Here is a 46168-nt window from a genome sequence, read left to right on the forward strand (position 1 = left end):
TATAATGTTTTTGTTATCGCTGCTGTTAATGTAGTTTTACCGTGGTCAACGTGTCCTATTGTCCCTATATTAACATGAGGTTTTGTTCTTTCGTATTTAGCTTTAGCCATTTTGAATTTCCTCCCTTATCTTTCGATATAAATTAATTTTGCTCACAATAAGCTTATGGTAAGTATTTTACTATTAATCATTTCTGTTTTCAAGATGTTTTTCTAATTTTCTCTTAACCCTTTGTAAAGCGTTATCTATTGACTTTACATCTCTTTTAAGTTTGTCCGCTATGAACTGGTATGACTTTCCATTCAAATACAATTCTAGGACTTCCAATTCCAAGTCGCTTAATAATTCGTTCATCTTTGATTCTATATTTTTTAATTTTTCTTTACTAATTATAAGTTCTTCTGGATCTGTTACTATACTTGTAGCTATTATATCTAAAAGTGTTCTGTCTGACTCTTCATCATATATTGGTTTATTCAAAGAAACATATGAATTTAAAGGTATATGTTTTTGTCTTGTTGCAGTTTTTATAGCAGTTATTATTTGTCTTGTTATACATATCTCTGCAAAACATTTAAATGAATTTGTCTTACTTCCATCAAAATCTCTAACTGCCTTATAAAGGCCTATCATTCCTTCTTGTATTATATCTTCTTTATCTGCTCCAATTAAAAAATATGACTTTGCTTTTGCCTTTACAAAATTTCTGTATTTGGTAATAATATACTCTAGTGCTATCTTATCCCCTTCACTTGCTCTTAATACAATGTTATACTCATCTTGCTGACAATTGTCTATTAACTCATAACTTTTTTCTTTTGCTACCAACATGTAAATCTCCCCCATATATAAAACAAATTTATAGGTATATTATAGTCTAAAGAACCTAGTAATTTCAACGCTTTCTACGAATGTTCTCAAGTTTCGACAATGTTTCTTCATCTAACCTTTCCTCCAACCAATTTCGCTGAATTTTTTTCCTTAAACCGCTATTTTTTTCCTTCATTTTATTCTTGGAACGATCTAATTCTAACTTTAATTCTCTAGCAGACATTCTCATAGCACCTTTTCCTAAAATCATTTGTTGCTCTGCATAGTCATTAGTAGCTACTTTTACATCATCATATTTTGATAGAGAAGTTATAAATTTTTCTATATAACTATCCGCTGTTTGGTGCTCTCTTGTATAAACTATTGTTATGTGTTTTCTTTTTTCAACTTTTTCTCGGGAATTCTTAACATTATAAGCATCAAAAACTATTATAGTCTTATATCCCATGAACTCAGAAAATTCTATAATATCATCAATAAGTTTTTCTCGAGAATCCTCTAAATCCTCTTTCGCCAGTTCTTTTAAATTATCCCACGCATTTATAATATTATAGCCATCTATTATTAAGTAGTGATTTATGTTTCTTCTCATGCTTATTTACTTTTTATCCAGTCTTTGTCTGAATATTTCATATAAAAGTATACCACCTGCTACAGATGCATTTAAAGATGTAACATTACCTATCATGGGCATTTTTACTATAAAGTCACAGTTTTGTTTAACCAATCTAGATATTCCAAAACCTTCACTTCCAATTACTACACCTAGAGGTCCTGTAAGATTTTGTTTATAAAAAGTTTCTCCATCCATATCAGCAGCTGCAATCCACAGCCCTTCATCTTTCAGTCTTTTTATTGTATTGACTATATTGGTTACCTTACAAACTGGCATATACTCTACAGCTCCAGCAGAAGCTTTTGTAACTACAGGAGTTATGTGCACAGACCTTCTTTTTGGGATAATAACTCCATGTGCTCCTACTGCATCTGCTGTCCTTATTATTGAACCTAAGTTATGTGGGTCTGTTATTTCATCTAGTATAATAAAAAATGGGTCTTCATTTTTACCTTTTACTGAGTCTATTAACTCATCTAATTCATAATACTTATATTCACTTGCATAAGCTATTACACCTTGATGCGAATGACTTGTGCTTACTTCATCTAACTTATGTTTATCAACATATTGTATAATTATATTCTTCTCTTTGGCCATTCCTATTATTTTCTTAATTGAACCTTCTTTAGCTGAGTTTGCAATTAATATTTTGTCTATTTCTCTATCACTCTTTATAGCTTCTATTACAGGATTTCTTCCTTCAATACTTGCCAAACTATTCACCACCTACAAGGATTTAAATTTTTCTCTAACTTGAACTATATCACCACAAGTCATAGTTCCTTCTGGACAACTTCCATTTACACAGCTTGGACCAGTCTTTTTAAATAATATAGGAGCAACTTTTTTAACTTCTCTTAACATTTCTACAGCTAAGTTTCTTATTTCCCATTGTGCTCTTTCACAGCATCTATGTTCAAAGAAATTAAATAAACTTCTAGCGTTTATAGTAAATACCATTTTTGTTTCACATGCATTTGGAAATACATATCTAGCATCCTCTATTGCTGTTTTCTCAGCTTGTCTCTTTGCTGTTTTCTCATTTTTTCCTTCTTTTATTAGTTCATCATAATGCTTATCAAATAATATCTCCACTAATTTGTCATAATCTTCTTGGTCCTTTTTCATTGAGTTAACAAATAACTCTTTTGCTTTTTCTATTTTATCTATTTCAGGAGGAATTATGTACTCAAATTGGTCTAATTTAACATATCTTTGACTTTGTTGTGAAAAACTAGCTATACGATGTCTAACAATTTGATGCGAACAAGCTCTTGAAATACCTTCTATTGAAAACGTAAAAGATGCATGTTCTAATATTGAACCATGCCCTATATTTAATAACATATTTAAAAATTTTTCTATACTTTCTTCTGTTAAGTCTTTTTCTATTTCGTCTGTCCCAACTGGTGAATAACATAACTTAGCTGCCATAGCTATTACTTTTTCGGGTTCAGGTGTATGTGATATTAATTTTACTTTCATAAATTTTTGTCCTTTCTTATTACTAATTTCTATATATTTATTATACATTAGTTATAAAAAAAGTGTTGCCTTATTAATTATTATTAAGACAACACTCTTTAATATTTACATATCTCTTTCAATAATTTTAATTCCTTTATTGATAATATATTGAAGTCTCTCTATTTCATTATTCAAATACAAATATCCAATTAATGCTTCAAATCCAGTTGCATGTTTATAGTCTATAATATCTGCATTTTTAGGAGAAGTGTTTGATTTTTGATTTCTTCCCCTTTTATAAATTTTACTCTCTTCCTCTGTTAATTCACTTTCGATTTCATGAATTATTGATGCTTGAGCTTTAGCCTTTACATACTTTATGGCTAACTTATGCAAATCATTAACTTTTCGCTGTGTATTTTGTCTAATCAAGTGTTCTCTTATATATGTCTCATACACTGTATCACCTAAATATGCTAAAACTAGTGGTGACATAGTAACTAATTCAGTTTTTTCCATTTTTATACCCTTTTCCACTTAACACCTTGTCTTGTGTCTTCTAGTACAATTCCCATATCTAATAATTGTTGTCTTATATCATCCGCTAATTGGAATTCTTTATTTTTCTTTGCGTCAGTTCTCTTTTGTATTAATTCTTCAATGTCTTTATCTAGCACAGTATCCTTTTTCTTATTTACAATATTCAATACTCCTGTAAGCTCATTAAATTCATCTAAACACTTCTTAGCTAACTCTAAAGAAGAATTTTCGTCTACATTAGAATTTATCAACTTAGCCAATTCAAATATAATACTTACTGCATCTGCTGTATTAACATCATCATCCATAGCATCTATAAATCTTTGTCTAAAGTTATCTAATTCTTTAACAAGCTCTACTTCTTTTTCTGTTAGAGATGATTCTTTTAAATTACTTAATGTAAACTCTAATTTTTCTTTGGTATTATACAATCTTTCAAGACCAGCTTTAGCTTGATTTAACATTTCATCACTAAAGTTTACTGGATTTCTATAATGTGCTGATAACATGAAAAATCTCACTATTTCTAAATCATATAGCTTTGATATATCTCTTACTGTAAAGAAATTCCCTTTTGATTTACTCATTTTTTCATCATTTATATTTATATATCCATTATGCATCCAATATTTTGAGAATGTTTTTCCACTTCTAGCTTCACTTTGTGCTATTTCGTTTTCATGGTGTGGGAATGTTAAATCTTGACCACCTGCATGTATATCAATTGTCTCACCTAAGTATCTCTTAGACATAACAGAACATTCTATATGCCACCCTGGTCTACCTTCTCCCCAAGGACTCTCCCATCCTGGTTCTCCTTCTTTTTTTGCTTTCCAAAGAACAAAATCCATAGGATGTCTTTTTTGGTCATTAACTTCAATTCTAGATCCAGCCTCTAAGTCTTCTTGTTTTTGGCCTGAAAGTTTTCCATATCCTTCAAATTTATTTGTATCAAAATATACATCGCCATTTACTGCATATGCATATCCTTTATCTTCTAATTCTTTTATAAAATCTATAATTTGTTGTATATTATCTGTAACTTGAGGATGAACAGTAGCTCTCTTAATTCCTAATCCATCACAATCTACAAAATACTCTTTTATGTATTTAGTAGCAACTTCTTCTGGAGATATTCCTTCTTCGTGGCTTCTATTTATAATCTTGTCATCAACATCTGTAAAGTTTTGTACATAAGTTACGTCATATCCTCTATACTCTAAATACCTTCTTAGAGTATCAAATATTATAAATGGTCTTGCATTACCTATGTGGATATAGTTATAAACTGTTGGACCACACACATACATTTTTACCTTTCCTTCTTCTAATGGAACAAATTCTTCTTTTGCTCTAGTTAATGTATTATAAACTTTCACACTCATCACCTCACTGTATTTTTATAAATTATTTTCTTAACATCATATATTATATTATAGTTGAAAATTGCAATAAATAATAGTACTACTATCATTTTTCATACTATCCTTCAAATTACATAATAATACTATCACTATTTTCTATTGTTCCTCTAAAAATATCTTTTTTTGAGAAGAACATTTTTCAAAAGTCTCTTCTGTAATCATTTTTTCGTCTTTTAACTTTTCTAAAATTGTAACATATTCTAAGCATAGCTCCTTTAATTCCTTTTTAACATCATCAATATTACTATACATAGTAATTACCCCCTTAATAATTAAATCAAACTAAAATAATAGATTACCTTCTTCTATGCTTAATATTTTTATTAGTTTATTATTCATATTTTATTTATATTTTTGCTTTGCTTTTTATATATTAAATTTATTGACCTAAATACCTTCATTTTGTTAGCCATATCTTTTCACCAAATACTAACACAAAAAAAGTCCGCATCTAAATTAGCGGACTTTTATGACTATAATATATGATTTTTTACATAAGCTATTCTATTTAAGCAAGTTTCTTTTCCTAAAACTTCCATTACTTTTGGTAAATCTGGGCCATGCATTTGTCCTGTCAAAATTATTCTTGACCCCATAAATAAATTTTTCCCTTTTATTTTATACTCTTTTTGTATCTCTTTAAGCATTGTTTGACCAAACTCAGCATTTAATATTTCTGCTTTTTCTATTTTTTCTTGTAAGGCATCTATTAAAGTAGGTATATGTTCTAATTTTAGGAAGTCACTTCCTTCTTCAGTTTCTATCTCTACATTATCTCCAAAGAATATACTCGCATGCTCAGTAACTTCTTTTACATATTGTAATTTTTCTTTAAGCACTGATATCATACTCTTTAAAAATTCATACTTACTAGTAGCTTCTGCTTCTGTTATAAACCCATCTTCTATTAAAAATGGTATAGCTAAATCTGTTAGGTAAGCATCATCACCGTCTTTTATATAATGTTGATTAACCCAGTTTAACTTTTCAGTATCGAATACTCCTCCACTTTTAGATACTCTTTCAACAGAGAAAGCTTTTTCTAACTCTTCCATTGTAAATAACTCTTGATTATCTTCTGGAGACCAACCAACTAATGCTACATAGTTTACTAATCCTTCTGGTAAATATCCTTTTTTCTTAAAATCTTCAACTGCTACATCACCTTGTCTCTTACTTAATTTTTTCTTTTCTTTATTAAGTATATTTGGTAAATGTACAAATACTGGCGCTTCCCATCCAAATGCTTCATATAAATAAACATGTTTTGGAGTAGATGATACCCACTCTTCTCCTCTTATAACATGTGTAATTTTCATTAGATAATCATCTACCACTACTGCAAAATGATAAGTTGGGAATCCATCTGTTTTCATCAAAACTTGGTCATCTAAATCATTAGTATTGAATTCCATGTCTCCTCTAACTAAATCAGTAAATTTAATTATATGATTTTCTGGTAATTTTAATCTTATAACATATGGCACTCCTGCTTTTATATTAGCTTCTACCTCTTCTTTAGATAAGTTTTTGCAGTGACCATCATATTTAGCAGTTTCTCCTGCTGCCTTTTGAGCATCTCTTACTTCATCCAATCTTTCCTTTGTACAGAAACAATAATAAGCTTTTCCACTATCTAAAAGTTGTTTTATATATTCTTGATATATATCTAATCTTTGAGATTGAATATATGGTCCATATTCTCCTTTTTGTATTACTTTTTCATTATCATCTAATATAACTCCCTCATCATGATTGACGCCAGCCCATTTCATAGCATTAAGCATATTTTCTATAGCACCTTCTACCAATCTACTTTGGTCTGTATCTTCTACTCTTAATATATATTCTCCGCCCATTTTCTTTGCAAATAAATAGTTATATAAAGCAGTCCTTAAACTACCTATATGTACAAATCCTGTTGGACTTGGTGCAAACCTTACTCTTATATTCATTTTTACTTCCTCCTGATATTTTATTCAATATAACTATAATATTAAACTAGTACATTGTTTTGCAAGTTTATTTTTAATCAAACTTAATAATAATATCCTTTTTATTCAAAAATACACATGTTTATTATATCAGAAAATACTAGATTTAATTTCATAAATCTTTCTTTTAATCCATTTATTTTTCCAAAAATTAAAGGTATTATTTATAACTATTCATAAATGCTTATTATCAATTTTTTAGAAATCTATACAATAAATGTGCTATCAAAAATAGTAATATAGTTCCTATAATTTGAAAAATCAAAAATACATCTACTGTAAATTTCATAACATTTAAACTCCTAAATCTATATTCTCTTTCTACATTATCATCTGTAATATATATATTTTTCTTTCATAATTTCTAACAATCAAAAGTAGTTCACTTCCATCCTCTTTTTTTACATGCAAATAGTTATCACCTATGGATGTTTTTATAGGATAATTTCTAAATGCTTCTTCTATATGTTTCTTATGATTAGAATCGTCTTTAACATCACTTAAAGATAAAGTTTTACTTTTAAAATTTTTAACCTGCTCATTTATATTATTTATATTTTTATCATCTATACTATTACCTATATGTAAGTTTTTTATTTTATCAAATTTAGTATCTGAATATTTATAAATAATAAAACTTTCTCCATCTCCAAGGAAGCTTTCTTCTGATATTAATACTACCTTTTCCTCACTGGGTGAAGGTATTTTGATGTCCCAATATTCATTAAATTCCTTTGTAGCATTGGATAAATAAACTGAAACCCACATCAATATGCAAACAAGTAAAAAAGAGCCGATAATTGTGATAACAATAATATTCAATGTTTTTTTTATACATTTATTAATCATCTTAGCATACTCCTTTATTTTTTAGGCACATATATTACATATTCTACCATAAGAATAAAGTAAATTTAGATAATTATATTAAAATTATTATTAATCTTAACCGAATAGTAAAAAACAAAAAACTGGGATGTAAAGTATTAAATACTTTACATCCCAGTTTTTTGTTTTTACATTTATTTAAATATATGATTCTAGTATGCTTTTGCCATTACTACCATATGCTCTGCTTCTTTTCCACAATATACACACTTGTGACCTAAGTTTTCTTGTTCAAAAGGTAAGCATCTTATAGTTGCCCCTGTTTCTTCCTTAACCTTTGCCTCACATTCAGCATCTCCACACCACATAGTTTTTATGAATCCTGGTTTTTCTTCCAAAGCTGTTCTAAATTCATCCATATTTTCAACTACAGATGTGTTATCTTCTCTATGTTTTCTTGCTCTTTCAAACATATCATTGTGTATAATATCAAATAAATCATATACAGCATCAGCTAATCCTTCTAAAGGCATAGCACTCTTTTCTAGAGTATCTCTTCTAAATATCATAGCTTGATTATTTTCTATATCTTTTGGTCCAATTTCAATTCTTATTGGTACACCTTTCATTTCCCACTCATTAAATTTCCATCCAGTTGTATAGTTATCTCTATCATCAACCTCTACTGTTACTCCTTTAGCTTTTAAATCTGCATATATTTTATCAACAGTTTCCATTACATTGCCTTTTTTAGCAGCTATAGGAACTATAACAACTTGTATTGGAGCTACTCTTGGTGGTAATACTAAGCCTCTATTATCACTATGAGTCATTATAAGCCCACCTATAAGTCTTGTAGATGCTCCCCAAGATGTATGATATGGATTAGCTAAGTTGCCTTCTCTATCTGCAAAAGTAATATCAAACGCTTTTGTAAAGTGTTGTCCTAAGAAGTGACTTGTACCTGATTGTAATGCTTTCCCATCATGCATCATAGCTTCTATAGTGTATGTTCTCTCACCACCTGCAAATTTTTCACTTTCACTTTTTTGACCAGATACAACTGGCATTGCAAGCAATTCCTCACATAAAGCTTTATATATTTCTAATTGTTGTATTGTTTCTTGTTGTGCTTCTTCTGCTGTTTCATGTAATGTATGACCTTCTTGCCATAAGAATTCAGATGTTCTTAAGAAAGGTCTAGTTGATTTTTCCCATCTAACAACTGAACACCATTGATTATAAAGATATGGCAACTCTCTATATGATTTTAGCCATTTAGCATACATTGTACATATTATAGTTTCTGAAGTAGGTCTTACACATAGTCTTTCTTCTAGTTTTTTATTTCCTCCATGTGTTACCCATGCAACTTCTGGAGCAAACCCCTCAACATGCTCTGCTTCTTTGTTTAATAAACTTTCTGGTATCAATAATGGAAAATAACAGTTTTTATGTCCAGTTTCTTTGAATTTTTTATCCATAAATTCTTGCATTTTTTCCCATAAAGCATATCCATATGGTTTTACAACCATAAATCCTTTTACTGGTGCATAATCAACTAAATCAGTCTTAGTTATAACATCTGTATACCATTGTGGAAAATCATCTTCCATCTTTGTTATTTCTTCAACAAATTGTTTTTCATTTTTTGCCATCTTAATTACCTCCTCATTTATTATGTTTTTATACAAAAACACCCTTTTATCTTTTTATATAGATAAAAGGGCATTTATAAAGTACAACTCTGATTATCTATACAGTAGCTTTCTTTAAATTATTATCCTAACTTAACATTGTTTTTGATAAATTCTGCTTTTACTTTTTCACTTATTTCTTCTATTTTAATTAATTCTTTATCTTCTTCGTATCTAAGTTTAAATTCTACTTTACCTTCATCAATATTTTTACCTACTGTAATTCTCATAGGTATTCCTATTAATTCTGAATCATTGAATTTAACACCAATTCTTTCATCTCTATCGTCTAACAAGACTTCTACACCCATATCTTGTAAATCATTATATATCTTTTCAGCTAATGACATTTGTTCCTCATTTTTCATATTTGCTGGAACTATCACAACATGATATGGAGCTACTGATAAAGGCCAAATTATACCTTTTTCATCATTATGTTGCTCAATTATAGCTGCTGCTGTTCTTTCTACACCTATGCCATAGCATCCCATTATTATAGGTTTTGATTTACCATCTCTATCAATAAAGTTTGCATTCATAGCTTCTGAGTATTTAGTTCCTAACTTAAATATATGTCCTACTTCAACACCTCTAGCTATTTCAAGAGGTTTACCACATACTATACATTTGTCACCTTCTTGAACATTTCTAAAGTCTCCAACTATACCCTCAAAATCTCTTCCATAGTTAGCATTTCTTATATGATACTCAGTCTTATTAGCTCCAACAACTATATTTCTTTGCTCAACAATTTCTTTATCTATAAAGACATAATCAGCATTTACTCCTATTGGTCCAGCAAACCCAACCTCTGCATTAGTTACTTTTCTTACAACGTCGTCTGTAGCAAGTGCAAATTCTATAACAGAACCTATTGCATTAGATACTTTAACTTCATTAACCTCTCTATCTCCTCTTACAACAACTACAACTGTTTTCCCATCTGCTTCATATACTAAAGTCTTAGCAAATTTATCTGGAGAAGCATTTAGGAATTCTTCTAATTCTTTTATTGTAGCTGCTCCTGGTGTATGAACTTCTTCTAATTCCTTCATTTCTTCTTTTTCTGATACTGCATTACAAGACTCTGCTCTTTCTACATTAGCTGCATAATCACATCCACTACAGAATACAACTTCATCTTCTCCAACTTCTGATTTAACCATAAATTCAGCTGATGTAGAACCTCCTATAGCTCCTGAATCTGCTTGAACTGGACTGTTATCTAATCCACATCTATCAAATATACTTACATATGCATCAAACATATCTTGATATGATTTATCTAATCCTGCTTCATCTACATCAAAACTGTATGCATCCTTCATTGTAAAAGTCTTAGTTCTCATAACACCAAATCTTGGTCTTCTCTCATCTCTATACTTAACTTGTATTTGATACAAATTAAGTGGTAATTGTTTATATGAAGTAATCTCTTGTCTTATTATGTCAGTAAAAGCTTCTTCATGTGTTGGCCCAAGGCAGTACTCTCTTTCTGTTCTATCTTTTAACCTAAACATTTCTGCACCCATAGCAGTCCATCTTCCAGATTCTTTCCACAATTCTGATGGAAGTAAAGCCGCACATAGTATTTCTTGACAATCTTTTTTATTTAATTCTTCTCTAATTATTTGCTCAATTTTTTTAAATACCCTTAACCCCATTGGTAATTGATTATAAACCCCTGAAGTCATTTTTTTTATCATTCCTGACCTTACCATTAATTGATGGCTTGTAATTTCAGCATCTGCTGGAATCTCCTTCAATGTTGGCATAAACATTTTAGACATTTTCATTAATAAATTCCTCCTGAATATTGTTTTCCTGAAAATATAAAAAACCTCTCATCTCTATACAAGTATAGAGACGAAAGGTTTGATTTCCGCGGTACCACTCTAGTTAGCTATATAAATAGCTCTCTTTAGGGAATGTAACGGTTCCTACCGTAAAGATTTTTATACCTTTAAGCTAAAAGACAGGTTCAAAGACTTCCTCTTGAAAACTCTCACCTCTGTTTTCTCTCTGTGAAGATTTCATCATTTTACTATTTCTTTATCATAGCTAATTTTATATTTATATTAATTTTACTTAAATTCACATATTATAGATATTCTATATAGGCCTATTATTTGATATCCATTAAACTTATTACTAATAATATATTAATTATTCTGACTTGTCAATAATAATAAACAAATACTTTGTGAAGCTATTCCTTGTTTTGCACCTGTAAAACCAAGACCTTCTTCTGTAGTTGCTTTTATATTTATGTTTTCAATATCTGTATTTAAAACTTTTGATATATTTTTTCTCATATTCTCAATGTGGGGAGCCATCTTAGGACTTTGAGCAATTATAGTACTATCTATATTTCCAATTTTATACCCTTTGCTTGTTATTAGATTATATACATGTTCTAGTAATTTCATACTATCTATTCCCTTATATTTTTTATCTGTATCTGGGAAATGCTTACCTATATCGCCTAAAGCTAGTGCCCCCAAAATAGAATCCATTATTGCATGTATCAATACATCAGCATCAGAATGACCTAGTAAGCCCTTATCATGTGGTATCTCTACTCCACCAATTATAAGTTTTCTTTCTTCTACCAATTTGTGTACATCATATCCCAATCCTATTCTCATATAATTCTCCTTCTACTATTCACTTCATCTCTTTTTTCCATGTTTAATATTTGTTCTGCTATATTTAAATCTTCTGGACTCGTTATTTTTATATTTTCATAAGAACCCATTACCATCGTAACACTTTGCCCTATATTTTCTACTAGCATTGAGTCATCTGTTCCATAATAGTTAGTCTTATACGCTTGTTCGTAAGCATTTATTATAAGATTATATTCAAAAGTTTGAGGGGTTTGTGCCGCCCACAATAGTCTTCTTTCTGGAGTTTCTTGTACTGTACCATCAGATACTATTTTTATAGTATCACTTACTGGTACACCTACAACTACGGCCTTTTTTTCTTTAGCCATTTTTATAGATTCATTTATTATTCTGTGGTCTACAAAAGGTCTCGCTCCATCATGAATAAGTACTATATCACAATTTTTATCTAGTTTTTTTAATCCATTATATATTGAGTCTTGTCTTTCTTTTCCGCCATATGCTATTTTTATATTTTTAAAGTTATATTTATTTATTATATTTTCCTTAAAAAAATCTTCCTCTTCTTTTTTTATACATACCACAATTTCATCTATATTTATATTTTCGTAAAAAACTTGAATTGTATGCGCTATGATTTCTTTTTCTCTTAATTTTATGAATTGCTTATTTACGTCTAAGTTCATTCTCCTTCCACTTCCTGCCGCAACAATTATAACACTATACATGGTATCACCTCGTATTTTATTTTTACCTATCATTTATTAAAACTTTTAATGTTTTTATATTTTAACCATCTGATTAATTATATATTAAATTTTCAGTTGTATAAATAGGTAATATCCATTTTCTAACCTAAAATATGTGCATCTGTTGCAAATTATATTGATTTTTCAATAACTTCATCTTTTTATTTTACAACTTTGTAACAGTTTGTATATCTATAAAAAATGTTTAAACCTCTAGATTGATATAAAACAAGTTTATCAATCTAGAGGTTTTGTATTAGAATATTAAATTAATTAAATCTATGTAATTCGGATAATTTTCTAAAATATTGTTTTTTATTTCTTGTTTATCAAAATCTACTTCTATCAATTTATCCATATTTACTATACCATCTATACAAGAAATAAAACATTTTGATATTTTCCATTTATTAACATGTAAATTGATTTTCCTTCTATTGTCAATTGGTAAAACTATTTGAAACTTAGGCGTTTTATTATATATCCATTCTGTTTTTTTATATTTATCTTCTACCAGATTGCATACACTTTTGATATCATCATCGTCTAATTCAATTTCTTTTATATTTTTTATATTATTTTTTATATAATCAACACAATAATCTAAAAAATAGTTTATATCTTTTTTGAGTAGAAAATTAATATTTGTAACTTTACTTGAAACAGACTTAGTTGCCTTTGATTCTGTTGATTTATCTGAATTTAAATACTTAGTTAATTTATTTAAATCTGAATCATAAAGAAGAGTTCCATGATAAAGAGAATTTTGCCTTTTTATAGATTGTGCAGAACCAGAAATTTTTTTACCATTTAAAAATAAATCTTTTCTTTCTGTTATAGATACATTTAATCCCAATGATAAAAGCATACTTTGCATAAATTTAGTATGTTCTAAAAAATCGATTTCATGAAGATTCCTATTTTTTTGTATAAATGACATATTGATATTTCCTAAGTCATGATACACAGTACCTCCACCAGATATTCTTCTTAAAATGGGAATTTCACCATTTTCAATAACATCATAATGTATCTCCTGATATGGATTTTGATTTTTTCCTATAAAAATAGATTCTTCATTTCTCCATATGATTATGATATCATCATTATATTTCTCATTTAAAAATAGATACTCTTCTAGAGCTAAATTAAAGTAAGGATTGGTGTTTTTGTTTAATAAGTAATACATAAAAATTCAGACTCCTTTTATATTTTATCTTACTATTTATTTTAAATTAAAATAAGTTTATATAGTATTTAACTTTAAATTCTTCTTTCTAAATCATTAAACCTATTATAACATAATACAACTCCTTACTATTACTGAACATCTGTGTTTTTTATTATTCTGAGAGTTTTGTTAAATTTACTTATCCTGACCATACACATTAAAAAATACATTTCTAGCCCTTTGAACTTCTTCATCTGGTAATAATACTGGTGTCCCAATTGATTTTGCTAAATAATATACTTTTGCTGCATCTTCTAACATTACAGCTGCGGTAAGTGCATGCTTTACAGATGGACCAACTGCAATCACTCCATGATTTGCCAAAAGACATGCTCTCCTATCACCTATTACATCAATAACACATTTTCCCATCTGATTAGATGTTGGTGGTGAAAATTTTGCAACTGGAACTGAACCTCCTACCTCATTTGCAAGAGTTGTACTTGCACACTCTATAGACTCATTTAAAATTGCAAAGCAACTTGAATATGTAGAGTGTGTATGTATTATACTATTTATATCATCTCTATGTTTATATATATATAAGTGGTCTGGTGAATCTACTGATGCCTTCCATTTACCATCTACAGTATTTCCATCTATGTCTATTAAAACAATATCACTTGGTGTAAGATTTCTATAATCCATTCCACTTGGTGTGATTGCTATATATCCAGTTTCTTCATCTCTTCCACTTACATTTCCTCCTGTCAATGTAACTAAATTATAGTTTAGAAGGTCTAAAGACGCTTGTAATACCTCTTTTCTCAAATTTTCTAATAACATTAGCTAAATCCTCCCATTTATTAGAAACATAGTTCTATATGTTCCTGTTATATATCTTACACAATAAGATTTTATTTCCGCTATTTTGATTGAAAATCCTAAAAAATCTTTATAATATTTAAACTTATCTCTTTATACTAAACATAAGCCAATTTTAATTTGAAATTTTCATTTTTTATAGTTCATTACTCTTTAATCTTTTATTTCTAAATTTTAATGATTCTGGATGCAAACATTCTTCTAATTCAATAAAATAATTATATAGTTCTGTATTGTCATTAAACATGTTTGTTTTTATCCAATATCTCCCCTTAATAAAACTACCATCATTAATTTTTAGATACATTTTTTTGTCATGAAATTCTCTTATTCTTATTTTTTTTATATCTTTAATTTCATACTCATGTATAGAATTAAATGAACTAAAATATATATATTTATTGTCCATAGTAATCATGTTAGGATTACTTGAGGATACAAAAGTATTAAATATTCCATAAGTACAAATAACTATCATCAAGCTATATATATTAATACTAGGATTTATATAATTATTAAATAGTGCATAAATCAATATTAAAATCATAAAAATCCCTGGTATTGTTACACTAACTATATATCTTTTAGAATCATATATATATTTTTTCATAATTTATACACTCCTTAATAAAATTACATTTAAGCTTCATCTTGTGTAGATAATACTTTATTTTCCTTTATTATTCTACTTCTATTATAGATAGCCATCCCTAAAGCTATAACTGCCAAAATTATTCCTCCAATTACTTTGTAATTCATAATTTTTACAAATACCCAGCTTAATGGATTTGCTCCATCACAAATACTTGAAATCATAGTTGCTCCTTCAGGCATTTTAAAGCTTGCATTTAAAGCCATTTGAGTAAATAGTGGTGCTAAATTAGTTGCTATTAATAGCCCAGAAGTAATAATAACTATTCCTATTATTAAAGTTCTAAATACATTTCCTTTTGTAATTGGAACGATTAAAACAAGTGCAAATGGTATTACAGCTAAATCTGCAAATGGTAAAACTTTATTACCTGGTAATATAGCTGCTATAACTATAGTTAGAGGCACTAGTACTAATGCAACTGACAATGTAACAGGGTGTCCTATTCCTACTGCAGAATCTAAACCGATGTATATTTTACCTCTATTTTTAAATCTCTTTTCAATAAATTCTTGTGCTGCCTCTGATACTGGCAACAAACCTTCCATTAATAAAGCCGCCATTTTGGGAATTAGTATTAAAACAGCTCCCATAGTTATCCCTAACTGCAATATACCTTTTATGTCATACTTGGCTGCAATACCAATTATTATCCCTATTAAAGACCCCATTATTAAAGGTTCTCCAAATAGGCCAAATTTTTTTTGTAATGTATCAGCATTTATTTCAATTTTATTTATCCCTGGAATCAAATCTAATACTTTATTTACAACTATAGCAATTGGAACAAATGCTTGTGTAAATCCATGAGGAAGAGATATACCTGGCATCCCTAAGTATTCTTCTATCCCTGGGGCTGTTAAGTCTGCCATTACTAAAACAATTACCATATTTGCTACTGCTGCAAATACTCCCCACATAACACTTTGCGTAGCCCCTGCCACCAAAGCTCCTGTAAATGCAAAATGCCAGTAATCCCATATATCTACATCGACAGTTTGAGTTGTATTAGTAATTAACATAACTATATTTACTACAAGTCCTATTGGAATAATTAAAGCACCCACTGTTGATGCAAAAGCTATAGCTGATGCTGCTGGCCATCCAACATCTATTATGGATAGGCTTAATCCTAAGTTCTTAACCATTTGTTGTGTAGCTGGACCTAAGTTATCTGTTAACAAAGCTATAATAGTATTAAGACCTATAAATCCAACTCCTACTGTTAAACCAGCTCTTAAAGATTTTCCAAGCTTTGTACCTAATATCAAGCCAAAAATACATATTATTATTGGCATCATTACTTGTGCACCCAAACCAACAATGAAATTTAATATCGCCATCTAAATTTCCTCCTTCATTTAATTTTCAGTCTCTAAAACCGCAAGATTTTAGAGACTATTTCATTTAAAAATTCAAATTATAATTCTAATTTTTCAAGAACTTCTTTGATTAATTTATCCATTCCTACTCCAGTTAAAAAAGGCAGTCCATTTATTACAGGTGTTTTTATACTACTAGATATTTGTGTAGTACAGATTATTAAATCATAATCTGGTGCTTTTGAAGCTACCTCTACTACTTTACATTGTGTAATACTAACCCTATCTAATTTACCAGCTTCTTCTAATGCCTTCTTTAACTTGTTTATAGCAATTGTTGAAGTACATACTCCTGTTCCACATGCAACTAATATTTTTTTAGCCACATTATTCACCCCCATTAAAATTATTTTATTTTTAAAGATATCTGTAATTAGAAATCTTTGATAACTTTTTATATTTTTAATACTATTTTTGTATGTTTAATTATTCAACTTATAATTTAATAAATTACTTAAACTTTCTTCTCTTAAATCAATAATATTATTTAACATATTTTCATCTTGGAATATGGTCATAAGTCTTTCTAATAGTTGTAATTGCTCTTGTGGCTCTTTAACTGCCAGCATAAATATAACCTTTACATCAATTTCAGTGTCATCTGTACCCATCATTATGAATTTTACAGGTTTATTTAATATGCCAATAGCTATCCCTGGTTCATTTACATGGACTATATCTGTATGCGGTATTGCTACTCCATAGATTCCTGTTGGCAGTCCTGTAGCATATTTTTTCTCTCTTGCTATAACTGCTTCTATATAACTTTCTTTTACATATTGTTCGTCAAACAAACGTTGTCCTAAAAACTTCAAAGCATCTTCATTACTTGATACTTCAATATCTTTAAAAATTAAATTACTACTGATTATTTGCATTGACTCCATCTAATATCATCTCCCTAATAAAATCTCTATCTTTAATGTTTTTAATTTTTTTAAATTCATCTGTTTCTATAAATGTAAGTAGAGTATTCAATGGATTAAAACATTTCTGGTCTACAGCTAGTAGAAGTATTATTTTTACTTTGTTTTTACTCCATACAATAGGATTTTTTAAGATAGCTATGCTTATTGCTGGTCTGATTACATCAATCCCATCTGTATGAGGTATTGCTATTCCGTCTGACAACTCAGTTGGAAATAAATTATCTCTTTCCACTACTTTTTTATAGAAATTTTTTGTTACATAGCCTTTTTCTCTAAGTTTTTTGCTCATGTATTTAAGTACTTCTTCTTTTGATTTAATTTCTAAATCTACAAATATGTCTTCTTTTTGGATTAAATCAGATAATTCATATTTTTTATTTGTTTTAGCAATTTGATTTGTATCAATTAAGTTATTTATTTGATTTAATTTTGTTTTATCATTAATGTCTACTAGGCTAAAAAATGGGATGTTTGGTATCTGAGGGTCAATTGTTCCAACTATTGCGATTACATTTTTTTCATTACTTATTTGTTTTATCTCTAAATCAAGACTTGGATATTCAATCATACCAATAGTCTCTATATCAACCTTTTCATTTATCCCTTTAATGCTTTCCTCTAAACTTTGCTTTATCTTGCAAGCTCCTCCTAATCCAGTAATACATAATGTTACAATTATAGGCTTTCTATTGTCTACTTTTGAGTTGTTCTCTTTGCTAACTTTATCTTTTACTAATGGCTCTATATTTTTAACTTCATCAACTATCTCATCTATTGTTAAATCTGGTAGAACTGCTCTTCGTATGACTTCTATACAGAGTAATGTATCAAATCTAGATATTGTTCTTATATCAATCCCTGTTTTTCCAGAGATAATATCTCCAAAGTACGAAAGGGAACCCATATCAACTAATATAATTACTCCTCTTCCTTCATCAATATCTTTTATTACAGTAGTAGCTTCTTCAATCATTTCTTCTGGCTTTTTCTCAAATGGCATATCCAAATACCTTGCATGATTAATACCTAATAACTTATTGGTAACCTCACATACAGATGATGCGACTCTTCCATGAGCCATTAGAAGTACACCTATCTTTTTTTGTTCAGAAATTTCTCCTCTACTACTCATTTTAAAATATATTGCTATTATACCTATTTCTTCTTTTGGCAAATTTATATTGTATCTTTCCTTTAAATGTTGTGCTACCTTTTCTGCTACAGAATACTCTAATGGATAGTTTCCTATTATCTCTTTTAAATGAGCATTTGATATTACTTTTCCTTCTTTTAATCTTTCAAAAGCTGCTTTTAAATGAATTGCTAGACATAAGTGTATATTTGGTTCTAATGAATTAAGATACTGTGATGCTATTTTGATTACTTCACAAGTTAACTCTACAATGTATTTTCCAACAATCGGACTTATATCAGGTAAATTCTCAGTGATAGAAACTTTCTTAACTTGTTTTATGTACTTCTGAATACAGCTTTCTAATTCTCCTCCAACAATCCTGTTAATAACATCAAAGTCTAAACCTTGTTCTAATAAATCAATGTGTCTCCTTTCAGTAAGCTTGTATATTTCATCTGGGAAAGTATATATATCTTCATTTTTCTTTTCTATCTCAACTTGAAGGTCTGAATCTATAATTAAATCTCCATCTACATAATTTTCTATCTTTCCTCTACAATTTCTTATCCTTATTAGACCTTGTTTCACATACCCAGGTACATCTGATATATTTATAGTTACTTCTTTTTGTTTATTTGTAAGTTGATTTAATAGTCCTCTAGCACAAGCTACTTGAATATCACTTCTAAGCTGACCTACATTTCCTATACAATCGTAAAGCATAAGAGCTTTTAAGACATCTGATTTTATGTGTATGTTTGCTCCCATTCGTTGGGCTTCTATCAAGAAAAAATTGTTTATAATGTCAAATCTTTCGTTTAATGGTCTTGCAACTAATTCTGGGATTTCAATTGTCACAGGTATACGTCTTTTAAAGGTATTAAGTAAATGAGAATCTATTGGCTCAGAAGTTGCAGAAATAATCATTACATTTATTTTATTTGTAAGCTTTGTTTCTCCTAATTTTCTAACCATTCCTTTATCAATCAATTGAAAGAGTATTTCTTGACCTTCATAAGGCAATCTATGTATTTCATCTATAAACAATATACCCCCATCTGCTTTTGATACTAATCCTTCTTTAGTTTCATCAGCTCCTGTAAAAGCACCCTTAACATGACCAAATAATTGAGATAACAAAAGTTGTGGATTTTCTGAGTAGTCTGCTGCATTGAAAACTATAAATGGTGCATTTTTAGGAAATCTAGATGATTCTACTGCAAAGTTATACATGCACTCTGCTAACTCGCTTTTTCCAACACCAGTTGGACCCATAATAATAGTATGCAACCCATGGGGAGGATAAAGTATAGCTGCCTTAGCTAATTTGACGATTGTACTTAAACTTCCAGTACTTCCTATTAATTTATCAAAGGACACATCTATTTTTTCTTCTTTAGCATTTAGTTCCTCTTTTTTATCATCATTTTCTTTATCATGTTTTAAATCACCAGAATCTTGGATTTCTTTTAAATACTGTATAACTGTAAATCTTGATACAGTAAATCCAATACTATTTAATCTTCTTGTTATATCATTTTTATTTATATTTTTTTCTTCTTTTACAATATCTTTTATAGCTTTAATCAAAACAACTTTTCTTCTTTGTCTAGAATCTTCTATTTTTAATTCATTTCTTAAAAAGGTAACGTCTTCTCTTCGAATATTTAACATACTTGAAATTGCTTCATCTGTTAAAGGATTTTTCTTATCTTCATTTTCAATTAAGCTTTTTATTCTTTGCCTCATTTCTAATTGTCCCTCCTTACCATTTATATAAGCAACTTACATGCCACATAGTGTTTTTTTTGTGCCATTTTTTACTTCATAAACTTATAACGTTTAAATTAAGCTATTCTTTTATTTAAATATTAAGAAAATTTTTTTTATTTTTCACAAATAATACTTTCGTAAAAAACAAAAAAATCTTTTCTCTTAAATTTTTCTGTAATAAATCTAAAATGACACTCTTATTCTATATTACTATCTTTTTTGTACAACAAAAACTACAAATAACCTTATGATATATTTTTCCAAAAAGAAACCCCTTTTGTATAAATAAATACATTTATACAAAAGGGGTATGGCTAAGTGAGTTTTTAAAGATTTTATATATTATATAAACTTAGGTTAATAGCTTATTTTTTTGGTAAATGTAAGCATTCACCACTTACATCTGCTAAAGCTTCCATCAGAGCTTCTGAAGTACATGGGTGACCAAAAATCAAGTCACTAGCTTCATCAGCAGGTATTTCTAATGCTTTAAATGATGCTGCATGATTTATAAGTTCTGCTACACCATATCCAAACATATGCACACCTAAAATTTCCCCATACTTAGCATCTGATATTACTTTTACATATCCTTGCTCTTGTCCAGAAGCTAAAGCTCTTCCATTTCCAGCAAAGTTAAATTTACCAATTTTTATATTATATTTTTGTTTAGCATCTTCTTCTGTAAGTCCAACTGATGCAACCTCTGGAACTGTATAAACACAACTAGGTAATGCACTTAAATCTGCTTCTTCATCCATACCTAAAGCATTTGAAGCTGCTACTTCTCCCATTTTAAAAGCTGCATGAGCTAGCATTATACCTCCAGTAACATCACCTACTGCATATATACTTGGTACACTTGTTTCCATTTTGCTATTTACAACTATTGAACCTCTATCTATTTTAATATCTAAGTCTTCTACACCAGATAGATTAGCTTGTCTTCCTATAGCATATAGACCTAAATCTGCCTTTATTGGTTCTTCTCCTTCAATACATACTATTATTTTATTTCCTTCTTCTTTAAATTCAGAAACTTTCTTTTCAGTTAATATAGTTATTCCCTTTTTCTTAAGTGAATCTCTTAAAGACTGGCTCAATTCTTTGTCCATTCTTGGAATTATTCTGTCTTCCATTTCTATTATAGTTACTTTAGAACCTCTTGAGTTGAATATCTCTGCAAATTCACAACCTATTACTCCACCACCAATTATTACTAACTCTTCTGGTACTATGTCTAAATCTAAAGCTTCTGTACTAGTTATTATTAATTTTGATTCTATTCCTTTTATTGGTAAGATTCTCACCTTAGAACCAGTGGCAATTATTGTATTTTCTGTATCTAAAACTTTTCCATCTGATAATATTACTTTATGGGCTTCTTTAACAGTAGCTTTAAGATTAAAGACATCTACACCTCTGCTTTTTAACAATCCACCAACACCAGCTGTAAGTTTTTTTACTACTCTATTTTTATACTTTATAGCCTTTTTTATATCTTGTTCCTTATCAACAGATACTTTTACACCTCTTTTTGATAATTGTTCAATTTCTTCTAATATTTCTACTGTTTTTACATAAGTTTTTGTAGGAATGCAACCTCTATTTAGGCAAGTTCCTCCTAATGTGTCCTCTTCTACTAATGCAACTTTGCCTCCTAATATAGCTGATTTTAGTGCTGATAAATACCCTCCAGGTCCTCCACCTACTACTACCACATCATAATCATGATTACTCTCTTTTTTAATTGTCTTTTCTTCTTTTATTTCTATTTTTTCTGTTTCAACAATTAAATCTTCTTTTGATACGTTTCCAGATAAGTATTTAGCCTTTATTTCTTCTTGCTTTTCTCCCTTTTCTGCTATTACACCTATTACTGTAAATACTGGTAATACTTCTCCTTCTTCTTTATGTATAATTGCAGCAAGTATACCTTCTCCTTCTGATTCTATTTCCATGTTGACTTTATCTGTTGTTATCTCTAGTATAGGTTCTCCAATTTTTACTTCTTCGCCTTCTTGTTTTAGCCAAGATACTATAGTACCTTCTTCCATAGCTACTCCAGCTTTTGGCATTATGACTTCTACTGACATAGGCTATCCTCCTATTTATTTTTTATATATTTTAGTTAATCATCTTATATTCATACAGATATCTTTTACATACAATAATTTTAAATCTAGTAAAATTAAATACATCTTTTTATGTGGTCTATTCAATCTATTTACATAAAGAGTAAAATATCAAAACCTATACAAGCATTGCTAATGGATTTTCTAATAATTCTTTTAAATCTTTTAAGAATTTTGCTGCTACTGTACCATCTATTATTCTATGGTCTGATGTTAATGATAAATTCATTATAGGTTTTATTTTAGCCTCTCCATTTACTGGCACAAACTTATCTTGAGTTGCTCCTACCCCAAGTATCGCACTTGAAGGCATATTTATTATAGGTGTAAATGTCGTTATACCATACATTCCAACATTGCTTATAGTAAATGTATTACCTTCTTGGTCTGCTGGTAGAAGCTTTCCTGTTTTTACTTTTTCAGCAAGTCCTTTGCTTTCTTTGGCTATTTCTTTTAGCGATTTTTCATTTACATTTTTTACTACTGGGACATATAAGCCTTCATCTAGTCCAACAGCAATAGCTATGTTTATATCTTTATATCTAAATATTCCATTATCTGTCCATGCTGAATTTAATGCTTGATGCTTTGGAAGTACTCTAGATACAGCCATTACTATTAAATCTGTCATTGTTAATTTTACTCCAGTTGATTCTTTTACTGTATCTATTAATTTTGCTCTAAGTTCTTTAAGTTCTGTAGCATCTACCTCTATATTGAATGTAAATACAGGAGCACTGAAATAGCTTTCTGACATTCGTTTTGCTACAGTTGCTCTCATTGGATTTGGCTTTTCGAACTCTCCTTCTACAGTATTAAACGTACTTAAATTCTCATGTTTTGATTTTATTTCTTTTGTTTCATTAGATTTAGATACATCAGTTGATACGATAGTCTCTTGTGTATGTGCCTTTTCTATATCTGATTTTTTTATTTTTCTATTGTATCCAGTACCTACAACATTTTCTAAATCTATATTTAAATCCTCTGCTATTCTTTTTGCTAAAGGAGTTGCTTTTACTTTATTATTTTCTAGATAATTTAACACATCCACTAGATGTATTCTTCCATTTTCTCCACTTCCAATCAGCCTATCTAACTCTATATTGTCTTTTCTTGCTTGGTTTTTGGCTGCTGGTGTGGCTTTTACTTTATTTGCCACCATTTCTATCCCCCCTTATCTAACAATTAAAGATTTTATTGCATCTTCTATTTCATCAATTCTTGGGACTACTGCTTTTTCTAGCTCTGGATTATATGGTATTGGCACATCTTTTCCACATATTCTTTTTACTGGTGCATCTAAATAATCAAATGATTCACTTTCTGTTATTAATGCTGATATTTCTCCACCTAGACCACCAGTCTTAGCTGCTTCATGGCAAATTAAAACTCTACCAGTTTTACATACACTCTTTATGATTGTCTCTTTATCTAATGGATATAAAGTTCTTAAATCTATAATTTCTACATCTATATTTTCTTTTGATAGGTTTTCTGCAGCTTCTTCAACACTTTGTAACATCCTTCCATAAGTGATTACTGTAACATCAGAACCTTCTTTTTTAATATCTGCCTTTCCAATATCAATTACATAATCTCCCTCTGGGACAATTCCTTTTTTTCTATATAACAATTTGTTTTCAACAAATATTACTGGATTATTGTCTCTTATAGCTGCTTTTAATAATCCCTTAGCATCTGCTGGTGTTGAAGGTGCAACCACTTTTACTCCTGGTACATGACAAAACCATGCTTCCAAACTTTGTGAATGTTGTTCTGCTGAACCAGTTCCAGAACCTCCAGGACATCTAACAACCATTGGAACCTGAGCCTTCCCACCAAACATATATCTCATTTTTGCTGCTTGATTTACAATCGCGTCCATAGATATTGTAACAAAATCCATAAACATTACTTCCATAATTGGTCTTAACCCAGTTGCCGCTGCACCTGCTGCTGCTCCTGCTATAGCTGCTTCTGATATAGGAGTATCTCTTACTCTTTCTGGGCCAAATTCATCTATCATTCCCACTGATACGCCAAATGCTCCTCCATATATCCCTATATCTTCTCCCATAAATATTACATTTTCATCTCTTCTCATTTCTTCTGACATTGCTTCTTTTATTGCTTGTGCATATGTTAATTCTCTTGTACTCATTTTTATTTTCCTCCTTTACTATTTTTAGTCTGCATATACATCATCTAATAAAGATTCTATTTTTGGATTTGGGCTATTTTGAGCAAATTCTACTGCATCTTCTATTGATTTTTTAGCAAAATCTTCAATTATATCTAATTCATTTTCATTTGCCATATTATTTTCTATAAGATAATTTCTTAAAAATTTTATAGGGTCTTTTGCCTTCCACGATTCTATCTCTTCTTTCGTTCTATATACATTTGCATCTGATTTTGAATGACCTAGCCATCTATAAGTCCTACTTTCAATTAATACAGGCCCTTCCCCTCTTCTACATTTTTCAGCAGCTTTTTGTACTGTTTCATATACTTCTATTGGATTATATCCATCTATTGATATTCCTTCTATACCATAAGATGCTGCTCTTGTTGCAACACTATCTATATTCATATGACGTTTTATACTTGTTGACATGCCATATAGGTTGTTTTCACAATAAAATATTATTGGTAATTTCCATATTGATGACAAGTTTATTCCTTCATGAAATGTACCTTCATTTGATGCACCATCACCAAAACTACATAAAACTATTTTTCCTGTCTTTTTATATTGTTGTGTAAGAGCAGCGCCAGGAGCTATAGTAAGACCTCCACCTACGACTCCATTTGCTCCTAAGTTACCTGACTCAATATCTGCTATATGCATTGAGCCTCCTTTTCCTTTACAAAATCCAGTTTCTTTTCCCATAAGCTCAGCCATCATTTTATTTAAATCTATTCCCATTCCTATAAATTGGCTATGACCTCTATGAGTTAATGAAACCAAATCTCCTTTTTCTAATGCCATTACTGCGGCTACACTTGAAGCTTCTTGACCTACTGATAAATGAGTTGTTCCATGTACCATACCTCTTGCAAAAAACCAACTAACTTTCTCTTCAAACTTTCTAGCTTGATTCATTCTCTTATACATTTCAAGTAATGTTTCTTTTGATAATGTCATATCAATTCCCTCCTATTAATTTTTATCTATATTTCTATTAGTCACAATCTTCTAATAATTCAAGTGCTAAACTGTGATTAATTGCTAAGCTATTTATAAATTTGGCTTTTAATGATGCTTTTATTGCTTCTATCTTTTCATCTCCTGAAGCAACACCTATTGTTCTTTTTATCTTTTTTAAATCATTTAGTTTTACCCCTAGTACCCTTTGATTAAATTCAAGTATAGAAGTTTTTCCTTCCTTATCAAAAGCTTGCAAACAAATTGCGCCTATTGAGTTATACTTTTTTAAATCATCTATATCTTCTTCATGCATATATCCAGAAGCCATTATCGTTGAGTTTAAACTCATAGGATTTCCTATACCTACAATTGCAATAGTTGTTTTATCTATTAAGTCTAGTACTTCTTTAATTTTTTCATCCTTACAAAGCCTTTCTTTTGTAGATAAATCAGACATCACAGCAGGAGCATGTAATAACTTAAAATCTCCTCCAAAAGCTCTTGCTAAACTTACAGCTATTTGATTTGCGTGTATATCTATTTCATTATCTCCAATTCCTCCTAGTAAAGGTATGAACGTAACATTTTTACAGTTGCTTTTTTCTACATATCTAGGAATTTCTTTTAGAGTTGTTCCTATGGAAACCCCAATTATATCATTTTCTTTTACTACTCTGGTAAGATATTCAGACACAGCTCTTGCTAATTCTTGTTTTTGTGTTAATGAGTCTTGTTTATCATCTACCACTATTACTTCTTTCAATTTATATTTTCTTTCTAAACTTCTTTCTATTTTTTGATAGTCATTTTTTAAAACATCAACTATTTGTATTTTTACTATTCCTTGCTCAAAAGCTTCTTTTAATATTCTTGATATTGTTGGTCTTGATATTCCCAATTGATTCGCTATTTCTTGTTGATTCAAATTATCTTCATAATAAAGTGAACAACACTTCATCATTAACCTTAAGTCTCCAATTTTTTTCATTTCCCTTCCTCCAAAATCAAGATTTTTCAATTATTTTTACATTTGTTCAATGATTTTACTTAATTTCAATAACATTATAGAAGGGGTTCGTATAAAAAGTCAACTGTTTTTTTTGTATAATTAAAAATAAGTTGTTACATTAAGTTAAGGAATACTTTTTTTATTTCTTGTTTGACTGCTTTACCTGATAATTTGCTCAATAAGTATTTTGTCTAAAGGAAATTATACAATCGCCAAAAAAGATTTTACTAAAGATGGTAAACTAAAATTGTACTATTTTATGTATAAAGAAATTATTATAAATATAAAGGCATTAAGCAATAAACTTTAAGAAACTGAGATTGAACGAGAATAACTTGAAGTTTCAAAAACTCATTGACTTGCTGATATATCACAGGATTTGAAAACACTATTATCATATATCACAGGATATTCATATCTAATGCTTAATAAAAACTACCGCTTTAGTGAAGAAGAAAGTATAATATTTTTAGATAATATATATAAAAAGTGAGTATATAATGAAAAGTTAATAGACAATTTAAGTCTGACATTTTTTATAGATTTTTCTGGAAAAATACAGCTTAAACATACACAATTTGAAATGATTGCCTTTCTTCAAAACCTTATTGCCAATGTTGCCAATAATCCAAAATCTGAAAAGTAGATATTTGGATTTCATACAGATTTAGAACATTTACATTAATACTACTGACAATGGTGTTGGAACAAACACGGAGAAAAGGTACATCATTTCAAATTACATTAAAACAAGATAAAGTTTAAATTATTATATAAAAATCCCAAGTTAAAATAAACTTGGGATTTTTGTGTAATAATTAATTTTTGTAAAATTTTTTCTTTAAAGTTATTTCGTCAAAATAAATTCAAATTAACATATCATCAATATTTATATAGAGACTATATGTAACTTATTCTTTTAATACTATCAGATTTATACTTAATATAATCATAGCTACAATTACATAAATAAAAGCTGTAGCTGATGACACAATTCCAGAATCATTTACTAAAAGAGTTACAAAGCATCCTGCTATTGACGCTATAAATCCTTTAAATACGACTGGGTATTCATCAATTAATTGTTTAAAGTATCTAATCTGATTAATCATAAGAACTAAAATTACTCCGATTCCAGTTAGTAGTATATTTACCCATGCACTGGTTTGAGCTAGCTTCAAGTTCATCTCTATCTTTCTGCCAAATGTTTGTATTATTTCTCCTGGTCCATTAAAGTAAACTTCTTTTACAAACATACCTAAATGTGAGTTACTTCCTGAAATCATATCTATAGCTACAAAGGCGCCTAAAACAAGCAATACTGCTACACCTAATAATACAACTTTTTTAAAGTCTATTTTTACATTATATATCAATAGTATAAATAGTAAAAATGCAACACATTCAGAAATAGCAGTTCCAACATTTGCACCCATAGCTGGAGATGCACTCGTAATTAAGATAACTAAAGAAAATACTATTACAGACCACTTTGGTATCTTTTTATATGTAAGCAAAATCGCAAATGTAAATATTGCACTACCTATTGCCACTCCTTGATATTCATTTCCTACTCCGTAGTATCTAGCCCCAATTATACAATCATAACTCATTACATTACTTTTCATTAAATATGAACCAAATGCAGAATCAATAACCATAATCAATATAGTTAAACCTGTAAAGAATAACATATTTTTTAAATCATTCTTTATCAGAACTTTGCTTATTAAGTATATAGTAAGTGTTATTATAATTATTCCTAAAGATATTGCTACTGGTGTTTTAAAGTTCATTATTGGAGTTATCATAAATGATAATGGCATTACTATTCCTATTTTTAGAAATTCTTTTAATATAAAAAATATTGTTTCTTTGTGATTTTTCGATATATGCTTTCTAAATAGAATTAGAATCATAGCAACTATCCATGACAAAAATACTATACTTACAAATCCATTAAGTATTGTAGACCTTATGCTTGAAACAGATACTATCTTTTGGTATTCATCCATCAGATACTCTTTATTATCATCTCTGTTAATAAGTTCATACTTCTTTCCAACCATATTTTGATTTTTTATATCAAAGTTATTTAATATCTCAGCTCCAACATCTAGATTAGTAACAATACCTTCTCTTCTAGTAGTTGAAGATGATAACATCCCTTTTCCATTGCCATTTAATTTTATTATTGGAGAAAGCCTTCTTTTATTTTTATAATCTAAATCACTTGGAAATGCACTAGCTATGTAAACAGTATCATTTTCTCCAACCATAGAAAATATATTTTTTAAATATTCATCTATGTTTTTTTCTATCTTGTCTTTCATGTTTTTATATGTTTTTTCATTCAAGTTAGATTTATATAAATCTAACCTATATGTATCTCCAAGTTCTACAAAAACTACATCACTATTTTTATAAGCTTCTTTAGTTTCAGCAACAAGCTTAGTGTAATCAGTTGATATTCCATAAGGCATAGATAAATCTTTTTTATTGATATTATCTACATTTCCGTAAGAAATTCTACCATACTCATCCATAGCTGTTAAGCATAAGTTTCTATTTTTTACAAATTTACCATTTTCAACTATATCTGCATTTCCTAATACAGATGTTTTTAATTTATTTTCAGATAAACTTTGACCTAATGAACCTAATGTAGAACCATATTCTCCAAAGTTTAGATTCTCATTTATTGACATATTTATAGTCAAATCATTTATACCTTTTGCTTTCTTACCTGTAGCTGATTCAAAAACTATATTTCTATCTTTGCTTGAGCTTTCAAAATTAATATCTTCTTCATTAGCTACATTGGCTCTTCCTCCAGCACCCATACTGGCATATGACCTTCTATCATCACTACCTTTATCGCCTCTTATGTTCATCAAGCCAATATATCCTCTATCTTCTAGCTCTTCTCTCAATGATTTTATTCTTAACATATTGTTCATACTAGTTCTATTCATATCTATAAATATTACTTTTCCATGCGTTGGTATATCATCTGCAAAGCTATACTGGCTCATCGATGTTAATATTATGATAAATGTTGCTAAGAAAGATATAATCTTTTTTCTCATAAATTCTCCCTGCTTTCTGATTTAAATCCTCACACTTAAGAATACATTAAACATTGTCGTTATAAACAAATAAATTTGGACCATCTATTTATAATAAACAGCCCAAATTTTAGGTTTATTTGAATATATCAATTTTTAGGTTTTGCAAATATCATTCTACCAGCAGGAGTTTGAAGAACAGAAGTTACTAAAACTTTTATAGTCTCATTCATATGTTTTCTTCCTCCATCAACAACTATCATAGTTCCATCATCTAGATATGCAACACCCTGTTGAGCTTCTTTTCCTTCTTTAACCACTTGGACAACCATATCTTCACCTGGTATTGCAACTGGTTTTATAGCATTAGCCAACTCATTTATATTTAATACTTCAACACCTTGAAATTGAGCAACCTTATTTAAGTTATAATCATTAGTAACAACTTTTCCATTTAATACTTGGGCAAGCTTTAATAATTTACTATCAACTTCTGCTATATCATCAAAGTCCCTTTCACTTATTTCAACCTCTATATTTAATTCTTTCTGAATTATATTTAATATATCCAGACCTCTTCTACCTCTTACTCTTTTCAAATCATCTGAAGAATCTGCAATATGTCTTAATTCTTCCAAAACAAAAGCAGGAATAATAAGTTTTCCTTCTATAAATCCTGTTTTACAAATATCAGCTATCCTTCCATCAATTATTACACTTGTATCTAATACTTTTGGAGGTATCGCCTTTACTTCTTTTTTATTATCTTTATCCTTATCCTTATCTTTAATAGGATTTGCCAATCTTCCTAATTTTCCAATATTAAATAAATCATTTTTACTTTTAAGCGCAACTTTCATTCCAAGATATCCTAGGAATAAATATAATAGTAATGATAATATTCCACCTACTATTGGTATTCTATTTACTAGCCCACTTAATAAATATGCAATTACAAATCCTACTATAAGACCCATAGACCCTAATAATATATCTGTTTGAGGATATTTTGATAGTTCTTTATCCACAACTTTAGCAATTTCTTTTGTTCTATTCACAACCCATGGCTCTATAAGATATCCTAAAATAGCTATTACTATACCTGCTACTACAGCTGCTATATAACCATAAGTTTCTTTTCCAAATGTTAATATTTCAAAATCTCTCATCAATGTTAAATAGGTCGTTATACCTATCGTAAATCCAAGTAAAATAAACAATATCCTTGTTACTTTCCTTATCAATGCTTCACCCCCTAGTTATACTTATCTATTATAGACCAAAGTGTATATTATATTCAAGAAAAAAGTAGTAAAATTCACTTAAAATTCATTATATGTGTCTATCTAATAATACTAATTGTTTCATTTTTATAAGTCCATTTTTTATATATGTTGCTCTTATTTCACCTATTCCTTCAACTTTATCTAACTCTTCAATAGACGCATCCAATATTTCTTGAAAGTTTTCAAAATAATTTACTAAGTTTTCTATTATTGCTGTTGGTAGTCTATGTATTTTGCTAAGAATTCTATAGCCTCTTGTTTTTATAGGCATATCCATACTTTCTGAAAATCCACTATACCCTAATAGTTTTGCCATATTAAATAATTCTATTAGTTCTTCTGAATTTAAATTTTTAACTTTTTTCATAAGTTCTTTTATTTCAGTATTTTCTTTGTTATAATCTTTGAATATTAATTTCTGATCTATTCTAGTTGTACCCATTAATTCCTCTAATTGCATGCTTACTAAAGTTCCTTCATCCCCCAATTCTATCACATATTTTTCAATTATACTTGTAACTCTCATTACCATTTCCATTTTCTGCATGACTAACGCTACATCATAAATAGTTACCAAATCATTAAACTCTAAAGCATTTAAATTAGTTATAGCTTGGTCTAATACTGTTTTATATTTTTCTAAAGTTTGTATTGCTTGATTTGCCTTAGTAAATATCTTAGATATATCTTCGACCACATACTTCTCATTTCCTCTATAAACTGTTATAACATTTCTTCTTTGTGAAATTCCTATGACTATAGCACCAGTTTGTTTTGCTACTCTTTCTGCCGTTCTATGTCTAGTTCCAGTTTCTGATGTTTCTATAAAGTAATCTGGTATAAGTTGTGCATTAGCAAATAATATTTTCTTTACATCACCACTTAAAACTATCGCTCCATCCATTTTGGCTAATTCATATAGATATGATGGTGAATACTCTGCATTTATAGCAAATCCTCCATCTACTATTTTCATTACATCTTCATTTGTTGCAATTACAATTAAACCGCCAGTCTTAGCTCTTAGCACATTGTTTAGGCCTAATCTAAGAGGGGTTCCAGGAGATATCATTTTTAATGCATATAGCATATTTTTGTTATCCAAAAAATTCTCCATATTTATTGATTCCTCCCAAGTACTATATTTATAGCTTGTCTTAAGTTGTCTACTGGCCATATTTCTATACCTTTAGTATCTTTTACAACATCATAATTACTTCTAGGAACTACTATCTTTTTAAAGCCAAGTTTTTTGCACTCAGCAATTCTTTTTTCTATAAAACTTACTGATCTAACTTCTCCTGTAAGTCCTACCTCTCCTGTAACAGCTATATCTTCATCTATAGGTATATTTCTAAAGCTAGATGCTACAGAAATAGCTATTCCTAAGTCAATCGAAGGTTCATTTATCTTTATACCTCCAACTATATTTATATATACATCTTGGTTTTGTATTTGCAGACCAACACGTTTTTCTAAGACTGCTAATAACATACCAACTCTATTATAATCTACTCCTGTAGATGTTCTTCTTGCTATACCAAAACTTGTTGGTGAAACTAATGCTTGTAATTCAAGTAGCATTGGTCTTGTACCTTCTACAGTGGATATTATGACTGAACCTGCTACATCTTTTGGTTTTTCAGATATCAAAATCTTAGACGGGTTATCAAGCTCTACTAATCCCAAATCCCTCATTTCAAATACTCCAAGCTCATTTGTTGAACCAAATCTATTTTTAACAGCCCTTACTAATCTATATGTATTATATCTTTCACCTTCAAAATATAAAACAGTATCAACCATATGCTCTAATAATTTTGGACCTGCTAGTGAACCTTCTTTGGTTACATGACCAACTATGAATGTTGAAATTCCCATTTTTTTAGAAATCTTCATGAATTTTGAAGTACCTTCTTTAATTTGGCTGACAGTGCCTGGTGCTGAAGATATTTCTGGACTAAAGACAGTTTGAATTGAGTCTAGAATTATTAATTGTGGATTTACACTTTCTAAATAAGATTCAATTATACTCAAATTATTTTCAGCAAATATATATAAATTTTCTGAATTAATACCTAATCTTTTTGCTCTCATTTTTATCTGTGATTCTGATTCTTCTCCAGTTATATATAAAACAGTCTTTCCTAAATTAGCTACATTACTAGAGACTTGAATTAAAAGTGTGGATTTACCTATACCAGGGTCTCCACCAACAAGTACTAGAGAACCTTTAACTATCCCTCCACCAAGCACTCTATCTAATTCTTTTATATCTGTTGTAAACCTTTCTTCTTCTTTACTCTCTATTGAAGTTATACTAACTGGTTTAGATGAAGATTTATCTATTATAAAGACCTCTTTTTTTGTGCTTTTTTGATCTACTTCTTCTACAAATGTATTCCATTTTGTACACTCTGGACATTTTCCAAGCCACTTAGCTGTTTCATATCCACAAGATTGACATACATATTTAGTTTTTATTTTTGCCATATTTTAATCATCCTTAATTTATTATTATATACTATAATTTTAGCATATGTGAAAGATAATAGGTAAAGATTAAAAAAAATAATTAAGGGCAATGAATTATTTTAGATTCATTGCCCTTAAAATTTTCTTTAAACCCTAAAGCTTATATCTATAAGATTTTAAAATGCAACTCTATTGAATTATTTAGTTTCAAAAACTATTTTTTCATCTTTAACTTTTGCTATTATATTACTTCCTTTTTTTACATCGCCTCTTAAAATCGCTTCAGATAACTCATCTTCTAGTTCTTTTTGTAAGGCTCTTTTAAGAGGTCTTGCTCCATATTCCAAATCAAATCCAGATTTAGAAATTAATTTTATAGCTTCATCACTCATTTCTAGTTTTATATCCATATCTTTTAGTCTTTCTTGTAATTTATCTACCATTAAAATTACTATTTTAGATATATGCTCTGTATTTAATGAATGGAAAACTATTATATCATCTATTCTATTTAAAAACTCTGGTCTGAATCTTTGCTTTAATTCACCCATTATGTTTTCTTTCATTTTTTCATATTGAGACTTTTCTTCTTCATCTCCTTTAGCTATACTAAACCCTAAAGTTTTTTGTCTACCAATTGTAGATGCACCAACATTTGATGTCATTATCACAATAGTATTCTTAAAGTCAACAGTTCTTCCTTTTGAATCTGTTAATCTACCATCATCTAGAATTTGTAATAGAATATTAAACACATCTGGATGAGCTTTCTCTATCTCATCAAATAAAATAACTGAATATGGGTTTCTTCTTACTTTTTCAGTTAATTGACCTCCTTCATCATGACCTATATAACCAGGAGGTGAACCTATCATTCTTGATACAGCATGTTTTTCCATATATTCAGACATATCAATTCTTATTATTTGATTTTCATCTCCAAATTGCACTTCTGCTAATGCCTTAGATAACTCTGTTTTCCCTACTCCTGTAGGTCCTAAAAATAAGAATGAGCCGATTGGTCTATTAGGGTCCTTAAGACCTGCTCTTGACCTTCTTATTGCCTTGGAAATAGATTTTACTGCTTGCTCTTGACCTATAACTCTATTGTGTAAGATTTCTTCAAGTTTTAAGAGTCTATCAGCTTCTTCCTCAAGAATTTTATTAACAGGTATTCCTGTCCATAAACCTACTACTTCAGCAATGACTTCTCCATCAACTAAATCAGAATGTTTAGATGACTTATTCCATTTTTCTCTAACATCTTCTAATTGTTTTTTAAGTATACCTTGTTCATCTCTTATTTTTGCTGCTTTCTCAAAATCTTGGCATCTTACTGCCTCTTCTTTTTCTTTATCTATATTTTCTATTTCTAATTCTAATTTTTTTATTTCGGCTGGAGGAGTATTTTCCTTTAGCCTCACTTTTGATGCCGCTTCATCAATCAAATCTATAGCTTTATCTGGTAGATATCTATCTGATATATATCTAGTTGATAATTCTACAGCTGTTTTTATAGCATCATCAGTTATTTTAACTTTGTGATGAGCTTCATATTTATCTCTCAATCCTTCTAATATTTTTATTGAATCTTCTTTACTTGGTTCATCCACCATAACTGGTTGGAATCTTCTTTCTAGTGCAGAGTCTTTTTCAACATGCTTTCTATACTCATCTATTGTTGTTGCACCTATAACTTGTATTTCTCCTCTAGCTAATGCAGGTTTTAATATATTTGACGCATCTATAGATCCTTCTCCTGTAGACCCAGCTCCTATTATGGTATGCATCTCATCTATAAATAAAATTATATTTCCATTTTTAACAACTTCATCTACAACTTCTTTAATTCTTTCTTCAAATTCTCCTCTATACTTAGCACCAGCTAATAATGAACCCATCTCTAAAGAATACAAAGTTTTACTTTTTAGTGTTTCTGGAACATTTCCTAATGCTATATTTGTTGCTAAACCTTCAGCTATAGCTGTTTTACCTACTCCTGGATCTCCTATTAGTACAGGGTTGTTTTTAGTTCTTCTACTTAATATTTGTATAACTCTTTGTATTTCTTTTTCTCTTCCTATAACAGGGTCTATTTTATTTTGTTTTGCATATAGTGTAAGATTTCTTCCATATTTATCGAGAATCTTGGACTCTGTTTGATTTTGGTTGCCCGTGTAACTATTTTTTGATTTATATTGATTATTATCACTCATACCCATCATATCAATTGTTAATTGGGCTAGAGTTCTGTCATTTACACCTGCATAGTTCAAAACTTTATTAGCTATTCCTTCACCTTCTTGAATAATAGCTAATAATATATGCTCAGTTCCTATATAATTTGTTTTTAATTTATTTGCAAACATTCCTGATAGTTCCAATATTTGTTTACTTCTTGGGCTTAATACTATGTCTTCTGGAATTCCTTCTCCCTTACCTTCCATATCAATTATTTTGCCTTCTAAATAAGCCTCTGTAAATCCAACTTTACTTAGAACTTTGGCAGCTATTCCTTCTTCTTCTTTTAAAAGCCCTAAAAGTATATGCTCGCTTCCAACAATATTATGCCCTAAGTTTTTAGCAGACTCAAACGCTAAATCAATTGCTTTTTTAGCTCTTTGTGTAAATCTATTGAAGTTCATAATTTATCCCTCCTCTTAATTTTTCCAAAGTTTCTCTAATGTATGTTGCTCTATTTATATCTCTATTTTCAACATCATCACTCTTATACATTATTGACTGATGTGCTGGTTGTATACCTATCATAAGTTGTTCTATAGCTTTTAAATCTAGTTTTTTTATATAGTTCATTTCTATTCCCATTTTTATATTTGATAGATGACTCATTGCCTCTGAACTACTCATTACCCTTGAATTTTCAAGTGTTCCTATTGACCTAAATATTTTATCTTCTAATTTTATACCCAATTTTTTTTGTAATATTTCTCTGGCTTTCACTTCTTTTGAAATTGCATCCTTTGTAAGACCACTTACATTCTCTATAATATTAGACTCTGTTCTTCCAAGCGTAAGCTGATTAGATATTTGGTATATATTTCCCAATGCTTCTGTTCGCTCTCCATATATACCTCTTATTGCTATACCTATTTGTGATGAAATCTTATAAAGTTCATCCATATAGCTTAATTGACTCAATGCAGGCAAGTGCATCATTACAGAAGCTCTCATTCCAGTTCCCGTGTTAGTTGGGCAAGATGTTAGATAACCCAACTTTGTGCTAAATGCATACTCTAAATTTGATTCTAATAAATCATCTATCTCATTTGCTATGTTATAAGCATTTTCTAAATTTAAATCATCACACATAGTTTGTATTCTTATATGGTCTTCTTCATTTATCATTATACTTACAGTTTTATCTTTTTTTACTATAACAGCACTTTTATCATTTTCTGCTAAGTCTGGACTTATCATATGCTCTTCAACCATGAGCATCTTTTTAGATTGATCTAAATCTTCAATCTTATAGAAATCAAACTCTTCTTTATGTTCTAAACTAGAATTCATAAATGCATTTTTTACCTTTTCTATTATTTCCATAGCACACTCTTTATCTAACCTATTTGGAAAAGGATAATTGCTCAAGTTCCTAGCCAGCCTAACTCTTGATTTCATGACTATATTCTCTTTCATAATATCACTCCAATCTTAGTCAATAGAGCCTTTCAAATACTTAATCTTATCTCTAAATTGAGCAGCTAATTCATACTCTTCATTTTTTATAGCTCTATCCAAATCTTCTTTTAATTCTCTAATCTCATTTTCTACACTTATTTTATAAAAAGATTTTTTAGGTGCCTTACCTATATGTTCTATATGACCATGTATATTTTGAAGCATTGGATTTACTTGACTACTAAATGCATTGTAACATTCACTGCATCCAAATCTTCCATTATTCTTAAATTCACTATATGTCATATTACATTTTTGGCAAACTAACTTTTCTTCAAGCTCTTTTTTAGGTTGAAATCCTAGGTTAGAAAATATATCCATCATTGAAAAAGGCATATCTAAATTAAAATTCATCTCTGTATTTTCTTTAGCACATTCACTACACAGATACATTTCTGTCTTTTCTCCATTGACTATTTTATTATAATATACAGATGCTTTATTTTTATTGCATTTTTGACATAGCATAAATTATCACTCCTCTATACTAAATACTCCTATTATTATATTCTTTAAAACATTAGACCTTACCTTCTCTTTTAATTCATATACTGGCATACATAATGATTTATCATCTATTGCATATAATATTAGTTTTAATTCTCTTTCACTAATTAAGTCTGATTCTCTCAAACTTTCCACCAACTCTTTTGCTTTCTTATAGGATATTTGGCTTCCTATTCTTTCGTTTAGTATTTCTCTAATATGTCCATCTTTGCTTCTTCGTATTTTTTCTATCTGAACATATCCTCCGCCACCTTTTTTGCTTTCTATATAATAACCTTTATCTATGGTAAACCTTGTTGTTAAAACATAATTTATTTGTGATGGTGCACAACTAAACAAGTTTGCTAGTTCATTTCTTTGAATCTGTATACTATTATCCTCTTCCATCAAATCTTTAATAAATTTTTCAATTATATCTGTCATAGTTGCCATTTATATCACCACACACCTTTTTATTTTGACTTTCTTTGACTACTATTTTACACCTATTATTTAAATTTTTAAAGCCCTAAATTGTGTAAATTTATTTTTTTCATAATAATTTAAATAAGGTGTCCATCTTTTGTTAAATATAATCTTCTACTTCTTACATTTATAACAATTAAGTCTTAAAATTATTGGTTATTAATTGATTTTTAATGTATCTATACCTTTTATTTGTAAATATACCTTCATATCATTATTATTAAACATTTCTAAAAATAATAATATAAAAAGATACTTTCTTTTATTAAAATAGTTTAAGAAAGTGTCTTTTATTCTTCACATTTTTTATTACTTTAATTTGGTTTTTTCTTGTTTTTTATAAAAACACATAAAAACTAGATATACACTTCTTTAAAATAAGTATATACCTAGTTTTAATTACAAAATTATTTTACATAATAGATGGATATTAATTATTTAATGTTCTATCTTCTTTATTACTTTGCAGTAGCTAGTCCAATTATTTTTTCTGCAAATTGTGATGGAACCTCTCCATATCTTTCTAATTCCATTTCAAAATACCCTCTACCTTGTGTCATTGCTCTTAAATCTATTGCATATTTAAATGTTTCTGCTTGTGGAGCCTCTGCAAATATTATTTGTTTTCCTTTGTTATCTGGCTCCATACCAAATATTTTTCCTCTTCTCTTGTTTATATCTCCCATAACATCTCCCATATATTCTTCTGGAACAGTTATCTTAAGTTTCATAATAGGCTCTAATAATATTGGATGAGCTTCCTCCATACCTTTTTTAAATGCTGCACTTGCTGCCATCTTAAAAGCCATTTCAGAAGAGTCTACATCATGGTATGAACCATCATAAAGTGTAGCCTTTATATTTGTAACAGGGAAACCAGCCAATACTCCTTTTTGCATAGAATCTTTTAACCCTTTTTCTACTGCTGGTATATATTGTTTTGGTACAGACCCACCAAATATTTCTTCTGTAAATTCAAAATCAGATTCACATCTTTCAAATCTTATCTTTACATCTCCATATTGACCATGGCCACCTGATTGTTTCTTATGCTTACCTTGTACATCAGCTGTTTCCTTTATAGTTTCTCTATAAGGAACTTTAAGGTCATTTAATTCAACATCTACCCCGAACTTATCTTTCATTTTATTTTTAATTGTTTTTATATGAAGCTCCCCTTGTCCTCCTAAAAGAGCTTGTTTTGTCTCTGTATTTCTATACCAATGTAATGTAGGGTCTTCCTCTACAAGTTTGTTTAATACAGCAGCTACCTTTTCTTCATCACCCTTATTCTTAGGATTAACAGCATAATATATTTGTGGTTTAGGGAAGTCTATCTTATCTAAAGCTTCTGCATCTTTATCTACAGATATAGTATCTCCTGTCTTTAGAGAATTAACTTTAGTTACAACTACTACATCACCAGCCTTAGCTTTGTCTATTTCAACTAACTCACTATTTCTCAATGTATATATGTTAGCTATTTTTTCTTTTATGTTTTTGTTTATATTAAAAACTTCTTTATCTTTAGAAATTGCACCTTGAGTAATTTTTATATATGACATTTTTCCTACAAATGGGTCAACCATAGTTTTAAATACTAATCCTTTAAATGGCTTACTCTCTTCTGTAAATATAGGTTCTAGATAATTTGATATTGTATCTAAAATTTCTTTTGTTCCTATATTATTTATAGTTGAACCACATATTACAGGTATAATATCTCCTCTTTGTATACCTATAACAATACCTTTTTGGATTTCTTCTGTAGTTAACTCTTCTCCATTAAAATACTTATCTAATATTTGATCATCTGTTTCTGCTATAAGTTCCATTAAAGCTTCTTTTACACTCATAGCTTGTTCTTTAAATTCACCTTCTAAATCATCTATATTTTCAAATACATTATGTAACTTGACAAAGTTTTTATCTTTGTATATAGGACTTATCATTGGAACTATCTTATTATTGTATTTTTCTCTTAACATTGCTATTGCATCTTTATATCTTGCTTTTTCATTATCTATTTTATTTATAAACATTATCTTAGGAATACTCTCAGTTAGTTCTAATGATTTCTCTGTACCAACTTGAATAGGTGCTGTTGCATCTATTACTATTATTGCTGCATCACTTGCTCTAAGAGATGATACAACGTCTCCGCTAAAGTCAAAATATCCTGGTGTATCCAATAAGTTAAACTTATAGTCATTATATTCTATAGGTATTAATCCCATACTATAAGTCATATTTACCTTGTCAGTTAATTTAGGTATCTTATTAGTGTTTGCTGTGTAAGCTATAGTTTCGATTAGATTTGTTTTACCACATCCGCTATGTCCTAATACTGCTACATTTCTCAACATATTACTATCATAAACCTTCATATAAGCACCCACCTTTTAAATTTATGTATTTTCTCTTAGCTGTTATTTCCTAAGAAATAGTCTAGAAAATGTTTATTATTTTTAGAATTTTTAGATAACATTTTCCTTACTAGCTTTATTTCTACATAGGGATATAATTTTCCTCTTTTTTTTAACAAATATTTAATTTAAACAAATAAAAACACTCTAAATATTTAATAAAAATATTTTAGAGTGTTTTATAAGTTGTTTCAATTCAATTATTTCATTATCATTAATAGTTGTTTATCTTCAACCATATCATCTTCTTTTACTTTAATTGATTTAATTACTCCATCAGTTTTAGCAACTATTATAGTTTCCATTTTCATTGCTTCTATAACTATTAATGGTTGATTTGCTTTTACTTCATCTTCTTCTTTAACCATTATTTTTATAACTTTTCCTGGTATACTTGCTCCGATTTGAAGTGGATCATTCATATCAGCTTTCTCAACATTAGTAACTTTTCCAGAGAAGTTTCTATCTTTTATTTCCACTTCTCTAACCATTCCATTTAATTCAAAGCCTATAGTTCTAAATCCATCTTCTTTAACTTCACCAATTTCAACTAATCTTATTGTTAATACTTTACCTTCTTCTATTTCTACTTCACATTCTTCATTTTTATTTAATCCATAGAAGAATACATCACTTTCAAGTTTAGATATATCATTATAATGTTGTAAATGTTTAATATAGTCTTCATAAACTTTTGGATATAAAGCATAACTTATAACATTTCTTATATTTGCATTTATATCATATTTTTCATTTAGATATTTTGCTATGTCATCAAAATCTTCTGCTGGTAATAGTGAACCAGGTCTTACTGTAATAGCTTCTTCGCCTTTTAAAACTACTTCTTGTAAATCTTTTGGGACTCCACCTTCTGGTTGACCAATCATACCTTTACAGTAGTCTACAACAGAATCTGGGAATGATAAGTTCTTACCTTCTTCTATTATATTGTTTTTATCTAATTTATTTTTAGTCATAAAGATAGCTAAATCTCCTACAACTTTTGAAGATGGTGTTACTTTTATTATATCTCCTACAACTTCATTAGCTTCTTTATATTTTTCTTTAACTTCATCAAATCTATTAACTAATCCTAAACTATCAGCTTGAGGTTTTAAGTTTGTATATTGACCTCCTGGTATTTCAAAATTGTATATTTCTGCACAAGAGTTAGTTAAGTCACTTTCAAATTTATTATAGACTTTTCTTAAATCTTTATAGTATTTTCCTAACTCATCATATCCAAATAAATCTATACCTGTATCTCTTTCTGTATTTTTAAGAGCTTCTACTATTGCATTAAGTGATGGTTGACTTGTAAGTCCTGCCATAGATTCTAATGCAGCATCAATTATATCTACACCAGCTTCTGATGCCATCAAACAAGTTGCCACACCATTTCCACTTGTATCATGAGTGTGTAAATGTATTGGTGCTTTTACATTTTTCTTTAGTTCTTTAACTAATGTATAAGCAGAATATGGTTTAAGAAGTCCTGACATATCTTTTATTGCTATTATGTCTGCTCCTAAACTTTCTAACTCTTTTGCCATCTTAATATAATATTCTAAGTCATATTTAGTTTTAGTCTTATCTAATATATCACCTGTATAACACATAGTTGCTTCAACTATTTTTCCAGTTTCTAGAGCTGTATTAATAGATGGTTTCATATTTTCAACCCAGTTTAATGAGTCAAATATTCTAAATACATCTATTCCTTGTTTAGCAGACTCTTTTGTAAATTCTTCTATTACATTATCTGGATAGTTTTTATATCCAACTCCATTTGATGCTCTAAGCAACATTTGGAACATTATACTTGGTATTTCTTCTCTTAGTTTTTGTAATCTACGCCAAGGTGACTCTTTTAAGAATCTATATGCAACATCATAAGTAGCTCCACCCCACATTTCAAGTGAGAATAAATCTTTTTGATATTTTTCTGTTGGTTTAGCAGCTTTTAATAAATCATATGTTCTTAATCTTGTTGCCAATAATGATTGATGTGCATCTCTCATTGTTGTATCTGTTAATAATAGTCTTTTATCATTTTTTATTTTTTCTATATATGCAGATTTACCTAACTTATCAAAAAGTATCTTACTTCCTTCTGCCTTTGAACCATCTTTATTCATTCTTGGTTCATGTAACGCATCAAATAATGGTTTTTCTTGACAAGCGTTATCATTTACAATTACATCACCTATAAATTGAAGTAATTTTGTTCCTCTATCTTTACTTTCTGTTATTTCAAATAAATCTGGATTTTCATCTATAAATTTAGTACTACATTTACCATTTGAGAATATAGGATTATTTAAGACATTAACTAAGAATCCTACATTAGTCTTAACACCTCTAACTCTAAGTTCTTTTATAGATCTTATAGTTTTGTTTATTGCTCCTTGGAATGTTCTATCCCAAGATATTGTCTTAACCAGTAAACTATCATAGTGAGGACTTATGTTTGCTCCTGTAAATCCATTTCCACCATCTAGTCTTATACCAAATCCTGAACCAGTTCTATAAACTTGAATTTTACCTGTGTCTGGCATAAATCTATTTTTAGGGTCTTCTGTAGTTATTCTACATTGGATAGAATACCCTCTTATTTCAACATCATCTTGTGATTTTATATTTATTTCTTCACTATCTAGGCTGTATCCTTGAGCTATTAATATTTGACTTTGAACTATATCTATTCCTGTAACCATTTCTGTTACAGTATGCTCAACTTGTACTCTTGTATTCATTTCTATAAAATAATGACCACCATTTGCATCTACTAAGAATTCTAGTGTCCCTGCATTAGAATAGCCTACATATTTTGATAACTTGACTGCATCATCACATATTTCTTTTCTTACTTTTTCATCTAATGAAAATGCTGGTGCATATTCTATTATCTTTTGATGTCTTCTTTGAACAGAACAATCTCTTTCGTATAAATGAACTATATTTCCATAGTTATCCCCTAATATTTGAACTTCTATATGTTTTGGGTCAGCTATATATTTTTCTATGAATATAATATCTTCACCAAAAGCTTTTCTTGATTCACTACAAGCAGTTTCATATTCAAGCTCTAAATCTTTTTCATGATGTACGATTCTCATACCTCTACCGCCACCACCATTAGATGCTTTTATCATAACAGGATAACCTATTTTATTTGCAACTTCTTTTGCTTCTTCAGTACTTCTTATTGCTTTTTCCACACCTGGTATAGTTTGAACATTAACTTCTTTTGCAATTTTTTTAGAGTTTATCTTATCCCCCATCATATTCATTACTTTAGATGATGGGCCTATAAAAGTAATTCCATTTTCTTCACATTTACGAGCAAATTCTGCATTTTCTGCTAGAAAACCATATCCTGGATGTATAGCGTCAACTTTTTTTCTCTTTGCTAAGTCTATTATTCCATCCATATCTAAGTATGCATCTATTGGACCTTTGCCTTCCCCTATTAAATATGATTCATCTGCTTTTGTTCTAAATAATCCGTATTTATCTTCTTTACTATATATACCAACACTTTTTATCCCCAATTCTGAACAGGCTCTAAATATTCTTATAGCTATTTCGCCTCTATTAGCTACTAGTATTTTATTAAACTTTTTAAGCATACTCTATTCTTCTCCTTTATTGTTTGTGTAATATTAAAGATTATAGACTAAAATACTTTATTTTTGAAGATGTTTAAGCAAGTTCCTTAATTAATAAGATAAATTTATAAATATATATAATTTTTAGACTGTATAAACTCAATTTACCTCACTAAAATTAAGGGGTTTTTTATGGGATTTCAGACAAACTTGTGTGAAAATTTCTACAATTGACCTTATTTTATACTATTTTTTTCTCTGTTTACATAATTATTTTCATCTTTACGTAATATTTCACATACTTTTCTCAATATAGTTCATATCTTAATCTATCTGTCTTAACAAACGTTTTATTACATCAGAAAGTTTTAGATGACCTAAATCTGCATATGCTATAACTAGTATTATTTTTACTACTCCTTCTACCTCATCTAATTTATATGCTCTAGCATTTATTATTGTGTACTTTGGCATAAGTTCTTCTAAACCTAGTGCAAGTTCATCAGATAAAGTCATATATTCATCAAATTTTTCCTCATCAGATAAGGTGATATATTCATCTTGCTCACTTATAATAGTATCTAAATAATCCATATTTATACTTAATTGATAAGCTATTATGTCCTCTCTTTTTGTGCTTTTACTCAAATCCTTTTCAACTTTGAACTTACTATTCTTATCTATTATTATTTTAAGTTCTTCACTATCAACTATTTCATTTCCTATAATTATATACAAACTTTTTACCTCCTAAATATAAATCTTTTTTAATCAAAAATAAAACCTCTAGTAAAATTACTAGAGGTTTGCACTGGTGGGATTAACAGGGCTCGAACCTGTGACCCCCTGCTTGTAAGGCAGGTGCTCTCCCAGCTGAGCTATAATCCCTCGATGTTTATATGGTGCGCCCAAAGGGACTCGAACCCCTAACCTTCTGATTCGTAGTCAGACACTCTATCCAGTTGAGCTATGAGCGCATTTTATTGGAGGCGACACCCAGATTCGAACTGGGGATCAAGGAGTTGCAGTCCACTGCCTTACCACTTGGCTATGTCGCCACCTTTTTGGTGATCTATCCGCGACTCGAACGCGGGACACCCTGATTAAAAGTCAGGTGCTCTACCGACTGAGCTAATAGACCATATTAGTTGGGGTGGATAATGAGAGTCGAACTCACGACCTCCAGAGCCACAATCTGGCGCTCTAACCAACTGAGCTATACCCACCATATATCTTCAAATTTAATGTGGTGGGCCATCAGGGACTCGAACCCCAGACCTACCGGTTATGAGCCGGGCGCTCTAACCAACTGAGCTAATGGCCCACATTAAATTTTTAGTAGCGGTAATAGGAGTCGAACCTATGACCTTTCGGGTATGAACCGAACGCTCTAGCCAACTAAGCTATACCGCCATATTCTTGGTGCCCAGAGGCGGAATCGAACCACCGACACGGGGATTTTCAGTCCCCTGCTCTACCGACTGAGCTATCTGGGCATTTGGCGGAGAGGGTGGGATTCGAACCCACGGCCCCTTTCGAAGTCACTGGTTTTCAAGACCAGCTCCTTAAACCACTCGGACACCTCTCCATTGGTGATCTATCCGCGACTCGAACGCGGGACACC

General features: G+C 29.4%; 37 protein-coding genes, 9 tRNA genes and 1 other annotated feature. All 46 genes read right to left on the reverse strand.

The features are described from left to right. Nucleotides 1-110 (reverse strand): GTP-binding protein (locus IC219_RS19210; RefSeq protein WP_131072429.1); only part of this gene is annotated, 110 nt, incomplete at its 3' end. Nucleotides 111-183: 73 nt separating this feature from the next. Beyond that, nucleotides 184-831: an RNA polymerase sporulation sigma factor SigH gene (sigH, locus tag IC219_RS19215; protein WP_227483631.1), complete on the reverse strand. Its 648-nt coding sequence runs from the start codon at nt 829-831 to the stop codon at nt 184-186. Nucleotides 832-895: 64 nt separating this feature from the next. Continuing rightward, entirely contained in the window at nt 896-1423 is a 528-nt protein-coding gene (locus IC219_RS19220; RefSeq protein WP_227437059.1) for an NYN domain-containing protein, read from the reverse strand. A gap of 6 nt (nt 1424-1429) precedes the next feature. After that, nucleotides 1430-2164 carry a 23S rRNA (guanosine(2251)-2'-O)-methyltransferase RlmB gene (rlmB, locus tag IC219_RS19225; RefSeq protein WP_227437061.1) on the reverse strand — a complete coding sequence of 245 codons (735 nt, stop codon included), beginning with the start codon at nt 2162-2164 and terminating at the stop codon, nt 1430-1432. Nucleotides 2165-2176: 12 nt separating this feature from the next. Next, complete coding sequence (thyX, locus tag IC219_RS19230) at nt 2177-2935, reverse strand: FAD-dependent thymidylate synthase (protein WP_227831903.1); 759 nt, start codon at nt 2933-2935, stop codon at nt 2177-2179. 105 nt (nt 2936-3040) lie between these two features. Continuing rightward, entirely contained in the window at nt 3041-3436 is a 396-nt protein-coding gene (locus tag IC219_RS19235) for a Mini-ribonuclease 3 (protein ID WP_227437065.1), read from the reverse strand. Between the two features lie 2 nt (nt 3437-3438). Continuing rightward, on the reverse strand, nt 3439-4836 hold the full coding sequence (cysS, locus tag IC219_RS19240) for a cysteine--tRNA ligase (protein WP_227831904.1): 1398 nt from the start codon (nt 4834-4836) through the stop codon (nt 3439-3441). Between the two features lie 141 nt (nt 4837-4977). Beyond that, entirely contained in the window at nt 4978-5133 is a 156-nt protein-coding gene (locus tag IC219_RS19245; RefSeq protein WP_003421202.1) for a hypothetical protein, read from the reverse strand. Between the two features lie 221 nt (nt 5134-5354). Continuing rightward, nucleotides 5355-6836, reverse strand: coding sequence for a glutamate--tRNA ligase (gltX, locus tag IC219_RS19250; protein ID WP_227437069.1), 1482 nt, complete (start codon nt 6834-6836; stop codon nt 5355-5357). Nucleotides 6837-7196: 360 nt separating this feature from the next. Then, a complete protein-coding gene (locus IC219_RS19255) occupies nt 7197-7724 on the reverse strand; it encodes a hypothetical protein (RefSeq protein ID WP_227831905.1) in 528 nt (175 codons plus the stop codon). Nucleotides 7725-7915: 191 nt separating this feature from the next. Further along, complete coding sequence (gene proS, locus IC219_RS19260) at nt 7916-9361, reverse strand: proline--tRNA ligase (RefSeq protein ID WP_227831906.1); 1446 nt, start codon at nt 9359-9361, stop codon at nt 7916-7918. A gap of 122 nt (nt 9362-9483) precedes the next feature. Beyond that, nucleotides 9484-11199, reverse strand: coding sequence for a proline--tRNA ligase (locus IC219_RS19265; RefSeq protein ID WP_227437074.1), 1716 nt, complete (start codon nt 11197-11199; stop codon nt 9484-9486). Between the two features lie 63 nt (nt 11200-11262). Beyond that, nucleotides 11263-11471, reverse strand: a binding site (T-box leader). 94 nt (nt 11472-11565) lie between these two features. Further along, the gene (ispF, locus tag IC219_RS19270; RefSeq protein ID WP_227831907.1) at nt 11566-12051 is read right to left on the reverse strand and encodes a 2-C-methyl-D-erythritol 2,4-cyclodiphosphate synthase; all 486 of its coding nucleotides are present in this window, start codon (nt 12049-12051) and stop codon (nt 11566-11568) included. Then, nucleotides 12048-12761, reverse strand: a complete 714-nt coding sequence (gene ispD, locus IC219_RS19275) for a 2-C-methyl-D-erythritol 4-phosphate cytidylyltransferase (RefSeq protein WP_227437077.1) — start codon at nt 12759-12761, stop codon at nt 12048-12050. The genes ispF and ispD overlap by 4 nt, the downstream gene beginning before the upstream one ends. A 277-nt stretch (nt 12762-13038) precedes the next feature. Further along, a complete protein-coding gene (locus tag IC219_RS19280; RefSeq protein WP_227483628.1) occupies nt 13039-13971 on the reverse strand; it encodes a lipoate--protein ligase in 933 nt (310 codons plus the stop codon). Nucleotides 13972-14148: 177 nt separating this feature from the next. Beyond that, a complete protein-coding gene (locus tag IC219_RS19285) occupies nt 14149-14799 on the reverse strand; it encodes a class II aldolase/adducin family protein (protein ID WP_227483627.1) in 651 nt (216 codons plus the stop codon). 175 nt (nt 14800-14974) lie between these two features. Continuing rightward, a complete protein-coding gene (locus tag IC219_RS19290) occupies nt 14975-15448 on the reverse strand; it encodes a hypothetical protein (protein WP_227437083.1) in 474 nt (157 codons plus the stop codon). A 29-nt stretch (nt 15449-15477) separates the two neighbouring features. Then, nucleotides 15478-16833 carry a PTS galactitol transporter subunit IIC gene (locus IC219_RS19295; RefSeq protein WP_227437085.1) on the reverse strand — a complete coding sequence of 452 codons (1356 nt, stop codon included), beginning with the start codon at nt 16831-16833 and terminating at the stop codon, nt 15478-15480. A gap of 77 nt (nt 16834-16910) precedes the next feature. Further along, a complete protein-coding gene (locus IC219_RS19300) occupies nt 16911-17213 on the reverse strand; it encodes a PTS sugar transporter subunit IIB (protein ID WP_227437087.1) in 303 nt (100 codons plus the stop codon). Nucleotides 17214-17294: 81 nt separating this feature from the next. After that, a complete protein-coding gene (locus IC219_RS19305; RefSeq protein WP_227483625.1) occupies nt 17295-17759 on the reverse strand; it encodes a PTS sugar transporter subunit IIA in 465 nt (154 codons plus the stop codon). Beyond that, nucleotides 17734-20712 (reverse strand): sigma 54-interacting transcriptional regulator, encoded by a 2979-nt coding sequence (locus IC219_RS19310; RefSeq protein WP_413926967.1) that lies wholly within the window; start codon nt 20710-20712, stop codon nt 17734-17736. The genes IC219_RS19305 and IC219_RS19310 overlap by 26 nt, the downstream gene beginning before the upstream one ends. Nucleotides 20713-21074: 362 nt before the next feature. Further along, the gene (lpdA, locus tag IC219_RS19315) at nt 21075-22805 is read right to left on the reverse strand and encodes a dihydrolipoyl dehydrogenase (RefSeq protein ID WP_227483623.1); all 1731 of its coding nucleotides are present in this window, start codon (nt 22803-22805) and stop codon (nt 21075-21077) included. A 157-nt stretch (nt 22806-22962) separates the two neighbouring features. Further along, nucleotides 22963-24009, reverse strand: a complete 1047-nt coding sequence (locus tag IC219_RS19320; RefSeq protein ID WP_227831909.1) for a 2-oxo acid dehydrogenase subunit E2 — start codon at nt 24007-24009, stop codon at nt 22963-22965. Nucleotides 24010-24021: 12 nt separating this feature from the next. Further along, nucleotides 24022-25008, reverse strand: coding sequence for an alpha-ketoacid dehydrogenase subunit beta (locus tag IC219_RS19325; protein ID WP_227483621.1), 987 nt, complete (start codon nt 25006-25008; stop codon nt 24022-24024). A gap of 24 nt (nt 25009-25032) precedes the next feature. After that, complete coding sequence (locus tag IC219_RS19330) at nt 25033-25995, reverse strand: thiamine pyrophosphate-dependent dehydrogenase E1 component subunit alpha (protein ID WP_227437098.1); 963 nt, start codon at nt 25993-25995, stop codon at nt 25033-25035. A 37-nt stretch (nt 25996-26032) separates the two neighbouring features. After that, nucleotides 26033-26986, reverse strand: coding sequence for a sugar-binding transcriptional regulator (locus IC219_RS19335; protein WP_227831910.1), 954 nt, complete (start codon nt 26984-26986; stop codon nt 26033-26035). A gap of 932 nt (nt 26987-27918) precedes the next feature. After that, nucleotides 27919-30096, reverse strand: coding sequence for a hypothetical protein (locus IC219_RS19340; protein ID WP_227831911.1), 2178 nt, complete (start codon nt 30094-30096; stop codon nt 27919-27921). Between the two features lie 128 nt (nt 30097-30224). Beyond that, the gene (locus tag IC219_RS19345; RefSeq protein WP_227437104.1) at nt 30225-31319 is read right to left on the reverse strand and encodes a PIN/TRAM domain-containing protein; all 1095 of its coding nucleotides are present in this window, start codon (nt 31317-31319) and stop codon (nt 30225-30227) included. An 88-nt stretch (nt 31320-31407) separates the two neighbouring features. Beyond that, on the reverse strand, nt 31408-32478 hold the full coding sequence (gene disA, locus IC219_RS19350; RefSeq protein WP_227831912.1) for a DNA integrity scanning diadenylate cyclase DisA: 1071 nt from the start codon (nt 32476-32478) through the stop codon (nt 31408-31410). A 2-nt stretch (nt 32479-32480) separates the two neighbouring features. After that, entirely contained in the window at nt 32481-33854 is a 1374-nt protein-coding gene (gene radA / locus IC219_RS19355; protein ID WP_227437108.1) for a DNA repair protein RadA, read from the reverse strand. Between the two features lie 179 nt (nt 33855-34033). Then, nucleotides 34034-36481, reverse strand: coding sequence for an ATP-dependent Clp protease ATP-binding subunit (locus tag IC219_RS19360; protein ID WP_227831913.1), 2448 nt, complete (start codon nt 36479-36481; stop codon nt 34034-34036). After that, entirely contained in the window at nt 36468-37493 is a 1026-nt protein-coding gene (locus IC219_RS19365) for a protein arginine kinase (protein ID WP_227853438.1), read from the reverse strand. The genes IC219_RS19360 and IC219_RS19365 overlap by 14 nt, the downstream gene beginning before the upstream one ends. Before the next feature lie 15 nt (nt 37494-37508). Then, complete coding sequence (locus tag IC219_RS19370) at nt 37509-38003, reverse strand: UvrB/UvrC motif-containing protein (protein WP_227437113.1); 495 nt, start codon at nt 38001-38003, stop codon at nt 37509-37511. A 6-nt stretch (nt 38004-38009) separates the two neighbouring features. After that, a complete protein-coding gene (locus IC219_RS19375; RefSeq protein WP_227437114.1) occupies nt 38010-38474 on the reverse strand; it encodes a CtsR family transcriptional regulator in 465 nt (154 codons plus the stop codon). Nucleotides 38475-38965: 491 nt separating this feature from the next. Further along, nucleotides 38966-40894 carry an elongation factor G gene (locus IC219_RS19380; protein ID WP_227437116.1) on the reverse strand — a complete coding sequence of 643 codons (1929 nt, stop codon included), beginning with the start codon at nt 40892-40894 and terminating at the stop codon, nt 38966-38968. A gap of 239 nt (nt 40895-41133) precedes the next feature. Beyond that, nucleotides 41134-44565 (reverse strand): pyruvate carboxylase, encoded by a 3432-nt coding sequence (locus IC219_RS19385; RefSeq protein WP_227483617.1) that lies wholly within the window; start codon nt 44563-44565, stop codon nt 41134-41136. Nucleotides 44566-44868: 303 nt separating this feature from the next. Further along, nucleotides 44869-45282 carry a hypothetical protein gene (locus IC219_RS19390; RefSeq protein ID WP_227437120.1) on the reverse strand — a complete coding sequence of 138 codons (414 nt, stop codon included), beginning with the start codon at nt 45280-45282 and terminating at the stop codon, nt 44869-44871. A gap of 74 nt (nt 45283-45356) precedes the next feature. After that, nucleotides 45357-45432: transfer RNA gene (locus tag IC219_RS19395), tRNA-Val, on the reverse strand. A 12-nt stretch (nt 45433-45444) separates the two neighbouring features. Beyond that, nucleotides 45445-45521: transfer RNA gene (locus IC219_RS19400), tRNA-Arg, on the reverse strand. A 7-nt stretch (nt 45522-45528) separates the two neighbouring features. Then, nucleotides 45529-45602: transfer RNA gene (locus IC219_RS19405), tRNA-Cys, on the reverse strand. A 7-nt stretch (nt 45603-45609) separates the two neighbouring features. Further along, a tRNA-Lys gene (locus IC219_RS19410) sits at nt 45610-45685 on the reverse strand. 8 nt (nt 45686-45693) lie between these two features. Beyond that, nucleotides 45694-45770 (reverse strand) — tRNA-His (locus tag IC219_RS19415). A 21-nt stretch (nt 45771-45791) separates the two neighbouring features. After that, a tRNA-Ile gene (locus IC219_RS19420) sits at nt 45792-45868 on the reverse strand. Nucleotides 45869-45883: 15 nt separating this feature from the next. Further along, nucleotides 45884-45957 (reverse strand) — tRNA-Met (locus tag IC219_RS19425). Nucleotides 45958-45964: 7 nt separating this feature from the next. Next, nucleotides 45965-46040: transfer RNA gene (locus tag IC219_RS19430), tRNA-Phe, on the reverse strand. 3 nt (nt 46041-46043) lie between these two features. Beyond that, nucleotides 46044-46132, reverse strand: a tRNA-Ser gene (locus IC219_RS19435). Between the last annotated feature and the right edge of the window lie 36 nt (nt 46133-46168).

This window comes from Clostridioides sp. ES-W-0018-02 (genome assembly GCF_020658175.1).
Lineage (GTDB): Bacteria > Bacillota > Clostridia > Peptostreptococcales > Peptostreptococcaceae > Clostridioides.

What these genes read in the sequence shown, in the direction of transcription:
- sigH (WP_227483631.1), bottom strand. Translation starts at nt 831, where the DNA reads ATGTTGGTAGCAAAAGAAAAAAGTTATGAGTTAATAGACAATTGTCAG.
- IC219_RS19220 (WP_227437059.1), bottom strand. Translation starts at nt 1,423, where the DNA reads ATGAGAAGAAACATAAATCACTACTTAATAATAGATGGCTATAATATT.
- thyX (WP_227831903.1), bottom strand. Translation starts at nt 2,935, where the DNA reads ATGAAAGTAAAATTAATATCACATACACCTGAACCCGAAAAAGTAATA.
- IC219_RS19235 (WP_227437065.1), bottom strand. Translation starts at nt 3,436, where the DNA reads ATGGAAAAAACTGAATTAGTTACTATGTCACCACTAGTTTTAGCATAT.
- IC219_RS19245 (WP_003421202.1), bottom strand. Translation starts at nt 5,133, where the DNA reads ATGTATAGTAATATTGATGATGTTAAAAAGGAATTAAAGGAGCTATGC.
- gltX (WP_227437069.1), bottom strand. Translation starts at nt 6,836, where the DNA reads ATGAATATAAGAGTAAGGTTTGCACCAAGTCCAACAGGATTTGTACAT.
- IC219_RS19255 (WP_227831905.1), bottom strand. Translation starts at nt 7,724, where the DNA reads ATGATTAATAAATGTATAAAAAAAACATTGAATATTATTGTTATCACA.
- proS (WP_227831906.1), bottom strand. Translation starts at nt 9,361, where the DNA reads ATGGCAAAAAATGAAAAACAATTTGTTGAAGAAATAACAAAGATGGAA.
- IC219_RS19265 (WP_227437074.1), bottom strand. Translation starts at nt 11,199, where the DNA reads ATGAAAATGTCTAAAATGTTTATGCCAACATTGAAGGAGATTCCAGCA.
- ispF (WP_227831907.1), bottom strand. Translation starts at nt 12,051, where the DNA reads ATGAGAATAGGATTGGGATATGATGTACACAAATTGGTAGAAGAAAGA.
- ispD (WP_227437077.1), bottom strand. Translation starts at nt 12,761, where the DNA reads ATGTATAGTGTTATAATTGTTGCGGCAGGAAGTGGAAGGAGAATGAAC.
- IC219_RS19280 (WP_227483628.1), bottom strand. Translation starts at nt 13,971, where the DNA reads ATGTATTACTTATTAAACAAAAACACCAATCCTTACTTTAATTTAGCT.
- IC219_RS19285 (WP_227483627.1), bottom strand. Translation starts at nt 14,799, where the DNA reads ATGTTATTAGAAAATTTGAGAAAAGAGGTATTACAAGCGTCTTTAGAC.
- IC219_RS19290 (WP_227437083.1), bottom strand. Translation starts at nt 15,448, where the DNA reads ATGAAAAAATATATATATGATTCTAAAAGATATATAGTTAGTGTAACA.
- IC219_RS19295 (WP_227437085.1), bottom strand. Translation starts at nt 16,833, where the DNA reads ATGGCGATATTAAATTTCATTGTTGGTTTGGGTGCACAAGTAATGATG.
- IC219_RS19300 (WP_227437087.1), bottom strand. Translation starts at nt 17,213, where the DNA reads ATGGGGGTGAATAATGTGGCTAAAAAAATATTAGTTGCATGTGGAACA.
- IC219_RS19305 (WP_227483625.1), bottom strand. Translation starts at nt 17,759, where the DNA reads ATGGAGTCAATGCAAATAATCAGTAGTAATTTAATTTTTAAAGATATT.
- lpdA (WP_227483623.1), bottom strand. Translation starts at nt 22,805, where the DNA reads ATGTCAGTAGAAGTCATAATGCCAAAAGCTGGAGTAGCTATGGAAGAA.
- IC219_RS19320 (WP_227831909.1), bottom strand. Translation starts at nt 24,009, where the DNA reads ATGGTGGCAAATAAAGTAAAAGCCACACCAGCAGCCAAAAACCAAGCA.
- IC219_RS19325 (WP_227483621.1), bottom strand. Translation starts at nt 25,008, where the DNA reads ATGAGTACAAGAGAATTAACATATGCACAAGCAATAAAAGAAGCAATG.
- IC219_RS19330 (WP_227437098.1), bottom strand. Translation starts at nt 25,995, where the DNA reads ATGACATTATCAAAAGAAACATTACTTGAAATGTATAAGAGAATGAAT.
- IC219_RS19335 (WP_227831910.1), bottom strand. Translation starts at nt 26,986, where the DNA reads ATGAAAAAAATTGGAGACTTAAGGTTAATGATGAAGTGTTGTTCACTT.
- IC219_RS19340 (WP_227831911.1), bottom strand. Translation starts at nt 30,096, where the DNA reads ATGAGAAAAAAGATTATATCTTTCTTAGCAACATTTATCATAATATTA.
- disA (WP_227831912.1), bottom strand. Translation starts at nt 32,478, where the DNA reads ATGGAGAATTTTTTGGATAACAAAAATATGCTATATGCATTAAAAATG.
- radA (WP_227437108.1), bottom strand. Translation starts at nt 33,854, where the DNA reads ATGGCAAAAATAAAAACTAAATATGTATGTCAATCTTGTGGATATGAA.
- IC219_RS19360 (WP_227831913.1), bottom strand. Translation starts at nt 36,481, where the DNA reads ATGAACTTCAATAGATTTACACAAAGAGCTAAAAAAGCAATTGATTTA.
- IC219_RS19365 (WP_227853438.1), bottom strand. Translation starts at nt 37,493, where the DNA reads ATGAAAGAGAATATAGTCATGAAATCAAGAGTTAGGCTGGCTAGGAAC.
- IC219_RS19370 (WP_227437113.1), bottom strand. Translation starts at nt 38,003, where the DNA reads ATGCTATGTCAAAAATGCAATAAAAATAAAGCATCTGTATATTATAAT.
- IC219_RS19375 (WP_227437114.1), bottom strand. Translation starts at nt 38,474, where the DNA reads ATGGCAACTATGACAGATATAATTGAAAAATTTATTAAAGATTTGATG.
- IC219_RS19380 (WP_227437116.1), bottom strand. Translation starts at nt 40,894, where the DNA reads ATGAAGGTTTATGATAGTAATATGTTGAGAAATGTAGCAGTATTAGGA.
- IC219_RS19385 (WP_227483617.1), bottom strand. Translation starts at nt 44,565, where the DNA reads ATGCTTAAAAAGTTTAATAAAATACTAGTAGCTAATAGAGGCGAAATA.